This window comes from Enterobacter cloacae complex sp. ECL352 (assembly GCF_020149545.1).
Taxonomy (GTDB): domain Bacteria; phylum Pseudomonadota; class Gammaproteobacteria; order Enterobacterales; family Enterobacteriaceae; genus Enterobacter; species Enterobacter asburiae_B.
Genome location: NZ_CP083709.1, coordinates 2,986,244 through 3,043,914 on the forward strand (window position 1 = coordinate 2,986,244; position 57,671 = coordinate 3,043,914).

50 protein-coding genes, 1 pseudogene and 1 riboswitch (2 of these 52 running past the window's edge) are annotated in these 57,671 nt (G+C 56.3%); of the genes and pseudogenes, 27 read left to right on the forward strand and 24 right to left on the reverse strand.

What is annotated here, in order from left to right:
- A protein-coding gene (gene nhaA, locus LBF07_RS14545; protein ID WP_039260856.1) for a Na+/H+ antiporter NhaA crosses the window boundary here: on the forward strand, positions 1 to 176 show its final stretch. The gene continues 1,000 nt to the left of window position 1, outside the view; the window shows 176 of its 1,176 coding nt (coding positions 1,001-1,176); its start codon lies beyond the left edge, outside the window; the stop codon is at positions 174 to 176.
- A gap of 58 nt (positions 177 to 234) precedes the next feature.
- Positions 235 to 1,134, forward strand: coding sequence for a transcriptional activator NhaR (gene nhaR, locus LBF07_RS14550; RefSeq protein WP_033144600.1), 900 nt, complete (start codon positions 235 to 237; stop codon positions 1,132 to 1,134).
- A gap of 57 nt (positions 1,135 to 1,191) precedes the next feature.
- Here nhaR and rpsT read toward each other — a convergent pair whose 3' ends face one another.
- Positions 1,192 to 1,455, reverse strand: coding sequence for a 30S ribosomal protein S20 (gene rpsT / locus LBF07_RS14555; RefSeq protein WP_003856458.1), 264 nt, complete (start codon positions 1,453 to 1,455; stop codon positions 1,192 to 1,194).
- Between the two features lie 101 nt (positions 1,456 to 1,556).
- Between rpsT and LBF07_RS14560 the strand changes: the two are divergent.
- From LBF07_RS14560 to folA, 13 genes and pseudogenes are all read left to right on the forward strand, one after another.
- Positions 1,557 to 1,775: pseudogene (locus LBF07_RS14560) on the forward strand (DUF2575 domain-containing protein).
- A gap of 7 nt (positions 1,776 to 1,782) precedes the next feature.
- Positions 1,783 to 2,709: a bifunctional riboflavin kinase/FAD synthetase gene (gene ribF, locus LBF07_RS14565; protein ID WP_023310350.1), complete on the forward strand. Its 927-nt coding sequence runs from the start codon at positions 1,783 to 1,785 to the stop codon at positions 2,707 to 2,709.
- A gap of 45 nt (positions 2,710 to 2,754) precedes the next feature.
- Positions 2,755 to 5,571 carry an isoleucine--tRNA ligase gene (ileS, locus tag LBF07_RS14570; protein WP_094934502.1) on the forward strand — a complete coding sequence of 939 codons (2,817 nt, stop codon included), beginning with the start codon at positions 2,755 to 2,757 and terminating at the stop codon, positions 5,569 to 5,571.
- On the forward strand, positions 5,571 to 6,071 hold the full coding sequence (gene lspA / locus LBF07_RS14575) for a signal peptidase II (RefSeq protein ID WP_094934503.1): 501 nt from the start codon (positions 5,571 to 5,573) through the stop codon (positions 6,069 to 6,071). Before ileS ends, lspA begins: the two co-directional genes overlap by 1 nt.
- A 52-nt stretch (positions 6,072 to 6,123) precedes the next feature.
- Positions 6,124 to 6,573, forward strand: a complete 450-nt coding sequence (gene fkpB, locus LBF07_RS14580; RefSeq protein WP_003856450.1) for an FKBP-type peptidyl-prolyl cis-trans isomerase — start codon at positions 6,124 to 6,126, stop codon at positions 6,571 to 6,573.
- 1 nt (position 6,574) lies between these two features.
- Positions 6,575 to 7,525, forward strand: a complete 951-nt coding sequence (ispH, locus tag LBF07_RS14585; protein WP_024907425.1) for a 4-hydroxy-3-methylbut-2-enyl diphosphate reductase — start codon at positions 6,575 to 6,577, stop codon at positions 7,523 to 7,525.
- Between the two features lie 205 nt (positions 7,526 to 7,730).
- Entirely contained in the window at positions 7,731 to 8,552 is an 822-nt protein-coding gene (dapB, locus tag LBF07_RS14590; protein WP_094934504.1) for a 4-hydroxy-tetrahydrodipicolinate reductase, read from the forward strand.
- Positions 8,553 to 9,005: 453 nt separating this feature from the next.
- Entirely contained in the window at positions 9,006 to 10,154 is a 1,149-nt protein-coding gene (gene carA / locus LBF07_RS14595) for a glutamine-hydrolyzing carbamoyl-phosphate synthase small subunit (protein WP_010427050.1), read from the forward strand.
- 18 nt (positions 10,155 to 10,172) lie between these two features.
- Positions 10,173 to 13,397, forward strand: coding sequence for a carbamoyl-phosphate synthase large subunit (gene carB / locus LBF07_RS14600; protein ID WP_094934505.1), 3,225 nt, complete (start codon positions 10,173 to 10,175; stop codon positions 13,395 to 13,397).
- Between the two features lie 138 nt (positions 13,398 to 13,535).
- Positions 13,536 to 13,769, forward strand: a complete 234-nt coding sequence (locus LBF07_RS14605; RefSeq protein ID WP_023310357.1) for a YgdI/YgdR family lipoprotein — start codon at positions 13,536 to 13,538, stop codon at positions 13,767 to 13,769.
- A gap of 103 nt (positions 13,770 to 13,872) precedes the next feature.
- Complete coding sequence (kefF, locus tag LBF07_RS14610) at positions 13,873 to 14,403, forward strand: glutathione-regulated potassium-efflux system oxidoreductase KefF (RefSeq protein ID WP_024907429.1); 531 nt, start codon at positions 13,873 to 13,875, stop codon at positions 14,401 to 14,403.
- Positions 14,396 to 16,261: a glutathione-regulated potassium-efflux system protein KefC gene (gene kefC, locus LBF07_RS14615; protein ID WP_094934506.1), complete on the forward strand. Its 1,866-nt coding sequence runs from the start codon at positions 14,396 to 14,398 to the stop codon at positions 16,259 to 16,261. The genes kefF and kefC overlap by 8 nt, the downstream gene beginning before the upstream one ends.
- Before the next feature lie 114 nt (positions 16,262 to 16,375).
- Complete coding sequence (folA, locus tag LBF07_RS14620) at positions 16,376 to 16,855, forward strand: type 3 dihydrofolate reductase (RefSeq protein ID WP_008502023.1); 480 nt, start codon at positions 16,376 to 16,378, stop codon at positions 16,853 to 16,855.
- Between the two features lie 39 nt (positions 16,856 to 16,894).
- On the opposite strand, the gene apaH is transcribed toward folA, so the two are convergent.
- From apaH to lptD, 6 genes are read right to left on the reverse strand one after another with little or no spacing between them, the layout of a single operon-like run.
- The gene (gene apaH / locus LBF07_RS14625) at positions 16,895 to 17,743 is read right to left on the reverse strand and encodes a bis(5'-nucleosyl)-tetraphosphatase (symmetrical) ApaH (RefSeq protein WP_023310360.1); all 849 of its coding nucleotides are present in this window, start codon (positions 17,741 to 17,743) and stop codon (positions 16,895 to 16,897) included.
- A gap of 4 nt (positions 17,744 to 17,747) precedes the next feature.
- Entirely contained in the window at positions 17,748 to 18,125 is a 378-nt protein-coding gene (apaG, locus tag LBF07_RS14630) for a Co2+/Mg2+ efflux protein ApaG (RefSeq protein WP_023310361.1), read from the reverse strand.
- 3 nt (positions 18,126 to 18,128) lie between these two features.
- On the reverse strand, positions 18,129 to 18,950 hold the full coding sequence (gene rsmA / locus LBF07_RS14635) for a 16S rRNA (adenine(1518)-N(6)/adenine(1519)-N(6))-dimethyltransferase RsmA (protein ID WP_023310362.1): 822 nt from the start codon (positions 18,948 to 18,950) through the stop codon (positions 18,129 to 18,131).
- Positions 18,947 to 19,933, reverse strand: coding sequence for a 4-hydroxythreonine-4-phosphate dehydrogenase PdxA (gene pdxA / locus LBF07_RS14640; protein ID WP_094934507.1), 987 nt, complete (start codon positions 19,931 to 19,933; stop codon positions 18,947 to 18,949). Before pdxA ends, rsmA begins: the two co-directional genes overlap by 4 nt.
- Positions 19,933 to 21,219, reverse strand: coding sequence for a peptidylprolyl isomerase SurA (gene surA, locus LBF07_RS14645; protein WP_033144608.1), 1,287 nt, complete (start codon positions 21,217 to 21,219; stop codon positions 19,933 to 19,935). The genes pdxA and surA overlap by 1 nt, the downstream gene beginning before the upstream one ends.
- 53 nt (positions 21,220 to 21,272) lie before the next feature.
- Entirely contained in the window at positions 21,273 to 23,624 is a 2,352-nt protein-coding gene (gene lptD, locus LBF07_RS14650; RefSeq protein WP_033144609.1) for an LPS assembly protein LptD, read from the reverse strand.
- A gap of 239 nt (positions 23,625 to 23,863) precedes the next feature.
- Here lptD and djlA point away from each other — a divergent pair, with 239 nt between their 5' ends.
- The gene (djlA, locus tag LBF07_RS14655) at positions 23,864 to 24,679 is read left to right on the forward strand and encodes a co-chaperone DjlA (protein ID WP_008502016.1); all 816 of its coding nucleotides are present in this window, start codon (positions 23,864 to 23,866) and stop codon (positions 24,677 to 24,679) included.
- A 30-nt stretch (positions 24,680 to 24,709) separates the two neighbouring features.
- Here djlA and rluA read toward each other — a convergent pair whose 3' ends face one another.
- The 6 genes from rluA to araB form a co-directional block, all read right to left on the reverse strand.
- Complete coding sequence (rluA, locus tag LBF07_RS14660) at positions 24,710 to 25,369, reverse strand: bifunctional tRNA pseudouridine(32) synthase/23S rRNA pseudouridine(746) synthase RluA (protein WP_008502014.1); 660 nt, start codon at positions 25,367 to 25,369, stop codon at positions 24,710 to 24,712.
- 12 nt (positions 25,370 to 25,381) lie between these two features.
- On the reverse strand, positions 25,382 to 28,288 hold the full coding sequence (gene rapA / locus LBF07_RS14665) for an RNA polymerase-associated protein RapA (RefSeq protein ID WP_094934508.1): 2,907 nt from the start codon (positions 28,286 to 28,288) through the stop codon (positions 25,382 to 25,384).
- A gap of 128 nt (positions 28,289 to 28,416) precedes the next feature.
- Entirely contained in the window at positions 28,417 to 30,774 is a 2,358-nt protein-coding gene (polB, locus tag LBF07_RS14670) for a DNA polymerase II (RefSeq protein ID WP_094934509.1), read from the reverse strand.
- A 74-nt stretch (positions 30,775 to 30,848) separates the two neighbouring features.
- Complete coding sequence (araD, locus tag LBF07_RS14675) at positions 30,849 to 31,544, reverse strand: L-ribulose-5-phosphate 4-epimerase (protein ID WP_039260840.1); 696 nt, start codon at positions 31,542 to 31,544, stop codon at positions 30,849 to 30,851.
- 47 nt (positions 31,545 to 31,591) lie between these two features.
- Positions 31,592 to 33,094, reverse strand: a complete 1,503-nt coding sequence (araA, locus tag LBF07_RS14680) for an L-arabinose isomerase (protein ID WP_023310371.1) — start codon at positions 33,092 to 33,094, stop codon at positions 31,592 to 31,594.
- 10 nt (positions 33,095 to 33,104) lie between these two features.
- Positions 33,105 to 34,814, reverse strand: coding sequence for a ribulokinase (araB, locus tag LBF07_RS14685; RefSeq protein WP_094934510.1), 1,710 nt, complete (start codon positions 34,812 to 34,814; stop codon positions 33,105 to 33,107).
- A 337-nt stretch (positions 34,815 to 35,151) separates the two neighbouring features.
- Here araB and araC point away from each other — a divergent pair, with 337 nt between their 5' ends.
- Together araC and LBF07_RS14695 are read left to right on the forward strand one after the other, a co-directional pair.
- Complete coding sequence (gene araC / locus LBF07_RS14690) at positions 35,152 to 35,997, forward strand: arabinose operon transcriptional regulator AraC (protein WP_023310373.1); 846 nt, start codon at positions 35,152 to 35,154, stop codon at positions 35,995 to 35,997.
- 128 nt (positions 35,998 to 36,125) lie between these two features.
- Positions 36,126 to 36,893: a DedA family protein gene (locus LBF07_RS14695; protein WP_023334483.1), complete on the forward strand. Its 768-nt coding sequence runs from the start codon at positions 36,126 to 36,128 to the stop codon at positions 36,891 to 36,893.
- Between the two features lie 31 nt (positions 36,894 to 36,924).
- On the opposite strand, the gene thiQ is transcribed toward LBF07_RS14695, so the two are convergent.
- The 4 genes from thiQ to sgrR form a co-directional block, all read right to left on the reverse strand.
- Positions 36,925 to 37,626, reverse strand: coding sequence for a thiamine ABC transporter ATP-binding protein ThiQ (gene thiQ, locus LBF07_RS14700; protein WP_058840531.1), 702 nt, complete (start codon positions 37,624 to 37,626; stop codon positions 36,925 to 36,927).
- The gene (gene thiP / locus LBF07_RS14705) at positions 37,610 to 39,220 is read right to left on the reverse strand and encodes a thiamine/thiamine pyrophosphate ABC transporter permease ThiP (RefSeq protein ID WP_094934511.1); all 1,611 of its coding nucleotides are present in this window, start codon (positions 39,218 to 39,220) and stop codon (positions 37,610 to 37,612) included. Before thiP ends, thiQ begins: the two co-directional genes overlap by 17 nt.
- Positions 39,196 to 40,179: a thiamine ABC transporter substrate binding subunit gene (thiB, locus tag LBF07_RS14710; RefSeq protein ID WP_047060150.1), complete on the reverse strand. Its 984-nt coding sequence runs from the start codon at positions 40,177 to 40,179 to the stop codon at positions 39,196 to 39,198. The genes thiP and thiB overlap by 25 nt, the downstream gene beginning before the upstream one ends.
- A 31-nt stretch (positions 40,180 to 40,210) precedes the next feature.
- Positions 40,211 to 40,311: riboswitch (TPP riboswitch) on the reverse strand.
- Between the two features lie 36 nt (positions 40,312 to 40,347).
- Positions 40,348 to 42,003, reverse strand: a complete 1,656-nt coding sequence (gene sgrR / locus LBF07_RS14715) for an HTH-type transcriptional regulator SgrR (RefSeq protein WP_033144620.1) — start codon at positions 42,001 to 42,003, stop codon at positions 40,348 to 40,350.
- A gap of 88 nt (positions 42,004 to 42,091) precedes the next feature.
- On the opposite strand from sgrR, the gene sgrT reads away from it, so the two are divergent.
- Together sgrT and LBF07_RS14725 are read left to right on the forward strand one after the other, a co-directional pair.
- Positions 42,092 to 42,244, forward strand: a complete 153-nt coding sequence (gene sgrT, locus LBF07_RS14720; protein ID WP_023334488.1) for a glucose uptake inhibitor SgrT — start codon at positions 42,092 to 42,094, stop codon at positions 42,242 to 42,244.
- Between the two features lie 119 nt (positions 42,245 to 42,363).
- Complete coding sequence (locus LBF07_RS14725) at positions 42,364 to 43,542, forward strand: sugar efflux transporter (RefSeq protein WP_023310380.1); 1,179 nt, start codon at positions 42,364 to 42,366, stop codon at positions 43,540 to 43,542.
- A gap of 48 nt (positions 43,543 to 43,590) precedes the next feature.
- Here the strand turns inward: LBF07_RS14725 and LBF07_RS14730 are convergent, their stop codons facing one another.
- The 7 genes from LBF07_RS14730 to leuL form a co-directional block, all read right to left on the reverse strand.
- Positions 43,591 to 44,172 carry a cytochrome b/b6 domain-containing protein gene (locus tag LBF07_RS14730; protein WP_094934512.1) on the reverse strand — a complete coding sequence of 194 codons (582 nt, stop codon included), beginning with the start codon at positions 44,170 to 44,172 and terminating at the stop codon, positions 43,591 to 43,593.
- Positions 44,173 to 44,278: 106 nt separating this feature from the next.
- Positions 44,279 to 45,169 carry a cation diffusion facilitator family transporter gene (locus LBF07_RS14735; RefSeq protein ID WP_094934513.1) on the reverse strand — a complete coding sequence of 297 codons (891 nt, stop codon included), beginning with the start codon at positions 45,167 to 45,169 and terminating at the stop codon, positions 44,279 to 44,281.
- 162 nt (positions 45,170 to 45,331) lie between these two features.
- On the reverse strand, positions 45,332 to 45,937 hold the full coding sequence (gene leuD, locus LBF07_RS14740; RefSeq protein ID WP_039260825.1) for a 3-isopropylmalate dehydratase small subunit: 606 nt from the start codon (positions 45,935 to 45,937) through the stop codon (positions 45,332 to 45,334).
- A 10-nt stretch (positions 45,938 to 45,947) separates the two neighbouring features.
- Entirely contained in the window at positions 45,948 to 47,348 is a 1,401-nt protein-coding gene (leuC, locus tag LBF07_RS14745; protein ID WP_033144624.1) for a 3-isopropylmalate dehydratase large subunit, read from the reverse strand.
- Between the two features lie 2 nt (positions 47,349 to 47,350).
- Positions 47,351 to 48,442, reverse strand: a complete 1,092-nt coding sequence (gene leuB, locus LBF07_RS14750; protein WP_047060144.1) for a 3-isopropylmalate dehydrogenase — start codon at positions 48,440 to 48,442, stop codon at positions 47,351 to 47,353.
- Positions 48,442 to 50,013: a 2-isopropylmalate synthase gene (gene leuA, locus LBF07_RS14755; protein WP_029741222.1), complete on the reverse strand. Its 1,572-nt coding sequence runs from the start codon at positions 50,011 to 50,013 to the stop codon at positions 48,442 to 48,444. Before leuA ends, leuB begins: the two co-directional genes overlap by 1 nt.
- Positions 50,014 to 50,104: 91 nt before the next feature.
- Entirely contained in the window at positions 50,105 to 50,191 is an 87-nt protein-coding gene (gene leuL / locus LBF07_RS24740) for a leu operon leader peptide (RefSeq protein WP_071786497.1), read from the reverse strand.
- A 605-nt stretch (positions 50,192 to 50,796) separates the two neighbouring features.
- Here leuL and leuO point away from each other — a divergent pair.
- From leuO to ftsL, 7 genes are all read left to right on the forward strand, one after another.
- Positions 50,797 to 51,741: a transcriptional regulator LeuO gene (leuO, locus tag LBF07_RS14765; protein ID WP_206461981.1), complete on the forward strand. Its 945-nt coding sequence runs from the start codon at positions 50,797 to 50,799 to the stop codon at positions 51,739 to 51,741.
- 379 nt (positions 51,742 to 52,120) lie between these two features.
- Positions 52,121 to 53,845 (forward strand): acetolactate synthase 3 large subunit, encoded by a 1,725-nt coding sequence (ilvI, locus tag LBF07_RS14770; protein ID WP_029741224.1) that lies wholly within the window; start codon positions 52,121 to 52,123, stop codon positions 53,843 to 53,845.
- 1 nt (position 53,846) lies between these two features.
- A complete protein-coding gene (ilvN, locus tag LBF07_RS14775) occupies positions 53,847 to 54,338 on the forward strand; it encodes an acetolactate synthase small subunit (protein WP_023310389.1) in 492 nt (163 codons plus the stop codon).
- Between the two features lie 179 nt (positions 54,339 to 54,517).
- On the forward strand, positions 54,518 to 55,525 hold the full coding sequence (gene cra / locus LBF07_RS14780) for a catabolite repressor/activator (RefSeq protein WP_008501993.1): 1,008 nt from the start codon (positions 54,518 to 54,520) through the stop codon (positions 55,523 to 55,525).
- A gap of 599 nt (positions 55,526 to 56,124) precedes the next feature.
- Positions 56,125 to 56,583 (forward strand): division/cell wall cluster transcriptional repressor MraZ, encoded by a 459-nt coding sequence (gene mraZ, locus LBF07_RS14785; RefSeq protein WP_021240528.1) that lies wholly within the window; start codon positions 56,125 to 56,127, stop codon positions 56,581 to 56,583.
- 2 nt (positions 56,584 to 56,585) lie between these two features.
- A complete protein-coding gene (gene rsmH / locus LBF07_RS14790; protein ID WP_021240527.1) occupies positions 56,586 to 57,527 on the forward strand; it encodes a 16S rRNA (cytosine(1402)-N(4))-methyltransferase RsmH in 942 nt (313 codons plus the stop codon).
- Positions 57,524 to 57,671 carry the start of a cell division protein FtsL gene (ftsL, locus tag LBF07_RS14795; protein WP_008501989.1) on the forward strand. The gene runs 218 nt beyond the window's last position, so only the first 148 of its 366 coding nucleotides appear in the window; it begins with the start codon at positions 57,524 to 57,526; its stop codon lies beyond the right edge, outside the window. Before rsmH ends, ftsL begins: the two co-directional genes overlap by 4 nt.

The window sequence follows — 57,671 nt, forward strand, 5'->3', positions numbered from 1 at the left end:
TGTGTGGCATCGGGTTTACGATGTCGATCTTTATTTCGACACTGGCGTTTGGTACGCATGCGCCTGAGCTTATCGTCTGGGCTAAACTCGGCATTCTCATCGGGTCATTACTGGCCGCGGTAATCGGTTATACCTTGTTGAAGGTGAAGTTGTCCGGACAGGCCGTCCAGGCATAACGGAACACCGGGAGGAGGCGATCCTTCTCCCGATACACACTCAGGGAGAGAAGACGCGATGTCTCATTTAAATTACAACCATCTGTACTACTTCTGGCACGTCTATAAACAGGGCTCGGTGGTGGGGGCGGCAGAGGCGCTCTACCTGACGCCGCAAACCATCACCGGGCAAATCAAGGCCCTGGAAGAGCGTCTGCAGGGCAAGCTGTTCAAGCGTAAGGGGCGTGGGATTGAACCCAGCGAACTGGGTGAACTGGTTTTCCGCTATGCGGACAAAATGTTCACACTGAGCCAGGAGATGCTGGATATCGTCAACTACCGCAAAGAGTCGAACCTGCTCTTTGACGTGGGCGTGGCGGATGCGCTGTCCAAGCGGCTGGTGAGCGGCGTGCTGGATGCGGCGGTAGTTGAAGACGAGCAAATCCACCTGCGCTGCTTTGAATCCACCCACGAGATGCTGCTGGAACAGCTGAGCCAGCACAAGCTGGACATGATTATCTCGGACTGCCCGATTGACTCCACCCAGCAGGAAGGGCTGTTCTCGGTGAAGATTGGCGAATGTGGCGTGAGCTTCTGGTGTATCAACCCGCCGCCGGAGAAAACTTTCCCGGCCTGCCTGGAAGAGCGTCGCCTGCTGGTGCCTGGGCGACGCTCAATGCTCGGACGCAAGCTGCTGAACTGGTTTAATTCGCAGGGGCTGAAGGTAGAAATCCTCGGTGAGTTCGACGATGCGGCGCTGATGAAAGCCTTTGGCGAAGCGCATAATGCGATCTTCGTTGCGCCGACGCTGTACGCGCACGATCTCTATTCAGACGACAAGATTACGGAGATAGGCAGAGTGGATAACGTGATGGAGGAGTATCACGCCATATTTGCCGAAAGAATGATTCAGCACCCGGCGGTGCAGCGAATCTGCAACCGTGACTACTCGGCGCTGTTTACGCCACCGGCAATCTGAAGGCATAAAAAAACCCGCGTTAAGCGGGTTCTTTAAACAAGCAACAGCAAGTAGCGATTAAGCCAGTTTGTTGATCTGCGCGGTCAGGTTTGCTTTATGACGCGCTGCTTTGTTTTTGTGGATCAGACCTTTAGCAGCCTGACGATCCACGATTGGTTGCATTTCGTTAAATGCGTTCTGCGCTGCAGCTTTGTCGCCTGCTTCGATTGCTGCGTATACTTTCTTGATGAAAGTACGCATCATAGAGCGACGGCTTGCGTTGTGCTTACGAGCCTTTTCAGACTGAACGGCACGTTTCTTAGCTGATTTGATATTAGCCAAGTCCAACTCCCAAATATGTTCTATGTGGACAATTCAAAGGCCGAGGAATATGCCCTCTTTGCCTTCTTTTGTCAATGGATTTGTGCAAATAAGCGCCGTTAATTAGCGACGCTACGTTACGTAGTGATGGCGCAGGATTCTACCAGCTTGTCTTCCCTGAATACAGCCTTTCGGCATAAAAATCGCAGTTCAGGAGCAGATTTTTTCGCTGCGAAAGGTCAGCCTGATGAAATCATTACGGCTTTCTGTTTTGCACGAACAATCGCCGGTTAACCTTAACCGCTGTACAAGGTATACTTTGGCGATTTTCACTGTTTTGAGCCAGACATGAAGCTGATACGCGGCATACATAATCTCAGCAGCGCGCCACACGGGTGCGTGCTGACTATTGGTAATTTCGACGGCGTGCATCGTGGTCATCAGGCGCTGTTGCAGGGATTGCGTAAAGAAGGGGAGGCCCGTGGCCTGCCCGTTGTAGTGATGATTTTCGAGCCGCAGCCGCTGGAGCTGTTCGCGGGCGATAAATCTCCCGCCCGACTCACTCGCCTGCGCGAGAAATTGCGCTATCTGGCGGAGTCCGGCGTGGACTATGTATTGTGTTTACGTTTCGATCGTCGCTTTGCCGCGCTGACAGCACAAAATTTCGTCAGCGACCTGCTGGTTAAGCGTCTTGGCGTACAGTTTCTTGCCGTGGGCGATGATTTCCGCTTTGGCGCTGGTCGTCAGGGCGATTTCTTGCTATTACAGAAGGCTGGTCTGGAGTATGGATTTGACGTCACCAGCGCGATGACCTTCTGCGAAGGCGGCGTGCGCGTCAGCAGCACGGCGGTGCGTCAGGCGCTGGCTAATGATGACCTGGACACGGCAGAAACCCTGCTGGGCCATCCGTTCACCATCTCTGGCCGCGTGGTCCATGGCGATGCGTTGGGCCGCACGATAGGCTTCCCGACGGCGAATATACCGCTGCGTCGTCAGGTTTCCCCGGTTAAAGGGGTGTATGCGGTGGAAGTGGCAGGACTGGGCGATAAACCGTTCTACGGCGTCGCCAACATTGGCACGCGTCCGACCGTCGCCGGTGTGCGTCAACAGTTAGAAGTGCACCTGCTGGACGTTGTAATGGACCTCTATGGTCGCCATATAGATGTGATACTGCGTAAAAAAATACGCAACGAGCAGCGATTTGGTTCGCTGGATGAACTAAAAGCGCAAATTGCGCGAGATGAATTGACGGCCCGCGAGTTTTTTGGGCTTTGAACCCGGCTTAACTGCCTACGTGATAAATACGGAACCGAGAATCTGATGAGTGACTATAAATCAACCCTGAATTTGCCGGAAACAGGGTTCCCGATGCGCGGCGATCTCGCCAAGCGCGAACCGGGAATGCTGGCGCGTTGGACCGATGATGACCTGTACGGCATCATTCGTGCAGCCAAAAAAGGCAAAAAAACCTTCATTCTGCATGATGGCCCTCCATATGCGAATGGCAGCATTCATATTGGTCACTCGGTTAACAAGATTCTGAAAGACATTATCGTGAAGTCCAAAGGCCTCACGGGATATGACTCGCCTTACGTTCCGGGCTGGGACTGCCACGGTCTGCCAATCGAGCTGAAAGTGGAGCAAGAGTTCGGCAAGCCGGGTGAGAAGTTCACCGCCGCCGAGTTCCGTGCGAAGTGCCGCGAATACGCAGCCACGCAGGTTGACGGTCAGCGCGCTGACTTCATCCGTCTGGGCGTGCTGGGCGACTGGTCGCACCCGTACCTGACCATGGACTTCAAAACTGAAGCCAACATCATCCGTGCGCTGGGCAAAATCATCGGTAACGGCCACCTGCACAAAGGCGCTAAGCCGGTGCACTGGTGCGTGGACTGCCGTTCTGCGCTGGCAGAAGCGGAAGTTGAATATTACGACAAAACCTCTCCGTCTATCGACGTGGCGTTCAACGCTGTCGATCAGGATGCGGTGAAGGCTAAATTTGGCGTCTCCTCGGTAAATGGCCCGATCTCTCTGGTGATCTGGACCACCACCCCGTGGACCCTGCCGGCGAACCGTGCGATCTCCCTGTCCGGTGAGTTCGAATACGCGCTGGTTCAGATTGACGGTCAGGCGGTTATCCTGGCGAAAGATCTGGTTGAGAGCGTGCTGAAGCGCGCGCATATCAGCGACTACACCGTGCTGGGCACCGTGAAAGGCGACGCGCTGGAGCTGATGCGCTTCAAGCACCCGTTCCTGGACTTCGACGTTCCGGCGATCCTGGGCGACCACGTGACGCTGGAAGCGGGTACCGGTGCGGTGCATACCGCCGGTGGCCATGGTCCTGACGACTACAACATCAGCCTGAAGTACGGTCTGGAAATCGCTAACCCGGTTGGTCCGGACGGATCTTACCTGCCTGGCACCTATCCGGCGCTGGACGGTATCAACGTCTTCAAAGCGAACGACATCATCGTCGACATGCTGCGCACCAGCGGCGCGCTGCTGCACGTTGAAAAAATGCAGCACAGCTATCCGTGCTGCTGGCGTCATAAGACCCCGATCATCTTCCGTGCGACCCCGCAGTGGTTCGTCAGCATGGATCAGAAAGGCCTGCGCGAGCAGTCTCTGAAAGAGATCAAAGGCGTGCAGTGGATCCCTGACTGGGGCCAGGCGCGTATCGAATCCATGGTGGCTAACCGTCCTGACTGGTGTATCTCCCGTCAGCGTACCTGGGGAGTGCCGATGTCTCTGTTCGTACATAAAGAGACGCAGGAGCTGCACCCGAACACCCTGGAACTGATGGAAGAAGTGGCGAAGCGCGTCGAAGTTGACGGCATTCAGGCGTGGTGGGATCTCGACTCCCGCGACATCCTGGGCGCTGACGCAGACAACTACGAGAAAGTGCCGGATACCCTGGACGTGTGGTTCGACTCCGGGTCTACCCACTCCTCCGTGGTTGACGTGCGTCCGGAATTTGCCGGTCACGCTGCCGATATGTATCTGGAAGGGTCTGACCAACACCGCGGCTGGTTCATGTCATCTCTGATGATCTCCACCGCCATGAAGGGTAAAGCGCCTTACCGTCAGGTACTGACTCACGGCTTCACCGTGGATGGTCAGGGCCGTAAGATGTCCAAATCTATCGGTAACACCGTTTCTCCGCAGGATGTGATGAACAAGCTGGGCGCAGACATTCTGCGTCTGTGGGTGGCCTCTACCGATTACACCGGCGAAATGGCGGTGTCTGACGAGATCCTGAAGCGTGCTGCCGACAGCTATCGCCGTATCCGTAACACCGCGCGCTTCCTGCTGGCGAACCTGAACGGGTTCGATCCGGCAAAAGACATGGTGAAACCGGAAGAGATGGTGGTGCTGGACCGCTGGGCGGTAGGCTGCGCGAAAGCGGCGCAGGAAGATATCCTGAAAGCCTATGAGTCTTACGACTTCCACGAAGTGGTGCAGCGCCTGATGCGCTTCTGCTCCATCGAGATGGGCTCGTTCTACCTCGACATCATCAAAGACCGCCAGTACACCGCGAAAGCGGACAGCGTGGCGCGTCGTAGCTGCCAGACCGCGCTGTTCCACATCGCAGAAGCGCTGGTGCGCTGGATGGCGCCGATCATGTCCTTCACCGCGGATGAAATCTGGGGCTACCTGCCGGGCGACCGTGAGAAGTATGTGTTCACGGGCGAGTGGTACGAAGGTCTGTTCGATCTCTCCAGCACCGAAGCGATGAACGATGCCTTCTGGGACGAGCTGCTGAAAGTGCGTGGCGAAGTGAACAAGGTTATCGAGCAGGCGCGCGCGGACAAGAAAGTCGGCGGCTCTCTGGAAGCGGCAGTTACGCTGTATGCCGAACCGGAGCTGGCGGCGAAGCTGACGGCGCTGGGCGATGAATTACGATTTGTCCTGTTGACCTCCGGTGCGAAAGTTGCGGATTATGCCGAAGCTTCTGCTGATGCTCAGCAGAGCGAGCTGCTCAAAGGACTGAAAGTCGCGCTGAGCAAAGCCGACGGTGAGAAATGCCCGCGTTGCTGGCATTACACCACCGATGTTGGCCAGGTGGCGGAACACGCAGACATCTGCGGACGCTGTGTAAGCAACGTCGCCGGTGACGGCGAAAAACGTAAGTTTGCCTGATGAGTAAAACTCTCTGTTCAACAGGACTGCGCTGGCTGTGGCTGGTTGTGGTGGTGCTGATTATCGATCTGGGCAGCAAGTTCCTGATCCTCCAGAATTTTGCTCTGGGGGAGACGGTTCCGCTGTTCCCGTCGCTTAACCTGCACTACGCGCGTAACTACGGCGCAGCGTTTAGTTTCCTTGCCGACAGCGGTGGCTGGCAGCGCTGGTTCTTTGCGGGTATCGCTCTCGGTATCTGCGTGATCCTCGCGGTGCTGATGTACCGCTCGAAGGCCACGCAAAAGCTGAATAACATTGCCTACGCGCTGATCATTGGCGGCGCGCTGGGCAACCTGTTTGACCGCCTGTGGCACGGCTTTGTGGTCGATATGATCGACTTCTACGTCGGCGACTGGCACTTCGCGACCTTTAACCTGGCCGATACGGCAATTTGTATCGGTGCGGCGTTAATCGTGCTGGAAGGCTTCTTGCCTAAACCGACCGCGAAAGAGCAGGCGTAACACACTCGCCCGGTGGCGTAATGCTACCGGGCAAAACAAGCGAGCAATTTGCATGTCTAAATCCGTACAGAGCAACAGCGCGGTTCTCGTTCACTTCACGCTGAAGCTGGATGACGGCTCCACGGCCGAATCCACCCGCAATAACGGCAAACCGGCCCTGTTTCGTCTTGGAGATACCTCCCTGTCTGAAGGTCTTGAGCAGCAGCTTCTGGGCCTGAAAGAGGGTGAGAAAAAAGCCTTTTCGCTGGAGCCGGATGCCGCGTTTGGCGTGCCGAGTCCGGACCTGATCCAGTATTTCTCGCGCCGCGAGTTTATGGACGCGGGTGAACCGGAGATCGGAGCGATTATGCTCTTTACCGCTATGGACGGCAGCGAAATGCCTGGCGTGATCCGCGAGATCAACGGCGACTCTATTACCGTTGACTTCAACCATCCGCTTGCCGGGCGTACCGTTCATTTTGATGTTGAAGTGCTGGAAATCGATCCTGCACTGGAGGCCTGAAATGCAGATCCTGTTGGCTAACCCGCGCGGCTTCTGCGCCGGTGTAGACCGCGCTATCAGCATTGTTGAAAACGCGTTGGAGATTTACGGCGCGCCGATTTATGTGCGTCACGAAGTGGTGCACAACCGCTACGTGGTCGACAGCCTGCGCGAGCGCGGCGCCATCTTCATTGAACAAATCAGCGAAGTGCCGGACGGTGCGATCCTGATCTTCTCCGCGCACGGCGTCTCTCAGGCGGTACGTAACGAAGCAAAAAGCCGCGATCTGACCGTATTCGATGCCACCTGTCCCCTGGTGACAAAAGTGCATATGGAAGTGGCGCGCGCCAGCCGTCGTGGTGAAGAGTCGATTCTGATTGGCCATGCCGGGCATCCGGAAGTCGAAGGCACCATGGGCCAGTACAGCAACCCGGAAGGGGGTATGTATCTGGTTGAGTCGCCTGAAGATGTGTTAACGCTGAACGTGAAAAATGAAGCCCGTCTGTCGTTTATGACCCAGACGACGCTCTCCGTAGACGATACCTCAGACGTGATTGACGCCCTGCGCCAGCGCTTCCCGAAAATCGTCGGTCCGCGTAAGGATGATATCTGCTACGCGACCACTAACCGTCAGGAAGCGGTGCGCGCACTGGCTGAACAGGCGGACGTGGTGCTGGTAGTCGGCTCCAAAAACTCGTCTAACTCCAACCGTCTGGCCGAACTGGCGCAACGCATGGGGAAAGCGGCTTTCCTGATTGATGACGCGTCGGATATTCAGGAGGCGTGGGTTAAGCACGCGGCCTGTGTCGGCGTGACGGCCGGGGCGTCTGCGCCAGATATTTTGGTACAGAACGTCATTTCCCGTCTGCAGGAGCTGGGCGGTGGCGAAGCGGTGCCGCTGGAAGGACGTGAAGAGAACATCGTTTTCGAAGTCCCGAAAGAACTGCGCATCGACGCCCGCGAAGTCGAATAGACCTTTTTCTGATGAAAGGCCAGCACCTCCTGTGCTGGCCTTTTTTTTACCCGTTACTTTATCGTGACGACAAAATCATGTCTTTTACTGATATTTAAGTCGGTTTCACGTTAAATTCTAATTATCGGTGTTTTCAGTTGGCAGTGCTTCTCAAGGCTGGTTAATCTGAAAACGGTTTACATCATTTTAACGTAAGAGAATAACTATGCATGATGCACAGATCCGTGTCGCCATTGCGGGCGCGGGTGGACGTATGGGCCGTCAGCTTATTCAGGCGGCACTTCAGACGGATGGCGTCGCGCTTGGCGCGGCACTGGAGCGTGAAGGTTCGTCGCTACTGGGGACCGATGCCGGTGAGCTGGCAGGCGCAGGCCACACGGGCGTTACCGTGCAAAGCAGCCTGGAAGCGGTAAAAGAGGACTTCGATGTATTCATCGATTTTACCCGCCCGGAAGGGACGCTCGCGCATCTGGCGTTTTGTCGCCAGCACGGCAAGGGGATGGTGATCGGCACCACCGGTTTTGACGATGCGGGCAAGCAGGCTATCCAGGATGCATCAAAAGAGATTGCGATTGTCTTCGCGGCAAACTTCAGCGTGGGCGTTAACGTCATGCTGAAGCTGCTGGAGAAGGCCGCGAAGGTGATGGGCAACTATACCGATATCGAGATCGTAGAAGCTCACCACCGTTACAAGGTTGATGCGCCATCGGGTACGGCGCTGGCGATGGGCGAAGCGATTGCTCATGCACTTGATAAAGATTTAAAAGACTGCGCGGTCTATACCCGTGAAGGTTACACCGGCGAACGCGTTCCTGGCACCATTGGCTTCGCAACCGTGCGAGCGGGTGACATCGTCGGCGAACACACGGCGATGTTCGCCGATATTGGCGAGCGCGTCGAAATTACGCATAAAGCCTCCAGTCGAATGACGTTCGCCAACGGTGCGGTACGTTCCGCTTTGTGGCTGAAAAACAAGAAAAACGGCCTTTTTGATATGCGAGATGTGCTCGATCTCAATAATTTGTAAGCATTATTACCCATCGTGATGTGGTTATTGCAGTCGTAATTGTTTGATTGCATAGGGCAATATTTTATTGCCCTTTTATTTTATCTGTTTCATGGATTATTTTTGCTTAATCCTCTGAATATCTATCTCTTTTGGTGTTTTAACGTTACTGAAATGTAAATTTTGACCATCTGGTCCACTTTATAGTGCTGCGCTAGCTCATTTTTCATTAAACCTGGCACGCAAGCGTTTTCCGCAGTGATTTACCTGATCTTTTTGTCGCTTAAGCCGCATTCCACTCGCCAGGCTTGCAAAAGAGTAAACAAAATATCCGTTTTAAGTTGACTTTTACCCACCAAATCCCCAGAATGCCGCCGTTTGCCAAAAATCCGCTGGCAACACATTTGCATTGATCCATGACATGCTATGAATTAATATGCAAATAAAGTGAGTGAATATTCTCTGGAGGGTGTTTTGATTAAGTCAGCGCTATTGGTTCTGGAAGACGGAACCCAGTTTATCGGTCGGGCCATAGGGGCAACGGGTTCGGCGGTTGGGGAAGTCGTTTTCAATACTTCAATGACCGGTTATCAAGAAATCCTCACTGATCCTTCCTATTCTCGCCAAATCGTTACTCTTACTTATCCTCATATCGGCAATGTCGGCACCAATGCGGCTGACGAAGAATCTTCTCAGGTACATGCGCAAGGCCTGGTCATCCGCGACCTGCCGCTGATTGCCAGCAACTTCCGCAATACCGAAGACCTCTCTTCTTACCTGAAGCGCCATAACATCGTGGCGATTGCCGATATCGATACCCGTAAGTTAACGCGTCTGCTGCGCGAGAAGGGTGCACAGAACGGCTGCATTATCGCGGGTGATAACCTCGATGCGACGCTGGCGCTGGAAAAAGCGAAAGCCTTCCCGGGCCTGAACGGCATGGACCTGGCGAAAGAAGTGACGACCGCTGAAGCCTACAGCTGGACTCAGGGTAGCTGGACGCTGGAAGGCGACCTGCCGGAAGCGAAAAAAGAGAGCGAGCTGCCGTTCCACGTGGTGGCCTACGATTTCGGCGCCAAGCGCAACATCCTGCGCATGCTGGTTGACCGCGGCTGCCGCCTGACGGTGGTTCCGGCACAAACGTCTGCCGAAGACGTGCTGAAGATGAATCCGGACGGTATTTTCCTGTCCAACGGCCCTGGCGACCCGGCGCCGTGCGATTACGCCATCGCCGCCATCAAGTCCTTCCTGGAAACCGACATCCCGGTATTCGGCATCTGCCTCGGCCATCAGCTGCTGGCGCTGGCGAGCGGTGCGAACACCGTTAAGATGAAGTTCGGCCACCACGGTGGTAACCACCCGGTGAAAGACATCGATAACAACACGGTGATGATCACCGCGCAGAACCACGGATTTGCCGTCGATGAAGCCTCGATGCCGGCTAACCTGCGCGTGACCCATAAGTCGCTGTTCGATGGCACTCTGCAGGGGATTCATCGCACCGATAAGCCAGCATTCAGCTTCCAGGGTCACCCGGAAGCCAGCCCGGGCCCACACGACGCCGCGCCGCTGTTCGATCACTTCATCGAACTTATCGAGCAATACCGTAAGACCGCTAAATAATCAGGAGCCGAGAAGACAATGCCAAAACGTACAGACATAAAAAGCATCCTGATCCTTGGCGCTGGCCCGATCGTCATCGGCCAGGCCTGCGAATTCGACTACTCCGGCGCGCAGGCGTGTAAAGCCCTGCGTGAAGAGGGTTACCGCGTTATCCTGGTGAACTCTAACCCGGCAACCATCATGACCGACCCGGAAATGGCTGATGCAACCTACATCGAGCCGATTCACTGGGAAGTGGTGCGTAAAATCATCGAGAAAGAGCGTCCGGACGCGGTGCTGCCAACCATGGGCGGCCAGACGGCGCTGAACTGTGCGCTGGAGCTGGAGCGTCAGGGCGTGCTGGAAGAGTTCGGCGTGACCATGATTGGTGCGACCGCCGACGCGATTGATAAAGCAGAAGACCGTCGCCGCTTCGACGTGGCGATGAAGAAAATCGGCCTCGACACCGCGCGTTCCGGTATCGCACACAACATGGAAGAAGCGCTGGCCGTCGCGGCTGACGTGGGCTATCCGTGCATCATCCGTCCATCGTTCACCATGGGCGGCACCGGCGGCGGTATCGCCTACAACCGCGAAGAGTTCGAAGAGATTTGCGAACGCGGTCTGGATCTCTCCCCAACCAAAGAGCTGCTGATTGATGAATCGCTGATTGGCTGGAAAGAGTACGAGATGGAAGTGGTGCGTGATAAAAACGACAACTGCATCATCGTCTGCTCCATCGAAAACTTCGATGCGATGGGTATCCACACCGGTGACTCCATCACCGTTGCGCCAGCCCAGACCCTGACCGACAAAGAGTATCAAATCATGCGTAACGCCTCGATGGCGGTACTGCGTGAAATCGGCGTGGAAACCGGTGGTTCTAACGTGCAGTTCTCCGTTAACCCGAAAACAGGCCGTCTGATTGTTATCGAAATGAACCCGCGCGTGTCCCGTTCCTCCGCGCTGGCTTCTAAAGCGACCGGCTTCCCGATTGCGAAAGTGGCGGCGAAGCTGGCGGTGGGTTATACCCTCGACGAGCTGATGAACGACATCACCGGTGGCCGCACCCCAGCGTCCTTCGAGCCGTCAATCGACTACGTTGTGACCAAAATTCCACGCTTCAACTTCGAGAAATTCGCAGGCGCGAACGACCGTCTAACCACCCAGATGAAATCTGTCGGTGAAGTGATGGCGATTGGCCGCACGCAGCAGGAATCACTGCAGAAAGCGCTGCGCGGTCTCGAAGTGGGCGCGACCGGCTTTGACCCGAAAGTGAGCCTGGACGACCCGGAAGCGCTGACCAAAATCCGCCGCGAGCTGAAAGACGCGGGCGCAGAGCGTATCTGGTATATCGCCGATGCCTTCCGTGCGGGCCTGTCCGTCGACGGCGTGTTCAACCTGACCAACATCGACCGCTGGTTCCTGGTGCAGATTGAAGAGCTGGTGCGTCTGGAAGAACAGGTCGCTGAACTGGGCATCAACGGCCTGGACGCTGACTTCCTGCGCGTGCTGAAGCGTAAAGGCTTCGCCGATGCGCGTCTGGCTAAGCTGGCGGGCGTGCGCGAAGCGGAAATCCGCAAGCTGCGCGACCAGTACGACCTGCACCCGGTCTACAAGCGCGTGGACACCTGTGCGGCTGAATTCTCGACCGACACCGCCTACATGTACTCCACCTATGAAGACGAGTGCGAAGCGAACCCGTCCGTCGACCGCGACAAGATTATGGTGCTGGGCGGCGGTCCAAACCGTATCGGCCAGGGCATCGAGTTCGACTACTGCTGCGTACACGCCTCGCTGGCGCTGCGCGAAGACGGTTACGAGACCATCATGGTCAACTGTAACCCGGAAACCGTCTCTACCGACTACGACACCTCTGACCGCCTCTACTTCGAGCCGGTTACCCTGGAAGACGTGCTGGAAATCGTGCGCATCGAGAAGCCAAAAGGCGTTATCGTGCAGTACGGCGGCCAGACCCCGCTGAAGCTGGCGCGCGCGCTGGAAGCAGCAGGCGTGCCGGTTATCGGCACCAGCCCGGACGCGATTGACCGTGCGGAAGACCGCGAGCGTTTCCAGCAGGCGGTTGACCGTCTGAAGCTGAAACAGCCGGCGAACGCCACCGTCACCGCCATTGAAATGGCCGTTGAGAAGGCGAAAGAGATTGGCTACCCGCTGGTGGTGCGTCCTTCCTACGTGCTGGGCGGCCGCGCGATGGAAATCGTGTATGACGAGGCCGACCTGCGTCGCTACTTCCAGACTGCGGTGAGTGTTTCCAACGATGCGCCAGTGCTGCTCGACCGCTTCCTCGACGACGCGGTGGAAGTGGACGTTGACGCCATCTGCGACGGCGAAATGGTGCTGATTGGCGGCATCATGGAGCACATCGAGCAGGCGGGCGTGCACTCCGGCGACTCCGCCTGTTCTCTGCCGGCGTACACGCTGAGCCAGGAGATTCAGGACGTGATGCGCCAGCAGGTGCAGAAGCTGGCCTTCGAGCTGCAGGTTCGCGGTCTGATGAACGTCCAGTTTGCGGTGAAAGACAACGAAGTCTACCTGATTGAAGTCAACCCGCGTGCGGCACGTACCGTACCGTTCGTCTCCAAAGCCACCGGCGTACCGCTGGCGAAAGTGGCGGCGCGCGTGATGGCGGGCCAGACGCTGGCGCAGCAGGGCGTGACCAAAGAGATCATTCCACCGTACTACTCGGTGAAAGAAGTGGTGCTGCCGTTCAACAAATTCTCGGGCGTTGACCCGCTGTTAGGGCCAGAAATGCGCTCTACCGGGGAAGTGATGGGCGTGGGCCGCACCTTCGCAGAAGCGTTCGCGAAGGCGCAGCTGGGCAGTAGCTCCACCATGAGAAAATCAGGCCGTGCGCTGCTCTCCGTTCGTGAAGGCGATAAAGAGCGCGTGGTTGACCTGGCCGCCAAGCTGCTGAAACAGGGCTTCGAGCTGGACGCGACCCACGGTACCGCGATTGTGCTGGGCGAAGCCGGCATCAACCCGCGTCTGGTGAACAAGGTGCATGAAGGTCGTCCGCACATTCAGGACCGTATCAAGAATGGCGAATACACCTACATCATCAACACCACCGCAGGCCGCCAGGCGATTGAAGACTCCAAGCTGATTCGCCGCAGCGCGCTGCAGTACAAAGTGCACTACGACACCACCCTGAACGGCGGTTTCGCAACGGCCATGGCGCTGAACGCGGATGCCACCGAGAAGGTGATTTCAGTGCAGGAAATGCACGCGCAGATTAGCAAATAAGTAAAAATGCCCGGTGCCGTTCGGCTGCCGGGCATTCTCCCATCTTCAGAACCTTCTGGTTTTTCATCCGCTTTCAGTCAGTTAGCCTAAAATGGTTAGGTCGATAACGAAATTCAACTGAGAGCAGGGGAAAACACCATGCAAAATAAATTACTGATCGCTTCCGTTCTGGCTGCCACGACAATGTTTACCGTTGCGGGCTGTTCGTCTAATCAGGCCGTAAAAACCACCGATGGCAAAACCATTGTCACCGACGGCAAACCTCAGGTGGATGACGATACCGGTCTGGTGTCGTACAAAAACGCCGAAACCGGTCAAACCGAGCAGATCAACCGTGACCAGGTGAAATCCATGGGCGAGCTGGATAACTAATTCAGAATTCTGACGTAAGCCCGTCAATAATATTCACTATTAGCCTGTTGAATTACTGACTACACTCTTTTGTTAAAAGAAAGCAGTAACAACAGGCTAATCAATGATTCTGATAATTTATGCCCATCCTTATCCGCAGCACTCGCATGCGAATAAGCGGATGCTTGAGCAGGTAAGGACGCTTGATAACGTAGAGATACGTTCCCTCTATCAACTTTATCCCGATTTTAATATCGATATCGCCGCCGAACAGGAGGCGCTTTCCCGTGCCGATCTGATTATCTGGCAGCATCCAATGCAGTGGTACAGCACGCCCCCGCTCCTGAAACTGTGGATTGATAAAGTCTTCTCCCACGGCTGGGCGTATGGCCACAACGGCAATGCGCTAAAAGGAAAAAGCCTGATGTGGGCGGTCACCACCGGCGGTGGGGAAAGCCATTTTGATATCGGTTCCTTCCCGGGTTTTGACGTCCTGGCGCAGCCGCTGCAGGCGACCGCGCTCTATTGCGGTCTGAACTGGCTCCCGCCGTTTGCGATGCACTGCACGTTTGTTTGCGACGATGAAACGCTGCAGGCGCAGGCTCGTCATTATAAACAACGCTTACTTGAGTGGCAGGAGGCGCACCATGGATAGCCATACGCTAATACAGGCGCTGATTTACCTCGGCGCGGCGGCGCTGATTGTGCCCGTGGCGGTCCGCCTGGGGCTGGGCTCGGTGCTTGGCTACCTGATTGCGGGCTGCGTCATTGGGCCGTGGGGCTTTAGACTGGTCACGGATGCCGAGGCGATTCTCCATTTCGCTGAAATTGGCGTGGTGCTGATGCTGTTTGTGATTGGCCTGGAGCTCGACCCGCAGCGGCTGTGGAAGCTTCGCGCCTCGGTATTTGGCGGCGGAGCGCTGCAGATGGTGGCCTGCGGCCTGCTGCTGGGCGGGTTCTGCATCCTGTTAGGAATGGACTGGAAAGTGGCAGAGCTCATCGGCATGACGCTGGCGCTCTCCTCAACGGCCATTGCCATGCAGGCGATGAACGAGCGAAATCTGACGGTCTCCCAGATGGGACGCAGCGCGTTCTCCGTGCTGCTGTTCCAGGACATTGCCGCTATCCCGCTGGTGGCGATGATCCCGCTGCTGGCGGCCAGTGGTTCCTCTACCACGCTGGGCGCTTTCGCGCTGTCGGCGCTGAAGGTGGCGGGCGCGCTGGCGCTGGTGGTGCTGCTTGGCCGCTACGTGACCCGCCCGCTGCTGAGGTTTGTCGCCCGTTCTGGCCTGCGCGAAGTGTTCAGCGCCGTGGCGCTGTTCCTGGTGTTTGGCTTCGGTCTGCTCCTGGAGGAGGCCGGGCTGTCGATGGCGATGGGGGCGTTCCTCGCAGGCGTTCTGCTGGCGAGCTCTGAATACCGTCACGCGCTGGAAAGCGATATCGAGCCGTTCAAAGGGTTGCTGCTGGGACTGTTTTTCATCGGCGTCGGGATGTCCGTCGACTTCGGCACGCTGGTGATGCATCCGCTGCGGATCGTCATCCTGCTCGTCGGCTTCCTGGTCATTAAAATGGTGATGCTGTGGCTGATTGCTCGCCCACTGAACGTGCCGGGCAGGCAGCGCCGCTGGTTCGCCGTGCTGCTGGGGCAGGGGAGTGAATTTGCGTTCGTGGTCTTTGGCGCCGCGCAGATGGCAAACGTGCTCGATCCCGAGTGGGCGAAAGCGCTGACGCTGGCGGTCGCCCTGTCGATGGCGGCGACGCCTGTGCTGCTGGTGGTACTGACGCGCCTGGAAAAATCGGACAGCGGGCAGGAGCGCGAGGCCGACGAGATCGACGAGGAGCAGCCGCGCGTCATCATCGCCGGATTTGGCCGCTACGGGCAGATCGTGGGTCGTTTACTGCTGTCGAGCGGGGTGAAAATGGTCATCCTCGATCACGACCCCGACCATGTCGATACCCTGCGTAAATTTGATATGAAGGTGTTTTACGGGGATGCAACCCGCGTCGATCTGCTGGAATCCGCCGGGGCGGCAAAAGCCGAGGTGTTAATTAACGCCATTGACGATCCGGAAACCAGCATGCAGATGGTGGAGCTGGTAAAAGAGCATTTCCCGGCGCTGACTATTATCTCCCGCGCGCGCGATGTGGATCACTACATCCGGCTGCGGCAGGCGGGCGTAGACGCGCCCGAGCGTGAAACCTTCGAAGGTGCGCTGAAGTCTGGCCGCATGGCGCTGGAAAACCTGGGGCTCGGCGCGTATGAAGCACGCGAACGGGCAGACCTGTTCCGCCGCTTTAATACCGAGATGGTCGAAGAGATGGCGGCGATGGCCGGCAGTACCGCCACCGAGCGTGCGGCGGTCTTCAAACGCACCAGCGCGATGCTGACGGAAATCATTAACGAGGACCGTAACCACCTGTCGCTGATCCAGCGTCATGGCTGGCAGGGCACGGAAGAGGGCAAGCATACCGGCGATCCGGCTGACGAGCCCGAGAGTAAACCTTCCGCGTGAAGTGGAGTTGCCAGCAATATTAAAAAATTTCTTTATCTTTACCCTGCCGCCAGTCGACGAAAGATTAAGCTTTCCGTATAGTGGCGGCAATTTTTTGCATCCGGGAAATTTTCAATGATCAGTCTGATTGCAGCGCTGGCGGTGGACCGCGTTATCGGTATGGAAAATGCCATGCCGTGGAACCTGCCTGCCGATCTCGCATGGTTTAAACGTACTACGTTAAACAAGCCGGTAGTGATGGGCCGCCTGACCTGGGAGTCGATTGGTCGTCCATTGCCGGGCCGTAAGAATATCGTTATCAGCAGCCAGCCGGGCACTGACGATCGCGTCGAATGGGTAAAATCAGTAGACGAGGCGATTGCTGCATGCGGCAATGCCGAAGAGATCATGGTGATTGGCGGTGGGCGCGTGTACGAGCAGTTCCTGCCAAAAGCGCAGAAGCTCTATCTGACCCACATTGATGCAGAAGTGGAAGGGGATACTCATTTCCCGGACTACGATCCGGACGAGTGGGAATCGGTATTCAGCGAATTCCACGACGCGGATGCACAGAACTCCCACAGCTACTGCTTCGAGATTCTGGAACGTCGTTAAGTGATTTTCCCTCTCCCGGCCGGGAGAGGGAATTACGTATCAGGAGGCAACGGCCTCGCTTTCCCCCAGGTCCAGCTGTCGGTTGGACGGCTGCACAAAGTAAGCTTTATCTTCCCAGCGTAAGCAGGTTAACTCTCCGCCCCAGCAGCATCCGGTATCCAGACCGTAAATCCCTTCCGGTGTGCCTTTTCCTTCCAGTGCAGCCCAGTGGCCAAATACCACGCTGTACTCGCTTGTCACCGGTCCCGGAATGGCAAACCACGGCTTGAGCGGCGCGGGCGCGCTCTCCGGCGTCTCTTTGGAATACATATCCAGCTGTCCGTTCGGGAAGCAGAAGCGCATGCGGGTGAACGCGTTGGTGATAAAGCGCAGACGGGCCAGACCGCTGAGATCCTCGCTCCAGTGGTTCGGCATATCGCCGTACATGGCATCGAGGAAGAAAGGATACGAGTCGCTTGCCAGCACCGCCTCAACGTCACGCGCGCAGGTTTTCGCCGTCTCAAGATCCCATTGCGGGGTGATCCCGGCATGCGCCATGACCAGCTTTTTCTCTTCGTCGATCTGCAGCAGGGGCTGACGGCGCAGCCAGTTAATCAGATCGTCCGCGTCCGGCGCATCCAGCAGCGGGGTGAGGCGATCTTTAGGTTTGTTGCGGCTGATCCCGGCGAAAACCGCCAGCAGATGCAGATCGTGATTGCCCAGCACCATGCGGACGCTGTCGCCCAGCGATTTGACGAAACGTAATACTTCAAGGGAGCCGGGGCCACGCGCGACTAAATCGCCCGTCAGCCAGAGCGTGTCCTGTCCTGGCGTAAAGTCGACCTGTTTTAATAATGCGATCAGTTCATCGTAGCAACCGTGAACGTCGCCAATCAGATATGTAGACATTAGATTAATGAATGAGTGTAGTTACGGCGAGACGGAACACAGGAATGGCAACGCGGAAATCATTGCCATCGACGTCGACCATTTCATAATGGCCTTGCATGGTACCCATCGGCGTTTCAATCACCGCGCCGCTGGTGTACTGGTACTCTTCGCCAGGGGCGATGTGGGGCTGTTCACCGACCACACCTTCGCCCTGAACTTCGATTTCGCGGCCATTGCCGTTAGTGATAAGCCAGTAGCGCCCGCGCAGCTGCACGGGCATCCGCCCCAGATTGCGAATGGTCACGGTGTAAGCAAAAACAAAACGTTCTTCGTCCGGTGAGGACTGTGATTCAACATAGACGCTTTGTACATGGACACATACGCGGGGCGAATCAATCATGGCTTAACTCTCCTTCGGCGGCGCATTATCGCTGATGTAATTAGCCAGCTTGCAGTACTGCTCTACGGAAATGTTCTCCGCACGCATTGCCGGGTCGATCCCCAGCTCGGCTAACACCTCAACGGTAAACGAATTGCTCAGGCTGTTACGGATCGTTTTACGGCGCTGGTTAAAGGCTTCTGTGGTAATGCGGCTCAGTACGCGCAGATCTTTAACCGGATACGGTTTCGTCTTGTGCGGCACAAGGCGCACAACCGCTGAATCCACTTTCGGTGGTGGTGTGAACGCTGACGGCGGTACTTCGAGTACCGGGATCACGTTGCAGTAATACTGTGCCATCACGCTTAAACGACCATACGCTTTACTGTTCGGGCCTGCAACCAGACGGTTAACAACCTCTTTTTGCAACATGAAGTGCATGTCGGCAATGGCATCAGTATAGCTAAAGAGGTGGAACATGAGCGGCGTGGAGATGTTGTACGGCAGGTTGCCGAACACGCGCAGCGGCTGGCCCATTTTTTCGGACAGCTCGCCAAAGTTCATGGTCATGGCGTCCTGCTGATAGATGGTCAGCTTCGGCCCGAGGAACGGGTGCGTTTGCAGGCGTGCGGCCAGATCGCGGTCCAGTTCGATGACGGTCAGCTCGTCGAGGCGTTCGCCTACCGGCTCGGTCAGCGCGGCAAGGCCCGGGCCGATTTCGACCATCGCCTGACCTTTTTGCGGATTAATAGCCGAGACAATGCTTTCGATCACGAACTGATCGTTAAGGAAGTTTTGCCCGAAACGTTTACGGGCTAAGTGGCCCTGATGGACTCGATTAGTCATTGAGTATTAACAATCATTTTGATGGCGAGATTAAGCGCCGTAATAAAACTGCCGACATCCGCTTTCCCCTGGCCTGCCAGATCCAGCGCAGTACCGTGGTCAACGGACGTTCGAATAAAGGGTAAACCGAGGGTGATATTCACCCCGCGGCCAAAGCCCTGGTATTTTAGCACGGGCAGGCCCTGATCGTGGTACATCGCGAGCACGGCGTCGGCATTATCCAGGTATTTCGGCTGGAAAAGGGTATCTGCAGGCAGCGGCCCGCTGAGGTTCATCCCCTTCGCCCGCATTTCGTTGAGTACCGGAATGATGGTGTCGATCTCTTCGGTGCCCATGTGCCCGCCTTCACCGGCGTGCGGGTTCAGGCCGCAGACCAGCACGTGCGGCTGCGGGATCCCAAACTTTGTCTGCAGATCGTGGTGCAAAATCCCGATGATCTCGCGCAGGAGTTCAGGGGTGATCGCATCAGGAATGGCTTTGATCGGCAGATGGGTAGTCACCAGCGCAACGCGCATCTCCTCCGTCGCCAGCATCATCACCACTTTCGGGCTGTGCGAGCGCTCTTCGAAAAACTCCGTATGCCCGGTAAAGGTTATACCCGCTTCGTTGATGACGCCTTTGTGGACGGGGCCGGTGATCAGAGCGGCAAATTCGCCCTTCAGACAACCGTCGCAGGCGCGCGCAAGGGTTTCAACGACATAGTGACCGTTTTCCGTGCTGAGCTGGCCCGGGATGGCCAGCGTACGAAGGGGAACTGAAAGAAGGGTGAGCGTACCGGCTTGCTGCGGTGCAGGCTGTTGGCCTTCAACGTAAGGAATGAGCGTTAAAGGCAGACCGAGCAGCGTTGCCCGGTCTTGTAACAGTGTTGCATCGGCGCAGACAACCAGCTCTACCGGCCAGCTGCGCTGGGCGAGCTGAACAACGAGGTCAGGCCCAATCCCGGCGGGTTCGCCGGGCGTGATAACAACACGATGCTGTTTCATTAGTTGCTCAGAACTTTCACGTAAGCGCTGGCGCGTTGTTCCTGCATCCAGGTTGCTGCTTCTTCAGAGAACTTACGGTTAAACAGCATACGGTAGGCTCTGTCTTTCTGTGCCGCATCCGTTTTATCAACGTTACGGGTGTCCATCAGCTCGATCAGATGCCAGCCGAATGAAGAGTGGACAGGCGCGCTGATCTGGCCTTTGTTCAGCTTCATCAACGCATCGCGGAAGGCAGGATCGTAGATATCCGCAGCCGCCCAGCCCAGATCGCCGCCCTGGTTAGCAGAGCCTGGATCCTGAGAGAACTCTTTTGCTGCTTTCGCAAATGAGGTTTTACCGCTCTTAATGTCAGCTGCGATCTGTTCCAGCTTCACACGCGCCTGATCGTCAGTCATGATCGGTGACGGTTTCAGAAGTATGTGGCGAGCGTGAACTTCGGTGACGGAGATATTTTGGCTCTGGCCGCGCAGATCGTTCACCTTCAGAATGTGGAAGCCCACGCCTGAACGGATAGGACCAACGATATCCCCTTTCTTCGCCGTGCTCAGCGCCTGGGCAAAGATAGATGGCAGCTCCTGAATACGTCCCCAGCCCATCTGGCCGCCTTTCAGCGCCTGTTGGTCAGCGGAGTAGGTGATTGCCAGCTTGCCAAAGTCGCCGCCGTTACGCGCCTGTTCAACAATAGAACGCGCCTGGCTTTCTGCTTCCGCAGCCTGATCGGACGTTGGGTTCTCTGGCAGTGGGATCAGAATGTGGCTCAGGTTCAGCTCTGTGCTCGCATCGTTCTGGTTGCCCACCTGTTTTGCCAGCGCGTCCACTTCCTGAGGCAGGATTGTGACGCGGCGACGCACTTCGTTGTTACGCACTTCCGAAATCAGCATCTCTTTACGGATCTGGTTCCGGTAGGTGGCGTAGCTGATGCCGTCATAGGCCAGACGGCTGCGCATCTGGTCTAAAGACATATTGTTCTGCTTCGCGATGTTAGCGATCGCCTGATCGAGCTGCTCGTCAGTGATCTTCACACCCATTTTCTGCCCCATCTGCAGAACGATCTGATCCATGATCAGACGCTCCAGGATCTGGTGGCGCAGCGTAGCGTCATCCGGAAGCTGTTGACCGGCTTCGCCCGAATTGAGCTTCACCGATTTCATCAGACCGTCAACGTCACTTTCAAGCACGACGCCGTTGTTAACCACAGCAGCGACTTTATCAACAACCTGGGGGGCGGCGAAGCTGGTATTCGCAACCATAGCGACACCGAGCAGCAGCGTTTTCCAGTTCTTCATACTTTTTCCATTTCAATTAACCGCAAAGCGGATTACGTTGCAAATCAAGCACATTACAAGGCGCTACTGTACGGCAGAATATTCGAGCGCAGCATTTTCTGCGTACCCAGACCGTAGTTGGAACTCAGGCCGCGTAACTCGAAGTTAAAGCCAATCACGTTATCGTATTTGCTCTGATTGTTTTCACTGTTCCAGCCGTTAAGCTTGCGTTCGTAGCCGACACGCAGCGCGTAACAGCAGGAGTTATATTGCAGACCCACCATCTGGTCAGCAGGTTTATTGGCGTTAGTGTCAAAGTAGTAAGCGCCTACGATTGACCAGCGGTCGGCGATTGGCCAGCTCGCTGCGCCACCCACCTGCGAAATACCGTCTTTATACTGCTCTGCAGTACCATAGTTTGGTAACGTCGCCTGAATATATTCCGGGCTGGCATAACGATAGGTCAACTGCACCATACGATCTTCATCCCGGCGGTACTCAATCGCCGCCGTACTGTTGGCGATATTGTCGAGACGGGTGTCATATTGCACGCCACCGCGAAGACCCCAACGATCGGTCATACGCCAGTAGGTATCACCAGCCCAAATCAGCGAACCTGTCTTGTTATCTTTCTCCCACTTAATATTGTCATCGCCGGTGCGAGACTCGGTGAAATAGTAGATTTGACCAACAGAAACGTTAAAACGTTCAACGGCAGCGTCATCATAAACGCGTGATGTGACCCCGGTCGTTAACTGGTTCGCTGAGGCGATGCGGTCAAGGCCACCGTAGGTACGGTCGCGGAACAGGCCGCTGTAATCAGATTGCAGTAAAGAGGAGTCATAGTTATTGATGTTGCTCTGATCGCGATAAGGCACATACAGGTACTGCATACGTGGCTCCAGCGTCTGGGTATAGCCATCCGCCAGAAGTCCCATATTGCGTTCGAAGATCAGCTTGCCGTCCATTTTGAACTGTGGAAGCGTACGGTTTACGCTTTCCTCAAGATGAGCGTTGTTGCTGGTGTTGTAATCATCAATATTTTTTTGCTGATAGTGTGTCGCCATCAGCTTGGCTTCCGTATTCAGGCTTGCCCAGTCATTCGACCATGGCAAGTTGATGACGGGCTCCAGGTGAACTCGGGTGGCTTCCGGCATATTGGAATTGGTGTTTACAAAATGCACCGCCTGACCATAAATACGGGTGTCGAACGGACCCACGTCATTCTGGTACCAGTTAACGTCCAGCTGCGGCTCGGCACCATAGGTACTCGCGGTCTGGCTGGAGAACACCTGGAACTGCTTGTTGGTTACCGTCGCATCGAAGTTCTGCACCGCATAGCCAACGCTGAAGATCTGCGTGGCATAACCGTCGGTACTCGAACCGTATTTTGACGAGAAATCGTTGAAGTAGTTCGGGTCACTGACCTTGGTGTAGTTAACGTTAAAACGCCAGACCTGATCCATTACCCCGGAATGCTGCCAGAAATACATCCAACGGTGTTTATCGCCTTCGGTCGGATGCTCGTCCTGGAAGACTTTATCCGACGGCAGATAATCCAGCTCCATCAGACCCGCACCGGCGTGGGTCAGATAGCGGAACTCGTTCTCCCACATGATGTTGCCGCGCTTGTGAATATAGTGCGGCGTGATCGTCGCATCCATGTTTGGCGCGATGTTCCAGTAATACGGCAGGTAGAACTCAAAGTAGTTCGTGGTGCTGTATTTGGCATTCGGGATCAGGAAACCGGAGCGGCGTTTGTCACCGACGGGAAGCTGCAGATAAGGGCTGTAGAATATGGGCACCGGACCCAGCTTAAAGCGGGCGTTCCAGATCTCTGCGACCTGTTCTTCGCGGTCATGGATAACCTCGCTCCCGACCACGCTCCAGGTATTGGAACCCGGCAGACATGACGTGAACGTGCCGTTTTCCAGGATCGTATAGCGGTTTTCACCGCGCTGTTTCATCAGGTCAGCGTCACCGCGCCCCTGGCGACCCACCATCTGGTAATCACCTTTCCAGACGTTAGTATCTTTAGTATTCAGGTTTGACCAGGCTTTCGGACCTTTCAGGATGACCTGATTGTCGTCATAGTGCACATTACCCAGCGCATCCACCGTTCGTACCGGCTCGGCCGCACCTTCCGGCTGTTTCTGGTGCAATTGCACTTCATCTGCCTGCAGGCGGCTATTGCCTTGGTTAATATCGACATTGCCCGTAAAGGTGGCATTGTCAGGGTAAGTCCCTTTCGAACTGTCGGCAGTAATGGTTACCGGCAAGCTATTTGTATCGCCACTCACCAGTGGGCGATTATAACTTGGGACGCCAAGCATACACTGCGAGGCGAGATCGGCCGCCAGCCCCTGTTGACTGTACAGGGCGGAGCCAATCATTGTGGCCAGGAGGGTGGGGATACGTTTTTTCATACGTTGTATTTTATTGTTCCGTCATCAGTGGCTACGGCTTACAAACGCTCAGAGACTATCTTACTCATCTGCGCAGTACCAGCGTTAATCCTGCCCGTTTGCGTGCCAGAGTGTTAGGCTCGCTATCGAATGACGAGTATGATAAAGCAAATTATAGGCGATGTCCTTCAATTGACCGTGACTTGAACACAGTGATGATGACGTTGCGTCGGCAAGGAATATGACTATCCGGGGAGTATATGCAGTATTGGGGTAAAATAATCGGCGTTGCGTTCGCCATCATCATGGGTGCCGGGTTCTGGGGGATTGTGCTTGGGCTTATTATCGGCCATATGTTTGATAAGGCGCGCAGCCGCAAAATGGCCTGGTTTGCCAATCAGCGCGAGCGTCAGTCACTCTTTTTCTCCACCACCTTTGAGGTCATGGGGCACTTAACCAAATCCAAAGGGCGTGTCACAGAAGCCGATATTCAGATTGCCAGCGTCTTTATGGATCGCATGAACCTGCACGGCGACTCCCGTCTGGAAGCGCAAAATGCGTTTCGCATCGGTAAGTCGGATAATTATCCGCTTCGCGAAAAAATGCGTCAGTTCCGCAGCATCTGCTTCGGGCGTTTTGATTTAATTCGGATGTTTCTGGAAATTCAAATCCAGGCGGCTTTCGCAGACGGTTCACTTCATCCTAATGAACGTGACGTGCTGTACGTCATTGCGGAAGAGCTGGGCATCTCCCGCATGCAGTTTGACCAGTTCCTGCGCATGATGCAGGGCGGGGCGCAGTTTGGCGGCGGCTATCACCAGCAGTCGTCCGGCGGTGCCTGGCAGCAGGCGCAGCGTGGTCCGACGCTGGAAGACGCCTGCAACGTGCTTGGCGTTAAGCCCTCTGACGATCAGACCACGATTAAACGTGCCTATCGTAAGCTCATGAGCGAACACCATCCGGACAAACTGGTCGCGAAAGGCTTACCGCCAGAAATGATGGAGATGGCGAAGCAAAAAGCGCAGGAAATCCAGAAGGCGTACGAGCTCATTAAAGAGAAGAAAGGTTTCAAATAAGAAAAAGCCCGACGATGTCGGGCTTTTTTTTTAGAAGTCCACCGGGGCTTTAAACGTCATCGCGTTACCGAAGGCCGGATGGGTGATGGTGAGCGTCTGCGCGTGCAGCTGCAGACGTGGCGCTAAGGCCAGCGCTTCAGGCGGCGCGTAGAAGCGGTCGCCCAGAATCGGATGACCCAGGGCGAGCATATGCACGCGCAGCTGGTGCGAACGTCCGGTAATCGGCTTAAGCAGGACGCGCGCGGTATTATCCGGCGCGTACTCCAGCACTTCGTACTCGGTCTGCGCGGCCTTGCCGGTTTCGTAACACACCTTCTGCTTAGGCCGGTTCGGCCAGTCGCAGATCAGCGGTAAATCTACCAGCCCTTCCGCCTGCGCGGGGTGGCCCCAGACGCGGGCGACATACTGCTTTTTCGGCTCGCGCTCGCGGAACTGGCGCTTTAACTCGCGTTCCGCCGCTTTGTTCAGCGCCACCACAATCACGCCGCTGGTGGCCATATCCAGGCGATGGACAGACTCCGCCTGCGGATAATCGCGCTGAATGCGCGTCATCACGCTGTCTTTGTGCTCGTCCAGACGCCCCGGCACGGACAACAGGCCGCTGGGCTTGTTGACCACCATAATGTGTTCATCCTGATACAGAATGACCAGCCAGGGATCCTGAGGCGGATTGTAAGGCTCCATCACCATCTTGCGCTCCGTTTACTGATGCGTCACAACGATAAGACGCAGGGCATCCAGACGCCAGCCAGCCTGATTCAGGCTTTCCAGCACCTGCTGACGGTTGCTTTCAATCGCCGCCAGCTCGTCGTCGCGGATGTTCGGGTTGACCGCTTTTAACGCTTCCAGACGGGACAGCTCCGCAGACAGTTTCTCGTCGGCTTCACTGCGCGCGGCGTCAATCAGCGCTCTGGCCGCTTTTTCAATCTGGGTTTCGCCCAGTTGCAGAATAGCGTGCACATCCTGCTGTACCGCGTTCACCAGCTTGCTGCCCGTGTGGCGGTTTACCGCGCTCAGCTGTCGGTTGAAACTCTCGAATTCAACCTGTCCCGCCAGGTTCGTGCCGTTTTTGTCCAGCAGCAGGCGGACGGGCGTTGGCGGCAGGAAGCGGGTGAGCTGCAGCTGTTTCGGCGCCTGCGCTTCCACAACGTAGATCAGCTCCACCAGCAGGGTGCCCACCGGCAGCGCCTTGTTTTTCAACAGGGAGATGGTGCTGCTGCCGGTATCGCCGGAGAGGATCAGGTCCAGACCGTTGCGGATCAGCGGGTGTTCCCAGGTGATAAACTGGGCATCTTCACGGGACAGCGCCACGTCACGCTCAAAGGTGATGGTACAGCCATCTTCCGGCAGGCCCGGGAAATCCGGAACCAGCATGTGATCGGACGGGGTCAGGACAATCAGGTTCTCGCCGCGGTCGTCCTGGTTGATGCCGACGATGTCGAACAGGTTCATGGAGAAGCTGATCAGGCTGGTGTCATCATCCTGTTCTTCAATACTCTCAGCCAGCGCCTGCGCTTTTTCACCGCCGTTGGAGTGGATCTCCAGCAGGCGGTCGCGGCCCTGCTCCAGCTGCGCTTTCAGCGCGTCGTGCTTCTCACGGCAGGACTTGATCAGCTCATCAAACCCTTCCGCGTTTTCCGGCGCGGCCAGGTAGCCGATCAGATCGCCATGCACTTGATCATAAATGGTGCGGCCCGTCGGGCAGGTATGTTCAAACGCGTCCAGACCTTCGTGGAACCAGCGTACCAGCACGGACTGCGCGGTTTTTTCCAGATACGGCACGTGTATCTGAATATCATGCGCCTGGCCGATACGATCCAGACGGCCGATACGCTGCTCGAGCAGATCCGGGTTAAACGGCAGATCGAACATCACCAGATTGCTGGCGAACTGGAAGTTACGGCCTTCAGAGCCGATTTCCGAGCACAGCAGAACCTGTGCGCCGCTGTCCTCTTCCCCGAACCACGCCGCGGCGCGGTCGCGCTCGACGATGGACATGCCTTCGTGGAACACGGCGGCGCGAATGCCTTCGCGCTCGCGCAGAACCTGCTCCAGCTGCAGCGCGGTGGCCGCTTTGGCGCAGATCACCAGCACCTTCTGGGAGCGGTGCGCGGTCAGGTAGCCCATCAGCCACTCCACGCGCGGATCGAAGTTCCACCAGGTGCCGGTATCGCCTTCAAACTCCTGGTAGATTTGTTCCGGATAAAGCATGTCGCGGGCGCGCTCTTCCTGGGTTTTGCGCGCACCCATAATGCCGGAGACTTTAATCGCCGTCTGATACTGCGTCGGCAGCGGCAGCTTAATCGTATGCAGCTCGCGTTTCGGGAAGCCTTTGACGCCGTTACGGGTGTTACGGAACAGCACGCGGCTGGTGCCGTGGCGGTCCATCAGCATGTCGATCAGCTCTTTACGCGCGGATTCCGCGTTGTCGCTGTCGCTGTTCGCAGCCTGCAAAAGCGGCTCGATATCCTGCTCGCCAATCAGGTCGCTCAGGGTGTTGAGTTCGTCATCAGAAAGACGCTTGCCCGCCAGCAGCATGGCGACGGCATCGGCGACCGGACGGTAGTTATTCTGTTCTTCCACGAACTGCTCAAAGTCGTGGAAACGGTTTGGATCGAGCAGGCGCAGACGGGCGAAGTGGCTTTCCAGACCCAGCTGCTCCGGCGTTGCGGTCAGCAGCAGGACGCCAGGCACGCGCTCGGCAAGCTGCTCGATAGCCATATATTCGCGGCTCGGCGCGTCTTCGCTCCAGACCAGGTGGTGCGCTTCGTCAACAACCATAATGTCCCACTCGGCATCGCACAGGTGCTCAAGACGCTGCTTGCTGCGGCGCACGAAGTCCAGGGAACAAATCACCAGCTGTTCGGTTTCAAACGGGTTGTCGGCGTCGTGCTGCGCTTCGGCATAGCGTTCATCGTCGAACAGGGAGAAACGCAGGTTAAAGCGGCGCAGCATCTCAACCAGCCACTGGTGCTGCAGGGTTTCTGGCACCACGATCAGCACGCGTTCGGCTGCGCCGGAAAGCAGCTGTTGATGCAGGATCATGCCCGCTTCGATGGTTTTACCCAGGCCCACTTCATCTGCCAGCAGCACGCGCGGCGCGTGGCGACGGCCCACGTCGTGGGCGATGTTCAGCTGGTGGGGGATCAGGCTGGTGCGCTGGCCGCGCAGGCCGCTCCACGGCATGCGGTACTGTTCACTCTGGAACTTACGCGCGCGATAGCGCAGGGAGAAGCGATCCATACGGTCGATTTGCCCGGCAAACAGGCGGTCCTGCGGCTTGCTGAACACCAGTTTGCTGTCGAGCAGCACTTCACGCAGGATGACATTGGCTTCATCCGTATCAAGACGAGTACCAATGTAGGCGAGCAGTCCATTCTCTTCTTTTACGTCTTCAATCTTGAGCTGCCAGCCGTCATGGCTGGTCACGGTGTCGCCCGGATTGAACATCACGCGGGTAACAGGGGAGTCATTGCGAGCGTACAGACGGTTTTCACCGGTGGCAGGGAAGAGGAGGGTAACCATACGCGTATCGATTGCTACGACGGTTCCTAGTCCAAGTTCGCTTTCTGTATCGCTGATCCAGCGTTGACCAAGTGTAAAAGGCATAGTTGTTCGGCTCTAATCTTTAATTGCAGGCAATAGTTCGACTACCGTCAAAAAAGACGGTCAACGAAAAATGGGTCCAGGAATGGAAAGGGCGCTATGGTACTGGATGGCAGCCATTTCGTCACGCGTCAAAATAGGCCAAGTTGCCCTGTAACCAGTGTAGCAAAATCATCGTCGATGAAGGGCAAAATTCCGTCGGCAACCGGCTGAAGCTGGCGCGTCAGATAGTGTTCGTAATCGAGAGGAGAGTGCTGATAATCCACGGGTTCCGGGCCGCTAATGGTCCAGACGTATTTGATGGTTCCCCGGTTTTGATACTGCGGCGCGCGGCCACGGCGTACGTTTTCCTCATCCGCCAGGCGCGCGGCGCGTACGTGCGGAGGAACGTTGCGCTGGTACTCCGCCAGCGGGCGGCGCAGGCGCTTGCGGTATACCAGCTGCGCGTCAAGTTCGCCCGCCATCAGGCTGGCTATCGTCTCGCGCACGTAGTCCTGATAGGGCTCATTGCGAAACACCCGCAGATAGAGCGTCTGCTGGAACTGCTGCGCCAGCGGCGTCCAGTCGGTACGTACCGTCTCCAGCCCTTTAAAAACCATCCGCTGCGCGTCGCCTTCCTGAATCAGCCCGGCGTAACGCTTCTTGCTGCCCTGATCGGTGCCGCGAATGGTGGGCATTAAAAAGCGGGCGAAATGGGTTTCAAATTCCAGCTCCAGCGCGCTGGTTAACCGCTCTTTCTGCAAATGTTCCTGCCACCAGTCGTTCACGAAGGCGACTAGCGCGTTGCCGATTTGCGCGGCGTCGTCTTCTGAATGCGCGCCCTTAAGCCACACAAAGGTGGAGTCCGTGTCGCCGTAGATGACGTCATAGCCCCGGGACTCAATCAGCGCTTTGGTCTGGCGCATGATCTCGTGCCCGCGCATGGTGATCGAGGAGGCCAGACGCGGGTCAAAGAAGCGGCAGGCGCTGGTGCCCAGCACGCCGTAAAAGGCGTTCATAATGATTTTCAGCGCCTGTGATAGCGGCTTGTTGCCGTGGCGCTTGGCCTCATCGCGGCCGTGCCAGATGTTTCCCACGATTTCAGGCAGGCAGTGTTTTTCCCGCGAGAAGCGTGCGCCGAGGAAACCTTCGGTGCTGTGCTCATCGTCCGGCCGGGCCATGCCCTCAACCAGCCCGACGGGATCGATCAGAAAGGTGCGGATAATCGACGGGTAGAGGCTTTTATAGTCCAGCACCAGCACCGAGTCATACAAACCTGGCCGGGAGTCCATCACGTACCCGCCGGGGCTCGCCTGCGGCGGTACGTCCCCGAGGTTGGGGGCGACGTATCCCGCCCGGTGCATGCGCGGAAAATAGAGGTGGCTAAAGGCCGCCACGGAGCCGCCGTGCCTGTCTGCCGCCAGGCCGTTTACCGTCGCGCGCTCCAGCAGGAACGGCATAATCTCGGTTTTGTGGAAAATCTGCGTGACCAGCTCGCAGTCTTTCAGGTTATAGGTGGCAAGCGCCGGTTTATCTTCATTAAAGCGCCGGTCGATCTCGTCCATTCTGTCCCAGGGGTTGTCGATGGATTTGCCTTCGCCAAGCAGCTCCTGTGCGACCGCTTCGAGGGAGAATGAAGAGAAATTCCAGAAGGCGGACTTAAGCGCCTCAATGCCGTCGATAATCAGGCGACCGTTGGCCTGCGCGAAAAAAACACCGTTCTTAAAACCGTGTTCTCGCCATTCCAGCTCGCTGTTTCCGCGCCCCAGCAACAGCGGAATGCGGTAGCGCTCGGCGTGCTTTTGCAGCACGCGCAGGTCGAATTGCACCACGTTCCAGCCGATCAGGACGTCGGGGTCGTTGTCTGCAAACCACTGGTTAAGCTTCTCCAGCAGCTGCGGGCGGCTGTTGACGTACTCAAGCCGGAAATCCAGCGCGGACGCATCGCCATTCGGCGGCCCGAGCATATAGACAACCCGATCGCCGCAGCCTTCCAGACCGATGCAGTACAGTTCGCCGTGACGGGTGGTTTCGATATCCAGGGAGACCCACTTCAGCGGCGGGCGGTAGTGCGGGTTCGGCTTCAGGCGCGCGTTAACGAGGCTGCCGCTCTGCGCGGTGCCGTCGACCCAGACGGGGGCGGTGATGAACCGCTCCATCAGAAAGCGTTCCGGTGGGCGGATATCGGCCTCATAGAGCGTCACGCCAGCCTCGCGGAGCAGCTTTTCATAGCGCATCAGCTGACGATGGGCGCGACAGTAGAGGCCATAAACCGGCTGGCGGTGGAAATCTTTCAGCTCAAGCGGGGTCATACGCCAGCCGTTTTCGCCGCGCAGCAGCTGTTTCACCTTTTCGACGTGGGCTTCAGGAATAAAGGCCACGGATTCCTGCGGGGGCAGCGTAACGTGCAGCGGACCGCTGTCGGTTGCCAGCCAGAACGCGACCTCGGTGCCCTGAGGGGTATCCCGCCAGTGTCGGGTCAGTAAAAAGCCTTCTTGCGCCTGCGCCACGCCGTTATCCCAGAAAACAAAACCAGGCCTGATTATAGCCTGGTTAAGATTTTAATGCTGGGTTTATATACAGTTTACTGCCCGTAATAGGCCTTCGCGCCGTGCTTGCGCAGGTAATGCTTATCCAGCAGGGTTTGCTGCATATCCGGCAGCTGCGGCGCCAGCTGGCGACAGAAGATCCCCATATAGGCGACCTCTTCGAGCACGATGGCGTTATGCACCGCGTCTTCCGCGTTTTTACCCCAGGCAAACGGGCCGTGGGAGTGCACCAGCACGCCGGGCATTTGCGCCGCGTCGATCCCCTGTTTTTCGAAGGTTTCGACAATCACGTTGCCCGTTTCCCACTCGTACTCACCGTTAATCTCCGCATCGGTCATCAGACGCGTGCAGGGAATGGTGCCGTAAAAGTAGTCCGCGTGCGTGGTGCCGGTCGCCGGGATGGACTGGCCCGCCTGCGCCCAGATGGTGGCGTGGCGCGAATGGGTATGCACGATGCCGCCGATGGTCGGGAATGACCGATACAGCAGGCGGTGAGTCGGCGTATCGGAGGACGGTTTTTTCTTACCTTCGACCACTTCGCCGGTCTCAAGGCTGACAACGACCATATCGTCTGCGGTCATCACCGTGTAATCCACGCCGGAAGGCTTAATCACGAACACGCCTTTTTCGCGGTCAACGGCGCTGACGTTGCCCCATGTCAGGGTGACCAGATTATGTTTCGGCAGCGCCAGGTTGGCTTCGAGCACCTGACGTTTGAGATCGTCTAACATCGTTATCTCCCTGCCCGGTGAGCGTAGCGTCACCGGGCATTCCGTACTTAGCGTTTTGAACCGTAATAGACTTCGTTCCAGCGCAGCGCGTCTTTGAAGGCGGGCAGGCGGGTATCGTTATCAATCACGGTCAGCTCGATATCGTGCAGCTCGGCGAACTGACGCATGTCGTTCAGATCCAGCGCGTGGCTAAACACCGTGTGGTGCGCGCCGCCGGCCAGGATCCAGGCCTCTGAGGCGGTTGGCAGGTCAGGCTGTGCTTTCCACAGGGCGTTGGCGACCGGCAGTTTCGGCAGAGAGTGCGGCGTTTCAACCGCATCGACGCAGTTCACCAGCAGGCGGAAGCGATCGCCCAGGTCGATCAGGCTGGCGTTGATGGCCGGGCCCGTACGGGTGTTGAAGATCAGACGCGCCGGATCGGCTTTGCCGCCGATGCCGAGGTACTGCACGTCGAGGATCGGTTTCTCTTCCACGGCGATCGTCGGGCACACTTCCAGCATGTGCGAGCCGAGCACCAGGTCGTTGCCGTTTTCGAAGTGATAGGTGTAGTCCTCCATAAAGGAGGTGCCGCCCTGCAGACCGGTCGACATCACCTTCATGATGCGAAGCAGAGCGGCAGTTTTCCAGTCGCCTTCGCCCGCAAAGCCGTAGCCCTGCTGCATCAGACGTTGTACTGCCAGACCCGGCAGCTGTTTCAGGCCGTGGAGGTCTTCAAAGGTAGTGGTAAAGGCGTGGAAGCCGCCCTGTTCCAGGAAGCGCTTCATGCCCAGCTCGATGCGCGCCGCGTCCAGCACGTTCTGACGCTTGTCGCCGTTGATTTGTGCCGCAGGCGTCAGGCGGTAGCTGCTTTCGTACTCGTCCACCAAAGCGCTCACGTCGCCGTCGCTGATTTCATTCACCACCTGCACCAGGTCGCCCACGGCCCAGGTGTTCACGGAGAAGCCGAACTTGATCTGCGCGGCCACTTTGTCGCCGTCCGTGACCGCCACTTCACGCATGTTGTCGCCGAAACGCACCACTTTCAGATGGCGGGTATCCTGCTTAGAGACCGCCTGACGCATCCAGGAGCCGATACGCTGTTGCGCCTTGCCATCCTGCCAGTGGCCGGTGACCACCGCGTGCTGCTGGCGCATACGCGCGCCGATGAAGCCGAACTCGCGGCCGCCGTGCGCGGTCTGGTTCAGGTTCATAAAGTCCATGTCGATGCTGTCCCACGGCAGGGAGGCGTTGAACTGGGTATGGAACTGCAGCAGCGGTTTGTTGAGGATAGACAGGCCGTTGATCCACATTTTGGCGGGTGAGAAGGTGTGCAGCCACACCACCAGACCGGCGCATTTATCGTCGTAGTTGGCGTCGCGGCAGATGTGGGTAATTTCGTCAGGCGTCGTGCCCAGCGGTTTCAGCACCAGTTTGCACGGCAGTTTAGCTTCCGCGTTCAGCGCGTTAACGACGTGCTCCGCGTGTTTCGTCACCTGCTGCAGCGCTTCCGGTCCGTACAGATGCTGGCTGCCAATCACAAACCACACTTCATAGTTATTAAAAATGGTCATCATCGTGTCCTTAATGGGTCAGGGTTGCCGTAGTGTCCGCGGTGCTTTTGGCCGGGGCGGCGACAGGGAGATAGTGAAGTTCGGCGCTTTTTGCCCATTGCTGGTAGCGCTGATAAAGCTGTTCAAAGCGTTGCGCCTGCTGGGCACGCGGCTGAAGCGTGTTTTCGACGGCGCTCGCCATATGCTGCTGCGCGATCGGGATGTCGGCATGAACGCCCGCAGCCACGGCGGCGAAAATCGCCGCGCCCAGCGCGCAGCACTGATCGGAGGCCACAATCTGCAGCGGACGGTTCAGCACGTCGCAGCAGGCCTGCATGATCACCGGGTTTTTACGGGCGATGCCGCCCAGCGCCATCACGTTGTTCACGTCGATGCCCTGCCCGGTGAAGCACTCCATAATGGCGCGGGCACCGAAGGCCGTTGCGGCAATCAGACCGCCGAACAGCGCGGGCGCGTCGGTCGCCAGGTTGAGATCGGTGATCACCCCTTTCAGACGCTGGTTGGCAAACGGCGTGCGGCGGCCGTTAAACCAGTCCAGCACCACCGGCAGGTGATCGAGAGACGGATTTTTTGCCCAGGCTTCGGTGAGCTGCGGCAGAAGCTGCTTTTTGCTGTCGGCTATCTGGGTTTTTAGTTCAGGATGTGCCGCCGCCAGCTGGTCCAGCGGCCAGCCGAGCACGCGACCAAACCAGGCGTAGATATCGCCAAACGCGGACTGACCCGCTTCAAGACCGATGAAGTCCGGCACCACGCTGCCGTCAACCTGGCCGCAGATGCCTTTCACCGCCCGGTCGCCGACGGTGGCTTTATCTGCCGTCAGGATGTCGCAGGTGGAGGTCCCGATGACTTTGACCAGCGTGTTTGGCTGTGCGCCCGCGCCCACGGCGCCCATATGGCAGTCAAAGGCGCCGCCGGAGATGGCCACGTTCTGCGGCAGGCCGAGGCGCGTCGCCCACTCTTCGCAGAGGGTGCCGACGGGAATATCGGCGGTAAAGGTGTCGGTAAACAGCGGGTACGTCAGGCTCTTGTTGAGGATCGGGTCGAGTTCATCGAAGAACGCGGCCGGAGGCAGGCCGCCCCAGCTTTCGTGCCACAGGGATTTATGCCCGGCGCTGCAGCGGCCGCGGCGGATATCCTGCGGGCGAGTGGTGCCGGAGAGCAGGGCAGGCACCCAGTCGCACAGCTCAACCCATGACGCCGCAGCCTGCGCGACGGCTGCGTCGGCACGGGTGACGTGGAGGATCTTGGCCCAGAACCATTCGCTGGAATAAATCCCGCCGATGTAGCGCGAGTAGTCTGTCTTGCCCGGCTGATGGCACAGGCGCGTAATGGCTTCAGCCTCTTCTACGGCGGTGTGGTCTTTCCACAGCACGAACATGGCGTTCGGGTTGTCGGCAAACTCCGGGCGCAGCGCCAGCACGCGGCCTTCGGCATCCACCGGGGCAGGCGTGGAGCCGGTGCTGTCGACGCCAATTCCGACAATCTCAGCCCGCTGGGCATCGGTCAGTTCGGCAAGGACGGTTTTGATCGCCGCTTCCATCGACTCGATATAGTCACGCGGGTGGTGACGGAACTGGTTGTTCGGCGCATCACAGTAGCGCCCCTCTTGCCAGCGCGGGTACCACTCAACGCTGGTTGCTATCTCCTGGCCGGACGTACAGTCCACTGCCAGCGCGCGAACCGAATCGCTGCCAAAATCGAGGCCAATCGCAATTGCCATGGTGTTGCTCCATCGAAAAAACAGGTATGGAAGAACATTAGAGACTGGGGAAAAAAGTCGTCAGGCAGGATCCGCTAATCTTATGGACTAAATTGCTGTTACAACGGAAAGTGTGACGCCGTGCAAATATTCAATGTGGACATTTCTGCCGCACTTATAGACACTTTTGTTACTGGTTATCTGCCTGCTCTGGCGGAGAAATCAGGGGGAAAGGCTGAAACATGGCGGACGTAAAAGCGGCGTGATGCTTTTTGGATCTTTTCGCGGGCCATTTTAAAGCTGCTTTTAGTGATATGGACAATTGGTTTCCTTCAGGACCCTTGGGAGAACTGAATCTATGGCCGAAACGCAAAACGATCCCCTGCTGCCGGGATACTCGTTTAACGCGCACCTTGTGGCGGGACTGACCCCTATCGAGGCTGAGGGATACCTCGACTTTTACGTCGACCGACCGCTCGGCATGAAAGGGTATATCCTCAATCTGACCGTGCGAGGAGAAGGGATCATCAAGAACGGTGACCAGCAGTTTGTCTGCCGCCCCGGCGATATCCTGCTGTTCCCGCCGGGGGAGATCCACCACTATGGCCGTCATCCGGATGCCAAAGAGTGGTATCACCAGTGGGTCTATTTCCGTCCGCGCGCCTACTGGCAGGAGTGGCTTTCGTGGCCCGCCATTTTTGCGCATACCGGTTTTTATCGCCCAGATGAGGTTCATCTGGCGCAGTTTCGCGAGCTTTTTGCGCAGATTATCGAGGCGGGACAGGCCGGTGGTCGCTACGCCGAACTGCTGGCGATTAACCTGCTTGAACAGCTGCTGCTGCGACGGATGGAGGCGATTAACGAGTCGCTTAATCCCCCGCTGGACAACCGCGTGCGCGACGCCTGCCAGTACATCAGCGACCACCTGGCCGATAGCCAGTTTGATATCGCCAGCGTTGCTCAGCACGTCTGCCTGTCGCCGTCGCGGCTGTCGCATCTGTTCCGCCAGCAGCTGGGCGTCAGCGTATTGAGCTGGCGCGAGGATCAGCGCATCAGCCAGGCGAAGCTGCTGCTCAGTACCACCCGGATGCCGATTGCCACCGTCGGACGCAACGTGGGCTTTGAGGATCAGCTCTATTTCTCCCGGGTATTTAAAAAATGCACCGGCGCCAGCCCGAGCGAATTCCGCGCGGGATGTGAATAAACGGTAAAAAAAGATAAACAAACAGGTGAATGCAGAAAGCAACCTGTAAACTATTCAGACAATTGTTGCCTTGACGCGGTGCGGGGCGCTAAGCAGAATCGCTGATTCGTTTTCTGACCGGAATAGTTATGCAGGCATTGCTGGAACACTTTATTACCCAGTCCGTTATGTACTCGCTCATCGCCGTGGCGCTGGTGGCGTTTCTGGAATCGCTGGCGCTGGTTGGGCTGATCCTGCCCGGCACCGTGATGATGGCAGGGCTTGGGGCGCTGATTGGCAGCGGCGAGGTTAATTTCTGGCAGGCGTGGCTGGCCGGGATTATCGGCTGCCTGCTCGGCGACTGGATCTCCTTCTGGCTGGGCTGGCGCTTTAAGAAGCCGCTGCACCGCTGGTCGTTCATGAAAAAGAACAAAGCCCTGCTGGATAAAACCGAGCATGCGCTGCATCAGCACAGCATGTTTACCATCCTCGTCGGCCGCTTTGTCGGGCCAACGCGTCCGCTGGTGCCGATGGTGGCGGGGATGCTGGATCTGCCCGTCGCGAAATTCGTGGTGCCGAACATTATCGGCTGCGTCTTCTGGCCGCCGTTCTACTTCCTGCCGGGGATCCTGGCCGGCGCGGCCATCGATATCCCCGACGGTATGCAAAGCGGTGAGTTTAAGTGGCTGCTGCTGGGCACGGCTGTGCTGCTGTGGCTGGCGGCATGGCTCTGCTGGCGGCTGTGGCGCAGCGCGAAAGCCAGCGTCGATCGCCTGACGCGCTATCTTCCGCGCTCTCGCCTTTTGTGGCTGGCCCCGCTGACGCTGGGTGTGGCCGTGGTGGCGCTGGTCGCGCTGATTCGTCACCCGCTGATGCCGGTGTACGGCGAGATTTTATTGAAAGTGGTCAGCCGTTAAGGACTTTTCCCTCTCCCTGTGGGAGAGGGCATCAGACGGCACGAATGCCCAACAGTGAAGACGCCCCCGCCTTACCGCTCAGCAGTTCTTCTGTTTTTCCATCCCACAAAATACGCCCTTCGGCAATCACCACCGATCGCGGGGCGATGCGGGCAGCATCCTCAATACTGTGTGAAACCATCAGCATCGTCAGCTGCTGGCGCTGACAGACGTCCTGCACCAGGGCGAGCATCTCCAGGCGCAGCGCGGGATCGAGCGCCGAGAACGGCTCATCCAGCAGCAGGATCGGCTGCTCGCGGACAAGACATCGCGCCAGCGCCACGCGCTGACGCTGGCCGCCGGAAAGCTCGCCCGGCAGCCTGTCGATGAACTCGTTGATCCCCATCTGGGCGGCAATGATCTCCAGCTTCTGGCGCTGGGCATCGTTCAGCCTGAGTCCCGGATGCATCCCCAGCGCGATGTTTTGCCGCACCGTCAGATGGGTAAACAGGTTGTTTTCCTGAAACAGCATTGAGACCGGACGTTTCGCGGGCGGCGTGTGGGTATGATCTTGATTGTTAATGACGATCGCGCCGCTTGCCGGCTGCAGAAAACCCGCAATCAGATTAAGCAGCGTGCTTTTTCCCGCGCCGCTTGGGCCAAGCACGGCGATCATCTCCCCCTGGCGCACGGAGAGCGTGAAGCGCATCGGCAGATGCTGGTAAAGCCAGGTTACATCAGTCAGTTTTAACATCACGCCCCGGAAGTTTTTCGATAACGGTAAATAAGGCAAAGCACAGCAGCAGCAGTAACAGCGCGGTGACCGCGCCGTCCTGACTGCGGTAAGAGCCGATTTGCTGATAGAGCCAGTATGGCAGCGTGCGGAAATCGTCATTGCCGAAAAGCGCCACCACGCCAAAATCCCCAATCGACAGCACGCAGGCAAACGCCAGCGCCTGCGCCAGCGGACGTTTCAGCGCGCGGAGTTCCACCACCTTCAGCCGCTGCCAGCCCTGCATGCCCAGCGACTGGCACAGCAAACCGTAGCGGCTGTTGACGTCGCGCATCGGGTTTTCCAGCACTTTGAGCGCGTAAGGAATGGCCATCAGGGCGTTGGTGAAAATCACAATGCCGTCGGCCCTTTCCGGCAGGCCGATGGTGCTGTTGAACAGTAAAAAGAAGCCCGTCGCCAGTACGATGCCCGGCATCGCCAGAATCAGCATCCCTGTCAGCTCCAGCGTCTGCCCGGCCTTTTGGGCCTGCCGGGCATAGAGTTCACGGCTGCTCCACAGCAGCATCATGGTTAGCACGACGCACAGTAACCCTGCCGCCAGCGCGATACGCAGCGAGGTCCATGTCGCCTGCCAGAGGACGGGCTGTTGCAGGACGGAGATGAGATTGAGGTTCAGTCCGTCAACGATAACGGCCATTAGCGGCGGCAGCAGAAGCAGGAGCGCCAGCGCGATCAGGATAAAATCGGTAACGCGGCTGTGCAGGCTGTCCTGCGGATCGCGCCAGCCGGTTATTTGATTACTGCCAGCAGGAATGGCTTTACTCAGCCGCTGGCTCAGCAGCACCAGCACAAGGCAGCACGCCATCTGCACCATCGCCAGCAGCGCGGCGCGACCGGGATCGTAGTCGTAACTCAGCGCCTGGTAAATCGCCAGCTCAATGGTGGTGGCCTGCGGCCCGCCGCCGAGCGACAGCACGGTGGCAAAGCTGGCAAAGCAGAGCATAAAGATTAACGCCGCGACGGGCGGGAGCTGGCGGCGCAGCCATGGCCATTCGACAAAGCGGAAGAACGACACGCCGCGCATGCCGAGCTGGGCGGCAATCTGGCGCTGCTCGCCGGGAATGTTCTCCAGCGCCTGCAAAAAGAGGCGCGTTGCCATCGGCATATTGAAAAACACGTGTGCGAGCAGAATGCCCTGCAGTCCGTAAGGAGAGAATGACCATTCCAGACCAAGCTGGCCGAACAGCGAAGCCAGCCAGCCCTGACGACCGTAAACGCTGAGGATCCCAAATACCGCCACCAGCACGGGCAGGATCAGCGTCATGGCGCACAGGCGCAGCAGTGCCAGCCTGCCGGGAAAACGGCGCCGATACAGGGCGCGCGCCAGAAAAATAGCCGGGAGCACCGACAGCAGGGCTGAGAGCGACGCCTGCCAGAAGGAGAAACGGATAACGTGCCAGAGGTAGCTGTCGTGCCAGAGGGCGAGCAGGTCGCTCTCTGGCGCGTTGAACCACAGTGCAAGAAAAGCCCCCAGGCTGACCGCCACCATCACTGTGGCGGCGAGCAGCCCGGGAAGTAACCAGCCGGGAATCAACGGCTGACGGCGCGTTGCCATTCACTTACCCATGCTGCACGCTGCGCGGCGACCTGCTGCGGCGTAAACTCCAGCGAGGTTTTTGGTTTGGTCAGCTGCTCGAAACCTGCGGGCAGCGCAACGTTCGTGACCGGATACATCCAGTTGCCTGCGGGAATCGCATTCTGGAACGCCGGTGAAACCATAAATTTCAGGAACTTCTCGGCCAGCTCCGGCTGCTTGCTGGCGGCGGTACGCGCGGCGACTTCCACCTGCAGATAGTGCCCTTCAGCAAAATCAGCGGCAGCATAGTTATCTTTCTTCTCGGCGATGATGTGGTAGGCCGGAGAGGTGGTGTAGCTCAGCACCAGATCGCTTTCACCTTTCAGGAACAGGCCATAGGCTTCGCTCCAGCCTTTGGTGACGGTGACGGTTTTGGCGGCCAGTTTCTGCCACGCCTCCGGCGCTTTATCCCCGTAAACCTTTTGCATCCACAGCAGCAGGCCCAGGCCTGGCGTACTGGTGCGCGGATCTTCATAAATCACGCGCCATTTCTGGTCACTCTCAACCAGCTCTTTCAGGCTCTTCGGCGGGTTTTTCAGCTTATTTTTGTCGTAAACAAAAGCAAAGTAGCCATAGTCGAACGGCACAAAGGTGTCGTTTTTCCAGCCGCCCGGCACGTTAACGGCCTCTGCCGCTACGCCGCTTTTGGCAAACAGTTTGGTTTGCGAGGCGGCTTCCAGCAGGTTGTTATCCAGCCCGAGCACCACGTCGGCCTTGCTGTTTTTCCCTTCCATGCGCAGACGGTTGAGCAGCGATACGCCATCTTCCAGCGCCACGAACTTCAGCTCGCAGTTACAGTCAGCTTCGAAGGCTTTTTTAACCACCGGGCCAGGGCCCCAGTCGGCAGAGAAGGAGTCATAGGTGTAGACCGTCAGGACGGGCTTCGCAAAAGCAGGCAGCGCAAACAGCGCCAGCAGGGGGAGAACTTTTTTTAACACTTTGCACCTCAAAGTTGAGTGGCAAAGGATTTTGAGAGACAGCCTCAAATCCCTTCGCCGGCGTTATCCGGATCAGGTTCGACGGGTATTATCTCAGCGCACATCTGTGATGCAGCACCCCGTTGAGAACGGCGCTATTGTAATGATTTGGTGAATATTACGAAAGCGTTATGGCTCCGGCGGCGCAAACCAGGCGGATTTAAAATCAAACCAGCCCAGGGTGTTCATCCGCAGGCCGCGCATGCTGCGCTGGCCCTGGATCATCAGCCAGTGGTGGATCAAGGGTACGATCGCCTGCTCGGCCAGAAGCTGCTGGCACCACGCTGCAAGATTCATTTCGCCCGCGCGCCACAGGGCGGCATCCTGCTGCCAGTCACGGTCGATGCAGTGCTGGATCAGCGGGACTTCATACAGATGCGAGAAAAGGGAAAAATCGAGCGGCAGGGTAAAGTTGGCGCTGTTGAGCCAGATATCACTGGCGATCTCCCCCTGATGCCATTCGTCATAGTCCACTTCCCTGACCTCTAACGTGACCCCCTCGGCTGCCAGCAGCCGGGTCATGATTCTGGCGATAAAACGATGCTCCACGTGTTCGCGGTAGTAGGTCAGGGTGATGGACTCCAGCCCTGCGGGTTTGTCGCAGTGCACCGGGCGGGCGTGGTGCCAGCGCGGAAGCAGGCCGTACGCCGGGAACCAGTATGTCTGGTACTGCTCTTCCGCATGGTAAATCAGATTGGAAGGGGACAAAACGTGGCTAACCCACTTGCGGACGGCCTGGTTTGCCCCACGGTGGGTGCGGCGGTCAAACAGGAGATAGTAACACCCTTCCTCGAGGCGACTCTCCACGGCTTTTTCTCCCGTGGTGGGGCCTTCCAGGGTCAGCCCGCAGCTCAGGTCTTCATTGAGATCCGGCAATACCCAGACGTTCACTTCGTCGATCAGCGCCCGATAGCCAAAGTAGTCGTCGAACGCGCGGATTTTCAGCTGGTTGCTGTTATTGCGGGACACGGAGTAGGGCCCGGTGCCAATCGGCAGGCTGGCAAAATTGTTCATTGATTCCCACTCGCCGGGCAAAATCATCGACGGCACGTAGCCCAGCAGCCAGGGAAGCCACTTATCCTGCTGCGACAGCTCAATATCCAGCGTCCAGGCCGTGGGGGAGTGGATGCGGGAGATATGCGAGTAGAGCGGTAGCCTGCGGGCTCGTTCCAGAGAGGCGATGACGTCGTGCATTTCCAGCTCGCGGCCGTGGTGAAAGTGGATGCCGGGGCGTAAAAAGAAGCGCCAGTGGCGCGGGGAAAGCTGCTGCCAGTGGTGCGCGATATCCGCCTCCAGTTCCCCGTTTTCCTCATTTATCCGCGTCAGGCCGCTGAAGATTTGCCGGGCCATGTGGGTTTCTGAGCGGCGTAAGGCCGTGCCGGGCAACAGATTTTTCATCGGACGGTAATAGAGCACTCGCAGAATGTGGCGGCCCTGACGAAAGCTGCGCCCGAGATGGGAAACCAGCATCTGGCGCACGGCGGCTTTGTCGCCCACCAGCTGGACCAGCTGATCGATGCGGTCCTGCTCGAGCAGATCTTCCGCGCGCTGCTGCTGCAGCGCCAGCCCGGTATAGAGGAAGGTCAGCCGCGAACGTTTGCCGCGTCCCGCCTCCGCTTCCCAGCTTAACCAGCCCTGCTGCTGCATGGTGTTGAGCAGCGTGCGCATATGGCGGCGGGAGCAGCTAAGCAGGTCAGCCAGCTCGTTGAGCGTAGTCTCCTGCGATTGCCCCTCGCAGCACTGCCAGAGGCGGATAAACTGTTGTTGCAGACGACCGGAAGGCATAAAAGGGGAACTCCTGACAAAAAACCAGCAATTTATTTATCCCTATATTAGGCCAATAATTCTCCCCGATGAAGCGAGGAGGTAAATTATGAAGAGGTCTACCGCACGTCAGTTTTATCAGCAGTACTTTTCAGCGACAAAAGGATCGTCCTGGCTGGCCCGCCGGTGTGCAGAGCAACGGCTGAAAACGTTAGAAGAATTGATGCAGTGGGACGTTACAACACCGACCTCTTCCCGCTAACTCGCCTCGATCATGTGTGACTGAGTATTGGTGCTTATCACCCGCCAGCAAAATGTTTTTGCTGGCTTTTTTCGTTTACTATTCACCCAATTTCGATTCGCTTTCACAAGGACTTGCGCATGCTCTGGTTGATGACGATGGGGCGACGCCTTAACGGCGTGTATGCCGCTTTTATGCTGGTGGCCTTTATGATGGGCGTGGCGGGGGCGCTGCAGGCGCCGACGCTGAGCCTGTTTCTCAGCCGTGAGGTGGGGGCGCAGCCGTTTTGGGTCGGCCTGTTTTACACCGTTAACGCCATTGCCGGGATCCTGGTCAGCCTCGCGCTGGCGAAACGATCGGACAGCCAGGGCGATCGCCGCAGGCTGATCCTCTTTTGCTGCGCCATGGCCGTGGGCAACGCGCTGCTCTTTGCCTTCAACCGTCATTATCTGACGCTTATTACCTGCGGCGTGCTGCTGGCGTCGCTGGCGAACACCGCCATGCCGCAGCTGTTCGCGCTGGCCCGTGAATACGCGGATAACTCGGCGCGTGAAGTGGTGATGTTCAGCTCGGTGATGCGCGCCCAGCTTTCGCTGGCGTGGGTCATTGGCCCGCCGCTGGCCTTTATGCTGGCGTTGAACTACGGCTTTACCACCATGTTTTCCATCGCCGCCGGGATTTTTGTCATCAGCCTGGCGCTGATTGCCTTCGCGCTGCCGTCCGTGGCGCGCGTCGAACAGACGACGGATAAACCTGTCACCGAGGTGAGCGGCTGGCAGGACAAAAACGTCCGCATGCTGTTTATTGCCTCCACGCTGATGTGGACCTGCAACACCATGTACATCATCGATATGCCGCTGTGGATCAGCAGCGATCTGGGCCTGCCGGACAAGCTTGCGGGGATCTTGATGGGAACTGCCGCCGGGCTGGAAATTCCGGCAATGATTCTGGCGGGTTACTACGTTAAGCGCTTTGGAAAGCGCAGGATGATGATTGTCGCCGTGGCGGCCGGGGTGCTGTTCTACGCGGGGCTGATCCTTTTCCATTCGCGGGAAGCGTTGCTGGCGCTGCAGCTGTTTAACGCCGTGTTTATTGGGATTGTTGCCGGGATCGGCATGCTCTGGTTTCAGGATCTCATGCCCGGTCGTGCCGGCTCGGCGACCACGCTTTTTACCAACAGCATTTCAACCGGGGTGATTCTGGCGGGCGTGATTCAGGGGGCGCTGGCGCAAAGCTACGGGCATGCGTCTGTCTACTGGATGATTGCGGCGCTATCCGTCGTGACGCTTCTGCTGACCTGCCGCGTAAAAGACGTGTGATCGGATGAACGAAACGGAGCCCGGGAACGCCGGGCTCTGTGAACCGTTTTATTCTGAATACTGATATTTACGCTGCGCGCGTAGCGTCAGGTACATATGAACGAGGCCCATGAAGCCGTGTGCCCAGAAATATGTCTCAATAAAGACCGTCAGGAATTTATGCAAATCCAAGACGGATTCCGTGACGGACGAAACCGGCCCGAGCGTGGCGTTCAGCATGAACCAGGCCGCGCCGCAGAGTGCAACGCCCAGCAGCGCCAGCACGCCCAGACCTTGCACCGTTGCTGCCATACCGCCGGCATGCGCGTCAGGAAGCTGACGCTGCGCGAGGGTGCGAATATCGTCAACAATTCCGCGAAAATCCAGCGCCAGCCAGGCGAAGTAATACTTAAATCCGCGCTGGGTTAACATCCATGCCATCATGGCAATGCCACAAAAAATTAAACCAAATCCGGAGATAACATGGATCCAGGTGAAAATTCCGTTCAGCCCGGATTCGTGGAGGGCTTCACTTTCGGTGAAATTAGAATTGATAATCTGGGCGAGGACCAGTAAGGCCACAAGAATGTGCAGTATGCGAAGAAAAGGCGTTTCTTTATGGGGAAGCGTATCGCGCAATGTTGGTTTCATCGCTTTTTACCTCAATAATGAGAGAGCTGATGCGATGCAGTGTGACGCAGATTAATTAACGAAACCTTAACGGTCGGTTGCGTCACACTGTATTTATGCGTTCCGGTTAGCGGGCAGGATCAATATGCGTCATCACGTTCAGTACATTGAATTTTTGCATCACGTTATTTCTGGCATTCACGGCAATCTGATGTCCTTCTTTTACGCTTAATTCGCCGTTCACTTCAAGATGGACATCGACAAGGGCTAAATCACCCATCTTGCGGGTTTTTAAATCATGGAGTCCGGTGACGCCCTCGGTTGCGAGAAGACACGTTTTGATGTCGTGCTCCAGCTCGGGCTCAAGCGAACGGTCCATCAGATCGTGCAGGGCATCGGCAGAAAATTTGTAACCCATGTGGGCGATGAATACTCCGACAATCAGGGCCGCAATGAGGTCCATCGCGTGAAAACCCACTAAATTCCCGGCAATGCCGATGGCGACAACCACTGACGACGCTGCGTCAGAACGGGCATGCCAGGCATTGGCTATCAGCAGCGAGGACTGAATACGTTTTCCCGTGGCAAACATGTATCTGAACAGGCTTTCCTTCACCACCAGCGCCAGTATCGCCACCCACAGCGCGGCCCCTTTCACCAGCTGATGCGTCTCGGGGTGAAGCAGTTTATTGCCTGCGGACCAGAGCATCCCTACCCCCACAAGCAGCAGAATAGCGCCAATAATGAGCTTTGCACCGTTTTCGAAACGCAGATGACCGTAATGATGATCGATATCAGAGGCTTTCTGGCTCTTTTTATTCGCAACCAGAACGACAAAGTCGGAGGATAAATCGGAAAGAGAATGAATCCCATCAGCAATTAAACCTTGTGAGCCGGAGAATATCCCTGCAAGTATCTGAAATGCGGTGAGTAAACTATTTGTTATCACGCTTACTAATGTGCATTTATGTATTTCCCGAGAACGGATGTGAGACTCATTGCCATTTTTCTTTTCCATGATTATTTCCGCTGCCAGCTGATTGAGCGGTTATTCTGCGCAGGAAACATTAAATTGACATTAAATATAACGTCATTATTGGCTGGGTTTGGGAAGTATTTACAGAAGGAGGCGGGTATCGGGATAAAACGCGGCCTGCAGAATGGACTGCAGGCCGGAGGGTTATTTCATAAATGCAGGTTGTTTGTTTTCGTAAGCGGCAATCGCCGCGTCGTGCTGGAGAGTTAAACCAATGCTGTCCAGACCGTTAAGCATGCAGTGACGGCGGAACGCATCAATGCTGAAGCTGTAGGTCTTATCCCCGGCTTTCACCACTTCTGCTTCCAGATCCACTTCAAACGAAATGCCCGGATTCGCCTTAACCAGCGCGAACAACTCATCGACCTGTTCATCGCTCAGCGTGACGGGCAGCAGCTGGTTGTTGAAGCTGTTACCGTAAAAAATATCCGCGAAGCTTGGGGCAATGACCACTTTAAAACCGTAGTCGGTGAGCGCCCACGGCGCGTGTTCACGGGATGAGCCGCAGCCAAAGTTTTCGCGTGCCAGCAAAATGGAGGCGCCTTTATATTCCGGGAAGTTCAGAACGAATTCCGGATTAGGCACTTCTCCCTTATCGTCCAGGAAACGCCAGTCGTTAAACAGATGTGCGCCGAAACCGGTACGCGTCACTTTCTGCAGAAACTGTTTTGGAATAATAGCGTCAGTATCGACGTTAGCGGCGTCCAGCGGGACAACCCGGCCCGTATGTTGGGTAAATTTCTCTGCCATGATTGTCTCCTTATTTCAGGCTGCGAATATCGGCGAAATGGCCGGTGACTGCCGCAGCGGCGGCCATTGCCGGGCTGACCAGATGGGTGCGCCCACCGCGGCCCTGACGGCCTTCAAAGTTACGGTTGCTGGTGGAGGCGCAGCGCTCGCCCGGATTCAGGCGATCGTTGTTCATGGCCAGACACATGGAGCAGCCGGGCAGACGCCACTCGAAGCCCGCTTCGATAAAGATCTTATCCAGACCTTCGGCTTCCGCCTGGGCTTTCACCGGGCCGGAGCCAGGTACCACCAGCGCCTGAACGCCTGGCGCCACTTTGCGGCCTTTGGCAATCTCGGCGGCGGCACGCAAATCTTCGATACGGGAGTTGGTGCAGGAACCGATAAAGACTTTATCAATGGCGACATCGGTCAACGGCACGCCGGGCTTCAGCCCCATGTAGGCCAGCGCTTTTTCCGCACTGGCGCGCTCGACCGGATCGGTAAAGGATGCCGGGTCCGGGATATTGTCGTTAACGGAAATCACCTGGCCCGGATTGGTGCCCCAGGTCACCTGAGGCGCAATCTCTTCTGCCTGCAGCGTGACGACAGTGTCAAAGGCTGCGCCATCGTCGGTTTTCAGGGTTTTCCAGTACGCTACCGCGTCGTCAAAATTCTGACCTTTCGGCGCGTGCAGACGACCCTTCACGTAGTTGAAGGTGGTTTCGTCCGGCGCGACCAGACCGGCTTTTGCGCCCATCTCAATCGCCATATTGCACAGGGTCATGCGTCCCTCCATGCTCAGCGCCTGGATGGCTTCCCCGCAGAACTCAACAACGTGACCGGTGCCGCCTGCGCTGCCGGTTTTACCGATGATGGCCAGCACGATGTCTTTTGCGGTAATACCCGGTGCGGCTTTACCCTTCACTTCAATCTTCATGGTTTTGGCGCGGCCCTGTTTCAGGGTCTGCGTTGCCAGCACATGTTCCACCTCGGAAGTGCCAATCCCGAACGCCAGAGCGCCAAACGCGCCGTGGGTCGCGGTATGGGAGTCCCCGCAGACGATGGTCATACCCGGCAGGGTGATCCCTTGTTCAGGCCCCATCACGTGGACGATGCCCTGATACGGATGGTTCAGGTCGTACAGCTCAACGCCAAATTCATTGCAGTTCTTAATCAGCTCCTGCATCTGGATACGCGCCATCTCACCCGAGGCATTGATGTCTTTGGTCTGGGTGGAAACGTTGTGATCCATCGTCGCGAAGGTTTTACCCGGCTGACGTACCGGACGCTTGTGCGCGCGCAGGCCGTCAAATGCCTGAGGAGAAGTCACTTCGTGTACCAGATGACGGTCAATGTACAGCAGCGGGGTTTCGTTCGGTGCCTCGTAAACAACGTGCGCATCAAACAACTTTTCATATAACGTCTTAGCCATGATCACACCCCTTCAGCGACATAGCGGGCAATGATGTCGCCCATTTCATCGGTACTGACTGCCGCCGTGCCGCGTGCTAAATCGCCGGTACGGACGCCTTCTTCTAACGCCCGGTTAATGGCGTTTTCAATTGCGGTTGCTGCCTCGCCTGCATCCAGGCTGTAGCGCAGCAGCAGTGCCAGGGAGAGGATCTGCGCAATCGGGTTAGCAATATTTTTACCGGCAATATCCGGCGCGGAGCCGCCCGCAGGCTCGTACAGACCAAAGCCTTCTTCATTCAGGCTTGCAGAGGGCAGCATGCCCATCGAGCCGGTGATCATCGCGCATTCGTCAGAGAGGATATCGCCGAACAGGTTGGAGCACAGCAGCACGTCAAACTGGGACGGATCTTTAATCAGCTGCATGGTCGCGTTGTCGATGTACATGTGCGACAGCGCGACGTCCGGGTACTGCTTAGCGACTTCACTGACGATCTCGCGCCACAAAATGGAAGACTGCAGCACGTTCGCTTTATCAATGGAGGTCACTTTATGGCGGCGTTTGCGCGCCGACTCGAACGCGATGTGGGCGATACGTTCGATTTCGAAACGGTGATACACCTCGGTGTCGAACGCTTTCTCGTGTTGTCCGCTGCCTTCGCGTCCTTTTGGCTGACCGAAATAGATCCCACCGGTCAGTTCACGCACGCACAGAATGTCGAAACCGTTGGCGGCGATATCCGCACGCAGCGGGCAGAACTCTTCCAGACCCTGATACAGCTTCGCCGGACGCAGGTTGCTGAACAGTTTGAAATGTTTACGCAGCGGCAGCAGCGCGCCGCGTTCAGGCTGCTCTGCCGGAGGCAGGTGTTCCCATTTCGGGCCACCGACGGAACCAAACAGCACGGCATCGGCATTTTCGCAGCCTTCCACGGTCGCTTTTGGCAGCGGCGTACCGTGGTTATCAATCGCAATACCGCCCACGTCGTAGTGGCTGGTGGTGATTTTCATAGCAAAACGCGCGCGAACGGCTTCCAGTACTTTCAGCGCCTGTGCCATCACTTCCGGACCAATACCGTCGCCCGGCAACACAGCAATATGGTAATTCTTCGACATTACACGGTTTCCTTGTTGTTCTCTTTATTCTGAGCTTTGCGTTGCAACTCTTTTTCGACTTCGGCGGCGCGCCAGATGTTGTTCAGAACATGCACCATCGCTTTCGCGGAGGATTCAACGATATCGGTCGCCAGGCCCACGCCATGGAAGCGGCGGCCATTGTGGGTAACAACAATGTCGACCTGACCCAGTGCATCTTTGCCGTGGCCCTTGGCCGTCAGGTCATATTTCACCAGCTCAACGTCGTACTCGGTGACGCGATTAATCGCCTGGTAAATGGCATCGACAGGGCCGTTACCGTTAGCGGCCTCTGCTTTAATTTCATCGCCGCAGGCCAGTTTGACCGAGGCGGTGGCGATGTCGCTGGAGCCGGACTGCACGTTGAAGTAATCCAGACGGAAGTGCTCCGGCTCTTCCTGCTGCTTGTTAATAAAGGCCAGCGCTTCCAGGTCATAGTCGAACACCTGACCTTTTTTGTCGGCCAGCTTCAGGAACGCGTCGTACAGCTGATCCATGTTGTAATCGCTGTCCTTATAACCCATCTCTTCCATACGGTGTTTAACCGCGGCGCGACCGGAACGGGAGGTCAGGTTCAGCTGTACTTGATTCAGGCCGATGGATTCCGGGGTCATGATTTCGTAGTTTTCACGATTCTTCAGGACGCCATCCTGGTGGATACCGGAGGAGTGCGCGAAGGCGCCGGTACCGACAATCGCTTTGTTAGCCGGAATGGGCATGTTGCAAATCTGGCTGACGGTCTGGCTGGTGCGCCAGATTTCGTTGTGATTAATGCGGGTGTGCACGTCCATGATGTCTTTGCGCACTTTGATCGCCATGATCACTTCTTCCAGCGAACAGTTGCCCGCGCGTTCGCCGATACCGTTCATCGCGCCTTCTACCTGACGCGCGCCAGCGTGGACGGCGGCGATGGCATTGCCTACGGCCAGACCCAAATCATCGTGGGTGTGGACGGAGATAATTGCTTTATCAATATTCGGCACGCGGTCATACAGGCCGGTGATGATGTTGGAGAACTCAAACGGCATGGTGTAGCCGACGGTGTCCGGGATGTTGATGGTTTTCGCGCCTGCGTTGATGGCGGCTTCTACAACGCGCGCCAGGTCTTCGATTGGCGTACGGCCCGCATCTTCACAGGAGAACTCAACGTCATCGGTATAGTTGCGTGCGCGTTTAACCATGTAGACCGCGCGCTCAATCACCTCATCCAGCGTGCTGCGCAGCTTGGTTGCGATGTGCATAGGCGAGGTAGCAATAAAGGTGTGGATACGGAACGCTTCGGCGACCTTCAGCGACTCGGCGGCGACGTCGATGTCTTTCTCTACGCAGCGCGCCAGGGCACAGACGCGGCTGTTTTTAATGGTGCGCGCAATGGTCTGTACGGATTCGAAATCACCCGGGGAAGAGACAGGGAAACCGACCTCCATCACGTCAACACCCATACGTTCGAGAGCCAGCGCGATCTGCAGTTTCTCTTTTACACTCAGGCTTGCCTGTAATGCCTGTTCACCGTCACGTAAAGTTGTATCGAAAATAATGACTTGCTGGCTCATGGGTTAGGTCCTTGTCAGTCTTAGGGCGCCTTGCTACGAGCATAAAAAAACCCGCGCAGTGGCGCGGGTTTCTAGTCTTACTGGTGACGATTCAACGCTGAATTTCGCCCGCCAGTCTACCGCGCACAGTGGATGCGTTTAGTAGTAGTAGACCGGTGAAACGAATGGTGCGTGTCATGAATCGTGCTCCGTTAAATTCAATATGCTTTTAGTGGTACTGGATACGGTTGTTCATGTCAACCCCTGAGGATGAAAACGGGCCCGACAGATGGAATCAACCGGGTATTCACTTTAGCTAATTGTGCTGGTTTTAGCTTTTTTGACCCGATTAATTGTCTAATTTTGGACTTGAGAAAAGAGTTGCAGAAACCAATAAATATAAATGTTTAAAAATGAGTGAAATGTTTTATGAGGATGCTTTGTGTTTAAATAGATTTGATATCATAAACTTATAAATGCAGTGAATCTTTTCCGGAATGCTGGAAATCGAATAGAGATAACAGGTTGTTAACTAACTGTAGGGCGATAGTAATAACAGTTTAATAATACTTAAATCATCATTAACCTGACGGCAATTGTATATTGGTTTGATTTATGGTTTCATTTAAATCCTAAAGTCAAACATATCAGTTTTGTTCATTAATTTTCGTTAATATACAGTCTTTATTTATTCCGAATTTTAAATAATTCTCTTTCGCTGATCGTATTTGCATGATAAATGATATTTTTCAGGATTATTACCGTACGTTGGCAAAGGGGTGTAGCGTGACAGTGGAGTCAGAAGTGCCAGAAAATAATATTAAACAACCTCAAGCTACTGATGGGATTAAACCACAGTTACGCACGGTGGATCTGAATCTTCTGACGGTGTTTGATGCTGTCATGCAGGAACAGAATATCACCCGCGCTGCCCAAACCTTGGGGATGTCACAACCTGCCGTGAGTAATGCCGTTGCCAGGCTTAAGCTTATGTTTAACGAAGAATTATTTGTTCGCTACGGGAGGGGGATCCAGCCTACGGCGCGCGCATTCCAGCTGTTTGGCTCCATTCGCCAGGCGTTGCAACTGGTCCAAAATGAGCTGCCGGGATCGGGCTTTGAACCCTTAAGCAGCGAGCGCGTATTCCATCTTTGTGTCTGTAGCCCTTTAGACAATTATTTAACGTCGATTATCTATAATAAAGTTGAAGAGATCGCACCCAATATCAATCTTGTTTTTAAATCATCCCTGAATCAAAACACAGAACATCAGTTACGCTATCAGGAGATCGAATTCGTTCTGGGGTATGAAGAGTTCCGTCGTCCGGAATTTTCCTGCGTGCCGCTGTTTAAAGATGAAATGGTTTTGGTCGCCAGTAAAAAACACCCGCGCCTGAATTCTCCGCTGCGAGAAAACGATGTTTATAACGAGCAACACGCCGTTGTTGCGCTCGACAGATATGCTTCTTTTAGCCTGCCGTGGTATGACACTGCGGATAAACAGGCGAGCGTGGCTTATCAGGGCATGGCCATGGTCAGCGTATTAAACGTGGTTTCCCAGACACAGCTGGTGGCAATTGCGCCGCGCTGGCTGGCAGAAGAGTTTTCTGACCCTTTAAATCTGCAAATTTTGCCTCTGCCGCTCAAGCTAAATAGCCGTACCTGTTATCTTTCCTGGCATGAAGCAGCGGGCCGGGATAAAGGACATCAGTGGATGGAAGAGTTGCTGGTTGGCATCTGTCGCCGGTAAACGCATCAGGATAAATCGCATCGGTTTATGTGATTTATCCTGAGTTTTTTTAGATAACTACTATTTTGTTCTGTGATGTTTTTTTTTGGCTGCTCTACGGCACGCAAAAATAGATGATTTCCTGCATTTTCGCGCTTTTCAGCGATGATTTATCACCTCACTCTCTATTCCCAGAGGAATTAACCATATCTTCTGTGAACGGCTGCTTTTTCTGCTTTACGCACCGTTTATCTCCCCGGGTTTGCTAATTGCCTGCCTCATAACGAGCGGTTAAGGTAAAGAACACTCTGCAAAATATAAGATTGGTTCATCCCAATCGTAAGACGGTGCGGAAATGAATTCGGCAGTCCGTCTATAACAAAATGCCTGGAGGCAAAGCATGGAGATGTTGTCTGGCGCGGAAATGGTCGTTCGGTCGCTGATCGATCAGGGCGTAAAGCAAGTGTTCGGCTACCCTGGCGGTGCGGTTCTCGATATTTATGATGCGCTGCATACGGTTGGGGGCATTGACCATGTTCTGGTACGTCACGAGCAGGCGGCGGTACACATGGCTGACGGCCTGGCACGTGCGACGGGTGAAGTGGGCGTGGTGTTAGTCACGTCTGGCCCCGGCGCGACAAACGCCATTACCGGGATTGCGACGGCCTATATGGACTCTATCCCGCTGGTGATCCTCTCCGGGCAGGTGGCAACCTCACTGATTGGCTACGATGCGTTTCAGGAGTGCGACATGGTTGGGATTTCGCGTCCCGTTGTGAAGCACAGCTTCCTGGTCAAGCAAACAGAAGACATTCCCGGCATACTGAAAAAAGCCTTCTGGCTGGCGGCGAGCGGACGCCCGGGACCGGTGGTGGTCGATCTGCCTAAAGATATTCTCAATCCTGCAAACAAGCTGCCTTATGTCTGGCCGGAATCGGTCAGCATGCGCTCTTATAATCCCACAACGCAGGGGCATAAAGGTCAGATCAAGCGAGCGTTGCAAACGCTTCTGGCAGCCAAAAAACCGGTGGTCTATGTCGGTGGCGGGGCGATCAACTCTGCCTGTGAAGCCCAGCTTCGTGAACTGATTGAAAAGCTTAACCTTCCCGTTGCGTCGTCACTGATGGGGCTGGGGGCGTTCCCTGCCACCCATCGTCAGGCGCTGGGAATGCTGGGTATGCACGGTACCTATGAAGCCAACATGACGATGCATCATTCCGATGTGATCTTTGCCGTGGGCGTGCGCTTTGACGACCGCACCACCAACAACCTGGCGAAGTATTGCCCGAACGCTACCGTGCTGCACATTGATATCGATCCAACGTCAATTTCAAAAACGGTGTCGGCTGATGTGCCGATCGTAGGTGATGCCCGGCAGGTTCTGGAGCAAATGCTGGATCTGCTGACCCAGGAGAGTGCAACCCAGCCGCTGGATGAGATCCGCGACTGGTGGCAGCAGATTGAACAGTGGCGCGCGCGTCAGTGCCTGAAATATGACACGCAAAGTGAAAATATTAAGCCGCAGGCGGTCATTGAAGCGGTGTGGCGACTGACGAAAGGTGAGGCGTACGTGACCTCAGACGTGGGGCAGCATCAGATGTTTGCCGCCCTGTATTACCCGTTTGATAAACCGCGACACTGGATCAACTCCGGTGGTTTGGGAACTATGGGCTTTGGTCTGCCTGCCGCGCTGGGCGTGAAGCTGGCGCTGCCGAATGAAACCGTCGTCTGCGTGACGGGGGACGGCAGTATTCAGATGAACATTCAGGAGCTGTCTACCGCGCTGCAATATGAACTGCCGGTACTGGTGCTGAACCTGAATAACGGGTATCTCGGTATGGTGAAGCAGTGGCAGGATATGATCTACTCTGGCCGCCACTCTCAGTCATACATGAAATCGCTGCCGGATTTTGTTCGTCTTGCTGAAGCTTACGGCCATGTAGGCATGCGGGTGACCGATCCGGCTGAGCTGGAGACGAAGCTCGCGCAAGCGCTTGAGCACGTTAAAAACAACCGCCTCGTCTTTATGGATGTGATTGTTGATGGGACCGAGCACGTTTATCCGATGCATATTCGTGGTGGTGGTATGGATGAAATGTGGTTAAGCAAAACGGAGAGAACCTGATATGCGCCGGATATTATCTGTTTTACTGGAAAACGAGTCTGGCGCACTGTCGCGCGTCATTGGCCTTTTTGCGCAGCGCGGTTATAACATTGAAAGCCTGACCGTTGCCCCAACGGAAGACCCGACGCTGTCGCGCATGACGATCCAAACCGTCGGCGATGCCAAAGTGCTTGAGCAAATTGAAAAACAGCTGCATAAGCTGGTCGACGTACTGCGCGTGAGCGAGCTGGGGCAGGGGGCCTACGTTGAGCGTGAGGTCATGCTGGTGAAAATCCAGGCCAGCGGCTACGGGCGTGATGAAGTCAAACGCAATGCGGATATTTTCCGCGGACAAATTATCGACGTCACGCCTTCTCTTTATACTGTGCAGCTGGTCGGGACAAGCGACAAGCTGGATGCTTTCCTCGCGTCCGTGCGGGACGTCGCAAAAATTGTCGAGGTGGCGAGATCGGGTGTCGTAGGTCTGTCACGCGGCGAGAAAATCATGCGTTAGTTGCCAAAAAGGTTCGCCTCTTTCTGCCCGGTCACCAAAGCCGGGCTTTTTTTTGCGTAATCAGCCGACAACGCAGATAAAAGCGGTTGCCGCGAAGTCTTTTCTGCGTTTAGATGTTAAAAGATTTAACCATAACCTTGACAGGGCCATGGACTCTTTTCTTTTTTTAAGGGGCAATTGTGAAACTGGATGAAATCGCCCGGCTAGCCGGCGTGTCACGAACAACGGCCAGCTATGTGATTAACGGTAAAGCAAAGCAGTACCGTGTCAGCGACAAGACCGTTGAAAAAGTTATGGCGGTGGTTCGTGAGCATAACTACCATCCGAATGCTGTCGCAGCCGGTCTGCGTGCCGGGCGTACCCGCTCTATTGGTCTGGTGATCCCAGACCTGGAAAACACCAGCTATACCCGTATCGCCAACTATCTTGAACGACAGGCGCGCCAGCGCGGCTATCAATTGCTGATTGCCTGCTCGGAAGACCAGCCCGACAACGAAATGCGTTGCATTGAGCATCTGCTCCAGCGCCAGGTGGATGCCATCATCGTGTCGACCTCCTTGCCGCCAGAGCATCCGTTCTACCAGCGCTGGGCGAACGACCCGTTCCCAATCGTTGCGCTGGACCGCGCGCTCGATCGCGAGCATTTCACCAGCGTCGTGGGTGCGGATCAGGATGATGCAGAAATGCTGGCCGCAGAGCTGAGAACGTTCCCCGCTGAAACAGTGCTGTATCTTGGCGCGTTGCCCGAGCTTTCCGTGAGCTTCCTGCGTGAGCAGGGATTCAGAACCGCCTGGAAAGACGATCCGCGCGAGGTTCACTACCTCTATGCCAATAGCTACGAACGCGAAGCCGCAGCGCAGCTGTTTGAGAAATGGCTGGAAACGCATCCGATGCCTCAGGCGCTGTTCACCACGTCATTTGCGCTGTTGCAGGGTGTCATGGATGTGACCTTGCGTCGTGAAGGTAAACTGCCCTCCGACCTGGCGATTGCCACGTTCGGGGATAATGAGCTGCTCGACTTCCTGCAGTGCCCGGTGCTGGCGGTAGCACAGCGTCACCGCGATGTGGCTGAACGCGTGCTTGAGATTGTGCTGGCAAGCCTGGATGAGCCGCGCAAACCGAAGCCGGGTCTGACGCGTATCAAACGTAATCTCTACCATCGCGGAATTTTAAGCCGCCAAAAATGAAATGACCGGGGCGGAGAAATCTGCCCCATTTTGCTGTGATTATTCGTGCAGATAATTCCCGGAGAGAAATTAGGATAATTCTTGCGGGATCGTAATCGCCTATTTTTTTAATTCATTCTGGCTTTTAAATTGTCCTTTTAAAGAACATGCGGGCGATTTTAAACAGCTATCTTTGTATTATTTTGTTACAAACCCTCTTCGGTCGATGAATATTCAGACGTTTTTCCTCTTACTGCTTCAGCTTACGTGGCAACCTCCGCGCTTACCGGGCACTTGGATGAATCTGGCGCTGTTATCCCCTGAGAATCTGTCATAAAATGCTGCCCGCGTCGCAAACTGACATTTTATATTTATCTGCGATGATATTGAGTGAGCTTTAACGCTAGTGTGCATATTCGGTTTTTTTCTTACAAATATTCATAACGTTAATTTTGCCTCGCCAGTTGTGCAGTTATTAACCAGGACTGTTTATCTCTGTAAATAGAGGGCTTTCGGGTCCTTATAGGGAGAGTCCTGGCTTGACAAGCTTTTCCCTCGCTCCGTAAACTCCTTTAGGTGGGAATTTGTGGGTTAAAGTGGTGAGGAGGGGTGAGACTGGCATGTTCCGTGGAGCTACGTTAGTCAATCTCGACAGCAAAGGGCGTTTATCGGTACCAACCCGATACCGCGACCAGCTGATTGAGAACGCTGCGGGTCAAATGGTTTGCACCATTGACATTAACTCCCCCTGCCTGCTGCTTTACCCCTTGCCTGAATGGGAAATTATTGAGCAAAAGCTGTCGCGACTGTCGAGCATGAACCCGCAGGAACGCCGCGTACAGCGGCTGTTATTGGGACATGCCAGTGAATGTCAGATGGATAACGCAGGGCGGTTACTGATTGCCCCTGTGTTGCGGCAACATGCCGGTCTGACCAAAGAAGTGATGCTGGTCGGGCAGTTCAACAAGTTTGAACTGTGGGATGAAACGACCTGGTATCAACAGGTCAAGGAAGATATCGACGCTGAGCAGTCTGATTCCGCGACATTATCGGAACGGCTGCAGGACTTGTCTCTATAAATATGATGGAAAATTATAAACACAAAACGGTGTTACTGGACGAGGCCGTAAACGGTCTGAATATTCGTCCGGATGGCATCTACATTGATGGCACGTTTGGTCGCGGTGGTCACTCGCGTTTGATTCTCTCCCAGCTTGGAGAGGAAGGACGTCTGCTGGCAATCGATCGCGATCCGCAGGCAATTGCCGTTGCACAAACCATCAATGACCCACGCTTTTCCATCGTGCATGGACCTTTCTCTGCGCTCGCGGATTATGTTGCCGAGCGTGGCCTGACGGGCAAGATCGACGGGATTCTTCTCGATCTTGGCGTCTCTTCACCCCAGCTTGATGACGCTGAACGTGGTTTCTCCTTTATGCGTGATGGTCCGCTGGACATGCGTATGGACCCGACGCGCGGTCAGTCTGCCGCTGAGTGGTTACAGACCGCTGACGAAGCAGATATTGCATGGGTCATCAAAACGTTTGGCGAAGAGCGCTTTGGCAAACGTATTGCGCGCGCCATCGTTGAGCGCAATCGCATTGAGCCCATGACCCGCACCAAAGAGTTGGCCGAAGTGATCGCGGCGGCGACACCGGTGAAGGATAAGCACAAACATCCCGCGACCCGTACCTTCCAGGCGGTTCGCATCTGGGTAAACAGTGAACTGGAGGAAATAGAGCTGGCGCTAAAAAGCTCGCTCGACGTGCTGGCCCCGGGTGGGCGGTTATCCATCATCAGCTTCCATTCGCTGGAAGACCGTATTGTGAAACGCTTTATGCGTGAGCAAAGCCGCGGTCCACAGGTGCCAGCGGGGCTGCCGATGACGGAAGAACAACTCAGGAAACTGGGTGGCCGTCAGTTGCGAGCATTAGGCAAGTTGATGCCGGGCGAAGAAGAAGTGGCAGAGAATCCACGCGCCCGTAGTTCAGTGCTGCGTGTTGCAGAGAGGACGAACGCATGATCGGCAGAGTGACAGAGACCCTAAGCAAAGTTAAGGATTCGTTAGGAAGCAACGAGCGCCATGCCTTGCCTGGCGTGATCGGCGACGATCTTTTGCGGTTTGGGAAACTGCCACTCTGTCTGTTCATTTGTATCATTGTCACGG

What these genes read in the sequence shown, in the direction of transcription:
- leuL (WP_071786497.1), bottom strand. Translation starts at nt 50,191, where the DNA reads ATGACACGCACCATTCGTTTCACCGGTCTACTACTACTAAACGCATCC.
- leuC (WP_033144624.1), bottom strand. Translation starts at nt 47,348, where the DNA reads ATGGCTAAGACGTTATATGAAAAGTTGTTTGATGCGCACGTTGTTTAC.
- leuA (WP_029741222.1), bottom strand. Translation starts at nt 50,013, where the DNA reads ATGAGCCAGCAAGTCATTATTTTCGATACAACTTTACGTGACGGTGAA.
- araC (WP_023310373.1), top strand. Translation starts at nt 35,152, where the DNA reads ATGGCCGAAACGCAAAACGATCCCCTGCTGCCGGGATACTCGTTTAAC.
- dapB (WP_094934504.1), top strand. Translation starts at nt 7,731, where the DNA reads ATGCATGATGCACAGATCCGTGTCGCCATTGCGGGCGCGGGTGGACGT.
- mraZ (WP_021240528.1), top strand. Translation starts at nt 56,125, where the DNA reads ATGTTCCGTGGAGCTACGTTAGTCAATCTCGACAGCAAAGGGCGTTTA.
- pdxA (WP_094934507.1), bottom strand. Translation starts at nt 19,933, where the DNA reads ATGAAACAGCATCGTGTTGTTATCACGCCCGGCGAACCCGCCGGGATT.
- leuD (WP_039260825.1), bottom strand. Translation starts at nt 45,937, where the DNA reads ATGGCAGAGAAATTTACCCAACATACGGGCCGGGTTGTCCCGCTGGAC.
- LBF07_RS14730 (WP_094934512.1), bottom strand. Translation starts at nt 44,172, where the DNA reads ATGAAACCAACATTGCGCGATACGCTTCCCCATAAAGAAACGCCTTTT.
- lptD (WP_033144609.1), bottom strand. Translation starts at nt 23,624, where the DNA reads ATGAAAAAACGTATCCCCACCCTCCTGGCCACAATGATTGGCTCCGCC.
- LBF07_RS14725 (WP_023310380.1), top strand. Translation starts at nt 42,364, where the DNA reads ATGCTCTGGTTGATGACGATGGGGCGACGCCTTAACGGCGTGTATGCC.
- ileS (WP_094934502.1), top strand. Translation starts at nt 2,755, where the DNA reads ATGAGTGACTATAAATCAACCCTGAATTTGCCGGAAACAGGGTTCCCG.
- ribF (WP_023310350.1), top strand. Translation starts at nt 1,783, where the DNA reads ATGAAGCTGATACGCGGCATACATAATCTCAGCAGCGCGCCACACGGG.
- LBF07_RS14605 (WP_023310357.1), top strand. Translation starts at nt 13,536, where the DNA reads ATGCAAAATAAATTACTGATCGCTTCCGTTCTGGCTGCCACGACAATG.
- nhaR (WP_033144600.1), top strand. Translation starts at nt 235, where the DNA reads ATGTCTCATTTAAATTACAACCATCTGTACTACTTCTGGCACGTCTAT.
- araA (WP_023310371.1), bottom strand. Translation starts at nt 33,094, where the DNA reads ATGACCATTTTTAATAACTATGAAGTGTGGTTTGTGATTGGCAGCCAG.
- sgrR (WP_033144620.1), bottom strand. Translation starts at nt 42,003, where the DNA reads ATGCCTTCCGGTCGTCTGCAACAACAGTTTATCCGCCTCTGGCAGTGC.
- folA (WP_008502023.1), top strand. Translation starts at nt 16,376, where the DNA reads ATGATCAGTCTGATTGCAGCGCTGGCGGTGGACCGCGTTATCGGTATG.
- kefF (WP_024907429.1), top strand. Translation starts at nt 13,873, where the DNA reads ATGATTCTGATAATTTATGCCCATCCTTATCCGCAGCACTCGCATGCG.
- ilvN (WP_023310389.1), top strand. Translation starts at nt 53,847, where the DNA reads ATGCGCCGGATATTATCTGTTTTACTGGAAAACGAGTCTGGCGCACTG.
- rluA (WP_008502014.1), bottom strand. Translation starts at nt 25,369, where the DNA reads ATGGTGATGGAGCCTTACAATCCGCCTCAGGATCCCTGGCTGGTCATT.
- rapA (WP_094934508.1), bottom strand. Translation starts at nt 28,288, where the DNA reads ATGCCTTTTACACTTGGTCAACGCTGGATCAGCGATACAGAAAGCGAA.
- LBF07_RS14735 (WP_094934513.1), bottom strand. Translation starts at nt 45,169, where the DNA reads ATGGAAAAGAAAAATGGCAATGAGTCTCACATCCGTTCTCGGGAAATA.
- thiP (WP_094934511.1), bottom strand. Translation starts at nt 39,220, where the DNA reads ATGGCAACGCGCCGTCAGCCGTTGATTCCCGGCTGGTTACTTCCCGGG.
- araB (WP_094934510.1), bottom strand. Translation starts at nt 34,814, where the DNA reads ATGGCAATTGCGATTGGCCTCGATTTTGGCAGCGATTCGGTTCGCGCG.
- sgrT (WP_023334488.1), top strand. Translation starts at nt 42,092, where the DNA reads ATGAAGAGGTCTACCGCACGTCAGTTTTATCAGCAGTACTTTTCAGCG.
- rsmH (WP_021240527.1), top strand. Translation starts at nt 56,586, where the DNA reads ATGATGGAAAATTATAAACACAAAACGGTGTTACTGGACGAGGCCGTA.
- thiQ (WP_058840531.1), bottom strand. Translation starts at nt 37,626, where the DNA reads ATGTTAAAACTGACTGATGTAACCTGGCTTTACCAGCATCTGCCGATG.
- lspA (WP_094934503.1), top strand. Translation starts at nt 5,571, where the DNA reads ATGAGTAAAACTCTCTGTTCAACAGGACTGCGCTGGCTGTGGCTGGTT.
- araD (WP_039260840.1), bottom strand. Translation starts at nt 31,544, where the DNA reads ATGTTAGACGATCTCAAACGTCAGGTGCTCGAAGCCAACCTGGCGCTG.
- LBF07_RS14695 (WP_023334483.1), top strand. Translation starts at nt 36,126, where the DNA reads ATGCAGGCATTGCTGGAACACTTTATTACCCAGTCCGTTATGTACTCG.
- surA (WP_033144608.1), bottom strand. Translation starts at nt 21,219, where the DNA reads ATGAAGAACTGGAAAACGCTGCTGCTCGGTGTCGCTATGGTTGCGAAT.
- apaG (WP_023310361.1), bottom strand. Translation starts at nt 18,125, where the DNA reads ATGATTGATTCGCCCCGCGTATGTGTCCATGTACAAAGCGTCTATGTT.
- ispH (WP_024907425.1), top strand. Translation starts at nt 6,575, where the DNA reads ATGCAGATCCTGTTGGCTAACCCGCGCGGCTTCTGCGCCGGTGTAGAC.
- apaH (WP_023310360.1), bottom strand. Translation starts at nt 17,743, where the DNA reads ATGTCTACATATCTGATTGGCGACGTTCACGGTTGCTACGATGAACTG.
- djlA (WP_008502016.1), top strand. Translation starts at nt 23,864, where the DNA reads ATGCAGTATTGGGGTAAAATAATCGGCGTTGCGTTCGCCATCATCATG.
- fkpB (WP_003856450.1), top strand. Translation starts at nt 6,124, where the DNA reads ATGTCTAAATCCGTACAGAGCAACAGCGCGGTTCTCGTTCACTTCACG.
- leuB (WP_047060144.1), bottom strand. Translation starts at nt 48,442, where the DNA reads ATGTCGAAGAATTACCATATTGCTGTGTTGCCGGGCGACGGTATTGGT.
- carB (WP_094934505.1), top strand. Translation starts at nt 10,173, where the DNA reads ATGCCAAAACGTACAGACATAAAAAGCATCCTGATCCTTGGCGCTGGC.
- ilvI (WP_029741224.1), top strand. Translation starts at nt 52,121, where the DNA reads ATGGAGATGTTGTCTGGCGCGGAAATGGTCGTTCGGTCGCTGATCGAT.
- kefC (WP_094934506.1), top strand. Translation starts at nt 14,396, where the DNA reads ATGGATAGCCATACGCTAATACAGGCGCTGATTTACCTCGGCGCGGCG.
- rsmA (WP_023310362.1), bottom strand. Translation starts at nt 18,950, where the DNA reads ATGACTAATCGAGTCCATCAGGGCCACTTAGCCCGTAAACGTTTCGGG.